The 56203-nt window shown below is 73.3% G+C and carries 51 protein-coding genes (1 of these 51 running past the window's edge); 20 read left to right on the top strand and 31 right to left on the bottom strand.

Going from position 1 to position 56203, the window contains the following annotated elements; translation table 11 throughout:
- The 5 genes from ACIBST_RS28180 to ACIBST_RS28160 all read left to right on the top strand — a co-directional run.
- Positions 1-1827: the 3' portion of a discoidin domain-containing protein gene (locus ACIBST_RS28180; protein WP_397175938.1), read on the top strand. It extends 1743 nt beyond the left edge of the window; the window shows 1827 of its 3570 coding nt (coding positions 1744-3570); its start codon lies off the left edge, out of view; the stop codon is at positions 1825-1827.
- Positions 1828-1992: 165 nt separating this feature from the next.
- Entirely contained in the window at positions 1993-3573 is a 1581-nt protein-coding gene (locus ACIBST_RS28175) for a carbohydrate binding domain-containing protein (RefSeq protein WP_397175937.1), read from the top strand.
- A 205-nt stretch (positions 3574-3778) separates the two neighbouring features.
- Positions 3779-5113 carry a xylan 1,4-beta-xylosidase gene (locus ACIBST_RS28170; RefSeq protein WP_397175936.1) on the top strand — a complete coding sequence of 445 codons (1335 nt, stop codon included), beginning with the start codon at positions 3779-3781 and terminating at the stop codon, positions 5111-5113.
- 128 nt (positions 5114-5241) lie between these two features.
- The gene (locus tag ACIBST_RS28165; protein ID WP_397175934.1) at positions 5242-6831 is read left to right on the top strand and encodes a carboxylesterase/lipase family protein; all 1590 of its coding nucleotides are present in this window, start codon (positions 5242-5244) and stop codon (positions 6829-6831) included.
- Positions 6828-8384: a PQQ-binding-like beta-propeller repeat protein gene (locus ACIBST_RS28160; protein ID WP_397175932.1), complete on the top strand. Its 1557-nt coding sequence runs from the start codon at positions 6828-6830 to the stop codon at positions 8382-8384. The genes ACIBST_RS28165 and ACIBST_RS28160 overlap by 4 nt, the downstream gene beginning before the upstream one ends.
- On the opposite strand, the gene ACIBST_RS28155 is transcribed toward ACIBST_RS28160, so the two are convergent.
- Both ACIBST_RS28155 and ACIBST_RS28150 read right to left on the bottom strand, forming a co-directional pair.
- Positions 8371-9396, bottom strand: a complete 1026-nt coding sequence (locus ACIBST_RS28155; RefSeq protein ID WP_358292575.1) for a substrate-binding domain-containing protein — start codon at positions 9394-9396, stop codon at positions 8371-8373. The genes ACIBST_RS28160 and ACIBST_RS28155 overlap by 14 nt on opposite strands.
- Positions 9383-11794 (bottom strand): glycoside hydrolase family 3 N-terminal domain-containing protein, encoded by a 2412-nt coding sequence (locus ACIBST_RS28150; protein WP_397175930.1) that lies wholly within the window; start codon positions 11792-11794, stop codon positions 9383-9385. The genes ACIBST_RS28155 and ACIBST_RS28150 overlap by 14 nt, the downstream gene beginning before the upstream one ends.
- 355 nt (positions 11795-12149) lie before the next feature.
- On the opposite strand from ACIBST_RS28150, the gene ACIBST_RS28145 reads away from it, so the two are divergent.
- From ACIBST_RS28145 to ACIBST_RS28135, 3 genes are read left to right on the top strand one after another with little or no spacing between them, the layout of a single operon-like run.
- A complete protein-coding gene (locus ACIBST_RS28145; protein ID WP_397175928.1) occupies positions 12150-13505 on the top strand; it encodes an extracellular solute-binding protein in 1356 nt (451 codons plus the stop codon).
- Entirely contained in the window at positions 13502-14425 is a 924-nt protein-coding gene (locus ACIBST_RS28140) for a carbohydrate ABC transporter permease (protein ID WP_397175926.1), read from the top strand. The genes ACIBST_RS28145 and ACIBST_RS28140 overlap by 4 nt, the downstream gene beginning before the upstream one ends.
- A gap of 1 nt (position 14426) precedes the next feature.
- On the top strand, positions 14427-15311 hold the full coding sequence (locus ACIBST_RS28135) for a carbohydrate ABC transporter permease (RefSeq protein ID WP_397175924.1): 885 nt from the start codon (positions 14427-14429) through the stop codon (positions 15309-15311).
- Here the strand turns inward: ACIBST_RS28135 and ACIBST_RS28130 are convergent.
- From ACIBST_RS28130 to ACIBST_RS28120, 3 genes are all read right to left on the bottom strand, one after another.
- A complete protein-coding gene (locus ACIBST_RS28130) occupies positions 15272-16273 on the bottom strand; it encodes a lysophospholipid acyltransferase family protein (protein WP_397175922.1) in 1002 nt (333 codons plus the stop codon). The genes ACIBST_RS28135 and ACIBST_RS28130 overlap by 40 nt on opposite strands.
- Positions 16270-16986, bottom strand: coding sequence for a GNAT family N-acetyltransferase (locus ACIBST_RS28125; RefSeq protein WP_397175920.1), 717 nt, complete (start codon positions 16984-16986; stop codon positions 16270-16272). The genes ACIBST_RS28130 and ACIBST_RS28125 overlap by 4 nt, the downstream gene beginning before the upstream one ends.
- Before the next feature lie 101 nt (positions 16987-17087).
- On the bottom strand, positions 17088-18092 hold the full coding sequence (locus ACIBST_RS28120; RefSeq protein ID WP_397175918.1) for a TerC/Alx family metal homeostasis membrane protein: 1005 nt from the start codon (positions 18090-18092) through the stop codon (positions 17088-17090).
- Positions 18093-18442: 350 nt separating this feature from the next.
- Between ACIBST_RS28120 and ACIBST_RS28115 the strand changes: the two genes are divergently transcribed.
- Together ACIBST_RS28115 and ACIBST_RS28110 are read left to right on the top strand one after the other, a co-directional pair.
- Positions 18443-19195 carry a lytic polysaccharide monooxygenase gene (locus ACIBST_RS28115; protein ID WP_397175916.1) on the top strand — a complete coding sequence of 251 codons (753 nt, stop codon included), beginning with the start codon at positions 18443-18445 and terminating at the stop codon, positions 19193-19195.
- A gap of 81 nt (positions 19196-19276) precedes the next feature.
- Entirely contained in the window at positions 19277-19825 is a 549-nt protein-coding gene (locus tag ACIBST_RS28110; RefSeq protein ID WP_397175914.1) for a hypothetical protein, read from the top strand.
- Between the two features lie 4 nt (positions 19826-19829).
- Here ACIBST_RS28110 and ACIBST_RS28105 read toward each other — a convergent pair whose 3' ends face one another.
- From ACIBST_RS28105 to ACIBST_RS28095, 3 genes are read right to left on the bottom strand one after another with little or no spacing between them, the layout of a single operon-like run.
- Entirely contained in the window at positions 19830-20300 is a 471-nt protein-coding gene (locus tag ACIBST_RS28105) for an SRPBCC family protein (RefSeq protein ID WP_397175913.1), read from the bottom strand.
- Between the two features lie 2 nt (positions 20301-20302).
- Positions 20303-20641: an ArsR/SmtB family transcription factor gene (locus tag ACIBST_RS28100; protein ID WP_397175911.1), complete on the bottom strand. Its 339-nt coding sequence runs from the start codon at positions 20639-20641 to the stop codon at positions 20303-20305.
- Positions 20642-20675: 34 nt separating this feature from the next.
- The gene (locus tag ACIBST_RS28095; RefSeq protein WP_397175909.1) at positions 20676-21422 is read right to left on the bottom strand and encodes an SDR family NAD(P)-dependent oxidoreductase; all 747 of its coding nucleotides are present in this window, start codon (positions 21420-21422) and stop codon (positions 20676-20678) included.
- A 171-nt stretch (positions 21423-21593) separates the two neighbouring features.
- On the opposite strand from ACIBST_RS28095, the gene ACIBST_RS28090 reads away from it, so the two are divergent.
- Positions 21594-24488 (top strand): M36 family metallopeptidase, encoded by a 2895-nt coding sequence (locus ACIBST_RS28090; RefSeq protein ID WP_397175907.1) that lies wholly within the window; start codon positions 21594-21596, stop codon positions 24486-24488.
- Between the two features lie 52 nt (positions 24489-24540).
- Here the strand turns inward: ACIBST_RS28090 and ACIBST_RS28085 are convergent, their stop codons facing one another.
- Genes ACIBST_RS28085 through ACIBST_RS28050 form a run of 8 tightly spaced genes read right to left on the bottom strand, consistent with a single transcriptional unit; the run spans position 24541 to position 32077 of the window.
- Complete coding sequence (locus ACIBST_RS28085) at positions 24541-26001, bottom strand: aldehyde dehydrogenase family protein (protein WP_397175905.1); 1461 nt, start codon at positions 25999-26001, stop codon at positions 24541-24543.
- On the bottom strand, positions 25998-27095 hold the full coding sequence (pcaC, locus tag ACIBST_RS28080) for a 4-carboxymuconolactone decarboxylase (protein ID WP_397176066.1): 1098 nt from the start codon (positions 27093-27095) through the stop codon (positions 25998-26000). The genes ACIBST_RS28085 and pcaC overlap by 4 nt, the downstream gene beginning before the upstream one ends.
- Positions 27096-27097: 2 nt before the next feature.
- Positions 27098-28285, bottom strand: coding sequence for a 3-carboxy-cis,cis-muconate cycloisomerase (pcaB, locus tag ACIBST_RS28075; protein ID WP_397175904.1), 1188 nt, complete (start codon positions 28283-28285; stop codon positions 27098-27100).
- Positions 28272-28796, bottom strand: a complete 525-nt coding sequence (pcaG, locus tag ACIBST_RS28070) for a protocatechuate 3,4-dioxygenase subunit alpha (protein ID WP_352328073.1) — start codon at positions 28794-28796, stop codon at positions 28272-28274. Before pcaG ends, pcaB begins: the two co-directional genes overlap by 14 nt.
- The gene (gene pcaH, locus ACIBST_RS28065; RefSeq protein WP_397175903.1) at positions 28793-29545 is read right to left on the bottom strand and encodes a protocatechuate 3,4-dioxygenase subunit beta; all 753 of its coding nucleotides are present in this window, start codon (positions 29543-29545) and stop codon (positions 28793-28795) included. The genes pcaG and pcaH overlap by 4 nt, the downstream gene beginning before the upstream one ends.
- 5 nt (positions 29546-29550) lie before the next feature.
- Complete coding sequence (locus ACIBST_RS28060) at positions 29551-30699, bottom strand: thiolase family protein (RefSeq protein WP_397175902.1); 1149 nt, start codon at positions 30697-30699, stop codon at positions 29551-29553.
- A complete protein-coding gene (locus tag ACIBST_RS28055; protein ID WP_397175901.1) occupies positions 30696-31325 on the bottom strand; it encodes a CoA transferase subunit B in 630 nt (209 codons plus the stop codon). Before ACIBST_RS28055 ends, ACIBST_RS28060 begins: the two co-directional genes overlap by 4 nt.
- Positions 31322-32077: a CoA transferase subunit A gene (locus ACIBST_RS28050; protein ID WP_397175900.1), complete on the bottom strand. Its 756-nt coding sequence runs from the start codon at positions 32075-32077 to the stop codon at positions 31322-31324. Before ACIBST_RS28050 ends, ACIBST_RS28055 begins: the two co-directional genes overlap by 4 nt.
- Before the next feature lie 142 nt (positions 32078-32219).
- On the opposite strand from ACIBST_RS28050, the gene ACIBST_RS28045 reads away from it, so the two are divergent.
- On the top strand, positions 32220-33689 hold the full coding sequence (locus ACIBST_RS28045) for an IclR family transcriptional regulator C-terminal domain-containing protein (RefSeq protein WP_397175899.1): 1470 nt from the start codon (positions 32220-32222) through the stop codon (positions 33687-33689).
- Between the two features lie 54 nt (positions 33690-33743).
- Here the strand turns inward: ACIBST_RS28045 and ACIBST_RS28040 are convergent, their stop codons facing one another.
- The 7 genes from ACIBST_RS28040 to ACIBST_RS28010 all read right to left on the bottom strand — a co-directional run bounded on the left by ACIBST_RS28040 (position 33744) and on the right by ACIBST_RS28010 (position 39173).
- On the bottom strand, positions 33744-34709 hold the full coding sequence (locus ACIBST_RS28040) for a helix-turn-helix domain-containing protein (RefSeq protein ID WP_397175897.1): 966 nt from the start codon (positions 34707-34709) through the stop codon (positions 33744-33746).
- A 54-nt stretch (positions 34710-34763) separates the two neighbouring features.
- Positions 34764-35498 carry an SDR family NAD(P)-dependent oxidoreductase gene (locus ACIBST_RS28035; protein ID WP_397175895.1) on the bottom strand — a complete coding sequence of 245 codons (735 nt, stop codon included), beginning with the start codon at positions 35496-35498 and terminating at the stop codon, positions 34764-34766.
- Complete coding sequence (locus tag ACIBST_RS28030) at positions 35495-36544, bottom strand: 2,3-butanediol dehydrogenase (RefSeq protein ID WP_397175893.1); 1050 nt, start codon at positions 36542-36544, stop codon at positions 35495-35497. Before ACIBST_RS28030 ends, ACIBST_RS28035 begins: the two co-directional genes overlap by 4 nt.
- Positions 36541-37782, bottom strand: a complete 1242-nt coding sequence (locus ACIBST_RS28025; protein ID WP_397175892.1) for an MFS transporter — start codon at positions 37780-37782, stop codon at positions 36541-36543. Before ACIBST_RS28025 ends, ACIBST_RS28030 begins: the two co-directional genes overlap by 4 nt.
- Before the next feature lie 48 nt (positions 37783-37830).
- Entirely contained in the window at positions 37831-38364 is a 534-nt protein-coding gene (locus tag ACIBST_RS28020) for a 2,4'-dihydroxyacetophenone dioxygenase family protein (RefSeq protein ID WP_352324601.1), read from the bottom strand.
- 119 nt (positions 38365-38483) lie between these two features.
- The gene (locus ACIBST_RS28015) at positions 38484-38735 is read right to left on the bottom strand and encodes a hypothetical protein (RefSeq protein ID WP_397175890.1); all 252 of its coding nucleotides are present in this window, start codon (positions 38733-38735) and stop codon (positions 38484-38486) included.
- 75 nt (positions 38736-38810) lie between these two features.
- Positions 38811-39173, bottom strand: a complete 363-nt coding sequence (locus tag ACIBST_RS28010; protein WP_397175888.1) for a hypothetical protein — start codon at positions 39171-39173, stop codon at positions 38811-38813.
- 115 nt (positions 39174-39288) lie between these two features.
- On the opposite strand from ACIBST_RS28010, the gene ACIBST_RS28005 reads away from it, so the two are divergent.
- Positions 39289-39762, top strand: coding sequence for a proteasome activator (locus ACIBST_RS28005; RefSeq protein ID WP_397175887.1), 474 nt, complete (start codon positions 39289-39291; stop codon positions 39760-39762).
- A 20-nt stretch (positions 39763-39782) separates the two neighbouring features.
- Here ACIBST_RS28005 and ACIBST_RS28000 read toward each other — a convergent pair whose 3' ends face one another.
- On the bottom strand, positions 39783-40835 hold the full coding sequence (locus ACIBST_RS28000; protein ID WP_397175885.1) for a DUF6221 family protein: 1053 nt from the start codon (positions 40833-40835) through the stop codon (positions 39783-39785).
- A 142-nt stretch (positions 40836-40977) separates the two neighbouring features.
- On the opposite strand from ACIBST_RS28000, the gene ACIBST_RS27995 reads away from it, so the two are divergent.
- The 4 genes from ACIBST_RS27995 to ACIBST_RS27980 all read left to right on the top strand — a co-directional run bounded on the left by ACIBST_RS27995 (position 40978) and on the right by ACIBST_RS27980 (position 45867).
- On the top strand, positions 40978-42219 hold the full coding sequence (locus ACIBST_RS27995; RefSeq protein WP_397175884.1) for an SRPBCC family protein: 1242 nt from the start codon (positions 40978-40980) through the stop codon (positions 42217-42219).
- Positions 42220-42414: 195 nt separating this feature from the next.
- Positions 42415-44613 (top strand): transglycosylase domain-containing protein, encoded by a 2199-nt coding sequence (locus ACIBST_RS27990; RefSeq protein ID WP_397175882.1) that lies wholly within the window; start codon positions 42415-42417, stop codon positions 44611-44613.
- Between the two features lie 137 nt (positions 44614-44750).
- Positions 44751-45356, top strand: a complete 606-nt coding sequence (locus ACIBST_RS27985; RefSeq protein ID WP_397175880.1) for a superoxide dismutase family protein — start codon at positions 44751-44753, stop codon at positions 45354-45356.
- Positions 45357-45534: 178 nt separating this feature from the next.
- Positions 45535-45867 (top strand): putative quinol monooxygenase, encoded by a 333-nt coding sequence (locus tag ACIBST_RS27980; RefSeq protein ID WP_397175879.1) that lies wholly within the window; start codon positions 45535-45537, stop codon positions 45865-45867.
- Between the two features lie 4 nt (positions 45868-45871).
- Here the strand turns inward: ACIBST_RS27980 and ACIBST_RS27975 are convergent, their stop codons facing one another.
- Together ACIBST_RS27975 and ACIBST_RS27970 are read right to left on the bottom strand one after the other, a co-directional pair.
- On the bottom strand, positions 45872-46126 hold the full coding sequence (locus tag ACIBST_RS27975; RefSeq protein ID WP_397175877.1) for a DoxX family protein: 255 nt from the start codon (positions 46124-46126) through the stop codon (positions 45872-45874).
- Positions 46087-47103 carry an NAD(P)H-binding protein gene (locus ACIBST_RS27970; protein WP_397175875.1) on the bottom strand — a complete coding sequence of 339 codons (1017 nt, stop codon included), beginning with the start codon at positions 47101-47103 and terminating at the stop codon, positions 46087-46089. Before ACIBST_RS27970 ends, ACIBST_RS27975 begins: the two co-directional genes overlap by 40 nt.
- Before the next feature lie 117 nt (positions 47104-47220).
- Here ACIBST_RS27970 and ACIBST_RS27965 point away from each other — a divergent pair, with 117 nt between their 5' ends.
- The 3 genes from ACIBST_RS27965 (at position 47221) to ACIBST_RS27955 (ending at position 50997) form a co-directional block, all read left to right on the top strand.
- A complete protein-coding gene (locus ACIBST_RS27965) occupies positions 47221-48000 on the top strand; it encodes a CPBP family intramembrane glutamic endopeptidase (RefSeq protein WP_397175874.1) in 780 nt (259 codons plus the stop codon).
- A 189-nt stretch (positions 48001-48189) separates the two neighbouring features.
- Positions 48190-50160 (top strand): glycosyl hydrolase family 28-related protein, encoded by a 1971-nt coding sequence (locus ACIBST_RS27960; protein ID WP_397175872.1) that lies wholly within the window; start codon positions 48190-48192, stop codon positions 50158-50160.
- A 42-nt stretch (positions 50161-50202) separates the two neighbouring features.
- Complete coding sequence (locus ACIBST_RS27955) at positions 50203-50997, top strand: SDR family oxidoreductase (RefSeq protein WP_397175870.1); 795 nt, start codon at positions 50203-50205, stop codon at positions 50995-50997.
- 150 nt (positions 50998-51147) lie between these two features.
- Here ACIBST_RS27955 and ACIBST_RS27950 read toward each other — a convergent pair whose 3' ends face one another.
- Genes ACIBST_RS27950 through ACIBST_RS27930 form a run of 5 tightly spaced genes read right to left on the bottom strand, consistent with a single transcriptional unit; the run spans position 51148 to position 55861 of the window.
- Positions 51148-51717, bottom strand: coding sequence for an NADPH-dependent FMN reductase (locus ACIBST_RS27950; protein WP_397175868.1), 570 nt, complete (start codon positions 51715-51717; stop codon positions 51148-51150).
- The gene (locus ACIBST_RS27945; RefSeq protein ID WP_397175866.1) at positions 51714-53045 is read right to left on the bottom strand and encodes an LLM class flavin-dependent oxidoreductase; all 1332 of its coding nucleotides are present in this window, start codon (positions 53043-53045) and stop codon (positions 51714-51716) included. Before ACIBST_RS27945 ends, ACIBST_RS27950 begins: the two co-directional genes overlap by 4 nt.
- A complete protein-coding gene (locus ACIBST_RS27940; protein ID WP_397175864.1) occupies positions 53042-54016 on the bottom strand; it encodes an ABC transporter permease in 975 nt (324 codons plus the stop codon). The genes ACIBST_RS27945 and ACIBST_RS27940 overlap by 4 nt, the downstream gene beginning before the upstream one ends.
- The gene (locus ACIBST_RS27935; RefSeq protein ID WP_397175862.1) at positions 54009-54845 is read right to left on the bottom strand and encodes an ABC transporter ATP-binding protein; all 837 of its coding nucleotides are present in this window, start codon (positions 54843-54845) and stop codon (positions 54009-54011) included. The genes ACIBST_RS27940 and ACIBST_RS27935 overlap by 8 nt, the downstream gene beginning before the upstream one ends.
- Complete coding sequence (locus tag ACIBST_RS27930) at positions 54842-55861, bottom strand: ABC transporter substrate-binding protein (RefSeq protein ID WP_397175860.1); 1020 nt, start codon at positions 55859-55861, stop codon at positions 54842-54844. The genes ACIBST_RS27935 and ACIBST_RS27930 overlap by 4 nt, the downstream gene beginning before the upstream one ends.
- Positions 55862-56203 lie beyond the last annotated feature (342 nt).

The following is a 56203-nucleotide window of genomic DNA, read 5'->3' as shown; positions in this document are numbered from 1 at the left end:
ATCGCCGCCGGCGCCACCACCGCCCCCGTGTCCCTGGGCACCTGGACGGCCGCGGGCGGCCGGTACACCGTGAAGACCGTCATCGCGAACGACGCCAACGAGCTGCCGGTCAAGCAGGCCAACAACACCAGCGTCCAGCAGCTCTTCGTCGGCCGCGGCGCGAACATGCCGTACGACACCTACGAGGCCGAGGACGGCGTGACCGGCGGCGGCGCGCAGGTCGTCGGCCCGAGCAGGGACGTCGGCACGGTGGCCGGCGAGGCGTCCGGCCGCCGCGCGGTGACGCTGAACCAGACCGGCTCCTACGTCGAGTGGACCACCAAGGCCGACACCAACACCCTGGTCACCCGCTTCTCCATCCCGGACGCCCCGGGCGGCGGCGGCACGAGCTCGACCCTGAACATCTACGTCGACGGCGCCTTCCACAAGGCCATCGACCTGACCTCGAAGTACGCCTGGCTGTACGGCGCGGAGGCGAGCCCCGGCAACTCCCCCGGCGCCGGGCCGGCCCGCCACATCTACGACGAGGCCAACGTCATGCTGAACGCCACGGTCCCCAAGGGCAGCAGGATCAGGCTGCAGAAGGACCCGGCCAACGGCACGACCTACGCCATCGACTTCGTCAGCCTGGAGCAGGTCTCGCCGGCCGCCAACCCCGACCCCGCGCACTACGCCGTGCCGGCCGGCTTCTCCCAGCAGGACGTGCAGAACGCCCTGGACAAGGCGCGCCAGGACAGCAACCTGACCGGCGTCTACCTGCCCGCGGGCACGTACCAGACGACGGGCAAGTTCCAGGTGTACGGCAAGGCCGTCAAGGTGGTCGGCGCGGGCCCCTGGTACACCAGGTTCGTCTCGCCCTCGGGCCAGGACGGCACCGACGTCGGCTGGCGCACCGAGGCGTCGTCGAACGGCTCGACGTTCGCCGGGTTCGCCCACTTCGGCAACTACACCTCGCGCATCGACGGCCCCGGCAAGATCTTCGACCTGTCGAAGGTCTCCAACATCACGATCGACGACATCTGGGTCGAGCACCAGATCTGCATGTTCTGGGGCACGAACGTCGACCACGTCACGATCAGGAACTCGCGCATCAGGAACACCTTCGCCGACGGCGCGAACTTCACCAACGGCAGCACGAACAACCTGATCACCAACGTCGAGACCCGGGCCACCGGCGACGACAGCTTCGCGCTGTTCGCGGCGATCGACAACGTCAACGCCGACCAGTCGGGCAACGTCTTCGAGAACATCACCTCGCTGCTGACCTGGCGGGCGGCGGGCGTCGCGGTGTACGGCGGCCAGAACAACGTCGTGCGCAACGCCTACATCGCCGACACCCTGGTCTACTCGGGCATCACGATCAGCTCGCTCGACTTCGGCATCCCGATGCGGGACTTCGGGCCGGGCCAGACCAAGTTCGAGAACATCTCGATCGTCCGCTCCGGCGGGCACTTCTGGGGCCAGCAGACGTTCCCGGCGATGTGGATCTTCTCCGCCTCCAAGAAGTTCACCGCGATCCGCGTCACCGACGTGGACATCGTGGACCCGACCTACAGCGGGATCATGTTCCAGACCGGCTACTCCAGCCCGAGCACGCCGCTGAACCCGGTCACCGACACCGTGTTCACGAACGTGTCGATCTCGGGGGCGCACCGCAGCGGCGACGCCTTCGACGCCAAGTCGGGCTTCGGCATCTGGGTCAACGAGCTGCCCGAGCCGGGGCAGGGCCCGGCGGTCGGCTCGGCGACGTTCGGCAATCTGCGGCTGAGCGACAACGCGACGAACATCCGCAACACGACGAGCACGTTCACGCTCAACGTGAACTGAGCCCGTCCCGAGGTGCCGTCCGGGTCCGCGGGGGCCCGGACGGCACGTCCGCGATATGACCCAAATGGTATGCAAGCTCCGTGGACAACTTTAAAGTTTCTTTACATAATCCGATGAACCCGCTGGTCGCGGGCCCGCGCTCGGGCGACGAAAGGGTTGTCCACCATGAAGCGAACGCGCCGTCTCCTCGTCGTGCTGCTGGCCTCCGTCCTGGCGGCACTGGGCGTCCTCGTCGTCCAGACCTCCGCCCAGGCGGCCAACCTCCTCACCAACCCGGACTTCGAGACCGGATCCCTGTCGCCGTGGTCGTGCACCGGCGGCCTGGGATCGGTGGTCTCCACCCCCGTCCACTCCGGCACCAAGGCGCTGGCCGCGGCGGCCGGCGGGTCCGACACCGCGCAGTGCACCCAGTCGGTGTCGGTGCGGCCGAGCACGACGTACACGCTGAGCGCGTGGGTGCGCGGCAGCTACGTCTACCTCGGCGTGACCGGCGGCTCCTCGTCCTGGACGTCGTCGGCGGGGGCGTACACGCAGCTCACCGTGTCGTTCACGACCACCGCGAGCCAGAGCACCGCGGTCATCTTCCTGCACGGCTGGTACGGGCAGGGCACCTACTACGCCGACGACGTCAGCTTCGACGGCCCCGGCGGCCCCGCCTCCCCCACGATCACGCCGACCGTGACCCCGACGGTGACCCCGACCGTGACGCCCACCGTCACCCCGACGGTGACGCCCACGGTGACGCCGACCGTGACGCCCACCGTGACGCCCACGGTGACGCCGACCGACACCACCTGCCCGACCAAGCCGCGTCCGGCGGGCAAGGTGATCCAGGGCTACTGGGAGAACTGGGACGGCGCGATCAACGGCGTGCACCCGCCGCTCGGCTGGATCCCGATCACCGACCCGCGCATCAAGGCGCACGGCTACAACGTGATCAACGCCGCGTTCCCCGTCATCCGCTCCGATGGCACCGTGCTGTGGGAGGACGGCATGGACGCCACCGTCAAGGTCGCCACCCCGGCCGAGATGTGCCAGGCCAAGGCCGCGGGCGCGACGATCCTCATGTCCATCGGCGGCGCGGCGGCCGGCATCGACCTCGGCTCCAGCGCCGTCGCCGACCGGTTCGTGGCGACCGTCGTGCCGATCCTGAAGAAGTACAACTTCGACGGCATCGACATCGACATCGAGACCGGCCTGACCGGCGGCGGCAGCATCACCCAGCTCTCCGCCTCGCAGTCGAACCTCATCCGGATCATCGACGGCGTGCTCGCCCAGATGCCGGCCGGGTTCGGCCTGACCATGGCGCCGGAGACGGCGTACGTGACGGGCGGCAGCGTGACGTACGGGTCGATCTGGGGCGCGTACCTGCCGATCATCAAGAAGTACGCCGACAACGGCCGCCTGTGGTGGCTGAACATGCAGTACTACAACGGCAGCATGTACGGCTGCTCCGGCGACTCCTACTCCGCCGGGACCGTGCAGGGCTTCACCGTCCAGACCACCTGCCTGAACAACGGCCTGACCATCCAGGGCACGACGATCACCGTGCCCTATGACAAGCAGGTGCCGGGCCTGCCCGCGCAGCCGGGCGCCGGCGGCGGCTACATGGCCCCCTCGCTGGTGTCGCAGGGCTGGAACGCCTTCAACGGCCAGCTCAAGGGCCTGATGACCTGGTCGATCAACTGGGACGGCTCCAAGGGCTGGACGTTCGGGGACAACGTCAAGGGCCTGCAGGGCCGCTAGGGACAGGACGCGGCGGCCTTCCGGCGCGCCAGGGGCGCCGGAAGCGCCGCCGTGTCCGCGAGATAACGCTTGGCTGTGAATCCGGCCCGCTGGTTTGCCGCGTTTGCGGGGGCATGGAACGCTCTAGGCAAAAAGCGCCGAGAACCAGGTGGGGATTCAGGTGTCAACAGTAAGCGGGCGGACGGCGGGGCGGCGTTCTGGCCGGTTGGCCACCTGTGTCGCGGGGTTCGCCGCCATGGCGCTGCTCGCGGCCGGCTGCTCCCTCGGCGCCACCGCCGACCAGGAGACCACCGGCGCCCAGCCGCCGCCGGCGTCCTCGCCCGCCGCCACCGCCGAGGCGCCGAAGCCGCCGCCCGTGGACGCCGGCTGGCCGCGCTGGGGCCTGACCCACACCGGCGTCAGCGCCAACAACATCACCCCGCGCCTGGAGCAGGAGGTCGCCCGCGCGCTGTCGGAGACCCCGATGCTGCAGAACCAGCACATCATGGGCTTCGGGGCGCTCAACCCCGAGCCGCGGCGGGGCGAGTACTTCTGGGAGGACCTCGACAGCCGGACGAACTTCATGCGGGAGTCCGGCGGCACCGGCGTCATCACGCTGTGCTGCGCCCCCGACTGGATGAAGGGCGGCCCCGAGGGCCCGACCGAGGAGTCGGCCTGGAAGGAGCACCTGGAGGACGCGCCGTACCCGGAGCACTTCGACGACTTCGCCAAGCTGGCGGCGACCGTGGCCGAGCGCTACCGGGACGTGAAGTACTTCATGGTCTGGAACGAGTTCAAGGGCTTCTGGCGCGACCACAGGAAGCCCGCGGACTACAAGGGTTACACCGAGCTGTACAACAAGGTGTACGACGCGGTGAAGGCGGTCCGGCCGGACGCCAAGATCGGCGGGCCGTACCTGGGCTTCGACAGCGACAGCAAGGGCGACACCGAGCTGCGCGGGCCGTGGGGAGCGGTCAACCAGCACGCCCTCGACGCCTTCGAGTACTGGTTCAAGCACAAGAAGGGCGCCGACTTCGTCGTCGTGGACGGCGCCTCCCCCACCGAGACCCACGAGCTGCTGCCCGACGCGTTCGGCGCCCTGGGCAAGTTCGGCGCGATCACCAGGTGGCTGCGCGAGAAGACCGGCGACCTGCCGGTGTGGTGGTCGGAGTGGTACTTCGTGCCCGAGGACGGCACCGTCTGGGACGAGCCCATGCGGCTGGCCGTGCAGGCCGTCTCGATGATGGAGTTCGCCCAGAGCGGCGCGAGCACCGCCCTGTACTGGAACCCGCAGGCCAAGGACGGCGAGTGCCGGGCCTGCATGTGGGAGCCGCGCACGGGCGCGCTGATGCCCACCGGCAAGCTGGTCGCCGACTTCACCCGCTGGTTCCCCGCGGGGGCCGAGCTGGAGCCGGTCACCTCCTCCGACCGGCGGGTCCGGGTGCTGGCCCAGCCCGAGCAGCTCCTCGCGGTCAACACCACGGGCAAGCAGGTCACCACGACGGTCGACGGCAAGGAACTGACGCTCAAGCCGTACGAGATCAAGTGGAGCGGCCGCTAGCCGCGGGCGGCGCGGCGGCGATCACACGGGCGAGATGGCGGTCCGGTATGACGGCCGCCATTGCTCCGGCTGACTCGCCTTGACAAGATGCGCAAGATCCCGAGTAAATCCACCGAGGGAACTTGCGCATGTTGAAGCTCCGACCGGGGCTGAGCGCGCTCGTCGTGATCGCGTCGCTCAGCCTGACGACGCCGCCCTCGCAGGCGGCCCCGCGCAGCGCGCCCGCCTGCGCGCCCGGCACGACCGTCACCACCGACACGGGCCAGGTGTGCGGGATCGCGGGCGAGGGCCTGCGCTCCTGGCTCGGCATCCCCTACGCCGCCCCGCCCGTCGGCGACCTGCGCTGGACGCCCGCGCGCCGGGCCACGCCCTGGCCCGGCGTGCTGTCCGGCACCGGGCGGGGCAGCCCGTGCCCGCAGGCCGAGCTGCTCGGCTCCCCCTCCGAGGACGAGGACTGCCTCAAGCTCAACGTCGCCGCCCCCGAAGGGGCCAGGAACCTGCCCGTCATGGTGGAGTTCCACGGCGGCGGCTTCCGGTACGGCGCCCCCTCCGACGGCTCCCACCTGGCCAGGGCGGGCGGCGTCGTGCACGTCGGCGTCGGCTACCGGCTGGGCGTCCTGGGCTTCCTGTCCCACCGGGCCCTCGGCCGGAACGCCGGCAACTACGCCCTGTCCGACCAGCAGGAGGCGCTGCGCTGGGTGCGGCGCAACATCGCCCGCTTCGGCGGCGACCCCGGCAACGTGACGATCTTCGGGGCCAGCGCCGGCGGGTCGAGCGTCTGCGCGCACACGGCGTCGCCGACCGCGAAGGGCCTGTTCGAGAAGGGGATCGTGCAGAGCGGCGAGTACAACTCGCTGCGCGGCGTGAACACCTTCTGGCAGCCGCAGGACTGCAAGGCCGAGCTGCCCACGCAGGCCGAGGCGCAGGCCCAGGGCGGCCGGTTCGCCGCCGCGCTCGGCTGCGAGCAGGCCGCCGACCCGGCCGCGTGCCTGCGGGCCAAGCCGGTCAAGGCGCTGCTCGACCAGTCCGGCGACGGGCTCGGCCCGGACCGCGGGACGATCGCCCCCATCGTGGACGGCCGCATCCTGACCATGTCGCCGTCCCGGGCGTTCGCCAGGGGCAGGGTCAACAAGGTCGCCCTCATGCACGGCGTGGGCCGCGACGAGGTCCAGCTCCCCGCCGCGAACACCCCGGCCGAGTACGAGACCCTGGTCCGGCAGCAGTACGGCCCCCTGGCCCCCGAGGTGCTCGCCCGCTACCCGCTGGCCAGGTTCCCCGCCCCGGCGGCGTTCATCGCGTACCGGACGATCGTGGCCGACAGCAACTCGGTCTGCCCGGCGCTGCTCAACGACGAACGGCTGGCCGCGCACCTGCCGGTGTACGCCTTCCAGGTGGACAACACCGACGCGCCGCCGCTGTTCTTCCTCGACCAGACCAAGCCCAACGGCGCCTTCCACATCAGCGAGGCGCCCTTCCTGTACTCCGACGTCAAGGACCTGAACGCCAACCAGCGCTCCTTCGGCGCCCAGCTCGTCGCCCAGTGGACGGGCTTCGCCCGCACCGGCGACCCGACCGCGGAGGGGACCCCGCTGTGGCCCCGGTACACCCGCACCGACCCCGCCGTCATGTCGCTGGCCCCGGCCGGTGACAGCCAGGTGACGCGGGAGATCGCCAGGCAGCACCAGTGCGCGTTCTGGAACAAGGAGGCGACCTCATGATCCGGCTGCTGACCGCGCTCTGCCTCGCGCTGCTGCAGGGCCCGGCGCCCGCGCAGGCGGCGACCGGCGGCGACTGGCCCATGTGGCAGCAGGGCCCGCTGGGCTGGCGGCACAACGCGGCCGAACGCGCGATCAACCCGCGCACGGTCGGCGGACTCGCGCTGAAGTGGGCCTTCGCCTACCCCAAGGAGGCCGGCACGCCGCGCAGCCAGCCCGCCGTCGTGGGCGACACCGTGTACTTCGGCTCCCCCGAGGGCAAGCTGTACGCCAGGGACGCCGCCACCGGCGCGGCCCGCTGGGAGTTCGACCTGACCACCGTCGGCACCGGCCGCACGCAGGTGCAGGACGGCCCGGCCGTGGCCAGGGGCAAGGTCTACTTCGGCGACGTGCGCGGCTGGTTCTACGCCGTCGACCAGCGCACCGGCCGGCTGGCCTGGGCCCGCCGGCTCGACGAGACCGTCACGGCGATCGTGACGAGCTCCCCCCTGGTCTTCGGCGACCGCGTCTACGTCGGCGTCTCCAGCGGCGAGAACATCATGGGCAAGGAGCACGCCTGCTGCACCTTCCGCGGCCACCTCGACGCCATGGACGCCGACACCGGCCGCCCGGTCTGGCGCTTCAACACCGTCCCGAAGGCCCGCCAGGACGGCACCTGGCCCAACGGCGTCCCCCGGTACGCCCCCTCCGGCGGCGGCGTGTGGAGCTCCCCCGCCCTCGACCCCGTCACCCGCACCCTGTACGTCGGCACCGGCCAGAACTACACCGGCAGCGCCGGCCACTACGACTCGGTGCTGGCGCTGGACATCGACACCGGCCGGCCGCGCTGGACCCGGCGGATGACCGACGTGGACACCTGGCGGCTGGAGTGCTCGCTGCCCACCCCCGAGGACCGCGAGTACTGCCCCAACTTCCCCGACGGAACCGCGCTCGACTTCGACCTCGGGGCCGCGCCCAACCTGTTCAGGGCGGGCGGGCGCGCCCTGGTCGGCATCGGGCAGAAGGCGGGCGTGTACCACGTGCTCGACGCCCGTACCGGGAAGATCGTCTGGCAGCGGCAGCTGTCGAAGCCGATGCCCGGCGGCGGCCTGTCCGGCGTCCAGTGGGGCACCTCCTTCGACGGGCAGCGCCTGTACGTGGCCACGTACATGGCCCAGCCCGGCACCCTGTTCGCGCTCGACCCGGCCACCGGCCACCTGCTGTGGGAGACGCCCAACCCGGCCGACGGCTGCGCCACCGGCGGCGCGGCCCAGTACCCGGACGTCTGCCGCCTCGGCCACACCCCGGCCGTCTCCAGCACCCCCGGCCTGGTCTGGGAGGGCAGCATGGACGGCAAGATGCGGGCCTACTCGGCGCGCACCGGCGAGGTCGTGTGGGCCTACGACACCATGCAGGAGGTGCAGGGCGTCAACGGGCTGACCGGGCGCGGCGGGGCCGTCTCGGGCGGCGGCGGGGCCGTGGTGTCGCACGGCATGCTGTTCGTCCAGTCCGGGTACTCCTTCACGCCGTACCCGAACCCGTACGGGTCGGTGTTCCTGGCCTTCAGCCTTCCGTAGGCGCCGCCGGGGCGGTCGAGCCGCGCACCACCAGCTCGGTCGCCAGCTCGACGTGGTGGGAGTCGATCCGCTCGCCGGCCGCCAGCCGCAGCGCGGTGCGCAGGGCCGCCCGGCCCATCTCGCGCAGCGGCTGGCGCACGGTGGTGAGCTGCGGCGAGGCCATCCGGGCGATCTGGGTGTCGTCGAAGCCGACGATGCTCAGGTCCTCCGGGATGCGCAGGCCGCGCGACCTGGCGGCCTCCATGACCCCGAGCGCGATCTCGTCACAGCCGGCGAAGATCGCGGTCGGGGGTTCCGGCAGGTCGAGCACGCTCGCGCCGTTGTCCAGGCCGTCCTGGTAGTGGAAGTGGGCGGTGCGGACGTAGCCGGGCGGCTCGGGCGCGCCGGCCGCCTCCAGCGCGGCGCGGTAGCCGTGCAGGCGGGCCTGGTTGCAGGCCGAGGTCGGCGGGCCGCCGATGTAGGCGATGCGCCGGTGGCCCAGGGACAGCAGGTGCTGGGTGGCGGTCAGGCCGCCGGCGAAGTTCGTCGAGCCGACGCTGGTCACGCTGGTGGTCGGCAGGTTGAGCGGGTCGATCACGACCAGCGGCAGCCGGGCCCGCGTCAGCGCGCCGAGCTGCGCGCCGGTCAGCTCGCTGGTCACCACGATCAGCGCCCGCCGCCCGGCGGCGACCAGGTCGCGCGCCCAGCCGCCGGTGCGCTGGTGGCTCTTCCTGATGCTGACGACGACCGACGTCTCCAGCTCGTCGCCGGCCTCGATCGCGCCGTGGATGATCTCGGTGGAGTAGGCGTTGAGGTCGTCGTCGAACTGCACCTCGACCGTGGCGGGGCCGCCCGCCTCGCCGCGGCGCGGCGTGGCGGGCACGTAGTCGTGCTGCTGGAGCAGCGACTGCACCAGCGAACGGGTCGCCGGGGCCACGTCGCTGCGGCCGTTGAGCACCTTGGAGACGGTGGCGACGGACACGCCGGCCGAGGCCGCGACGGTGGCCAGCGTGGCGCGCCTAGGAGCCGGCATCTGTTCCTCCTCGGATCTCCACGGGTGTGACCAGCCGCCTGCCCGCGCCGGCGGGCCGCACCGGCCCGGTCAGCCGGACCACCCCGCGGCACGGCAGGTCGGCGGCGGACGTGCCGACGAGCACCTCGACGTCTCCCGGCTCCACGACGCGCCGCAGGTCGCGCCCGGTGAAGGCGGTCCTGTCGGTGTGGACGAGGAAGGAGACCCGCCTGCTCGCGCCCGGTTCGAGGTGCACCCTGGCGAACCCGGTGAGCTGCTTCACCGGCCTGGTGACCTGGGCGAGGACGTCGTGCAGGTAGAGCTGCACGACCTCGTCGCCCGCCCGGTCGCCGGTGTTGGCGACGCGGACCGAGACGGTGAACTCGCCGTCGGTCGGGACCTCGGCCGCGCTGATCCACAGGTCGCCGACCTCGAAGGAGGTGTAGGAGCGGCCGTGCCCGAAGGGGAACAGCGGGGTCGGATCGAGGTTGCTGATGCCCTTGCTGTCGGCTCCGAGCGGGGGCTGCAGGTAGGTGCCCGGCTGCCCGCCAGGATGGCGGGGTATCTGCACGGGAAGCTTGCCTCCAGGCTGGACACGACCGCTCAGTATACCGGCGATCGCCCCGCCGCCCTCCTCTCCCGGCATGAACGCCTGGACCAGCCCGGCGGCTCCGGCGTGCACCTCGCCCAGCGCGTACGGGCGGCCGGAGACGACCACCACGACGACCGGCGTGCCCGTCGCGAAGAGCTCGGCCAGCAGGTCGGCCTGGAGGCCGGGCAGCCGCAGGTCCTCGGCGTCGCAGCCCTCGCCCGACGTGCCCTGGCCGAACAGCCCGGCCAGGTCGCCCACGACCGCGACGCACAGGTCGGCCGCGCGGGCGGCGTCGGCCGCCGCGGCGAACCCGGACCGGTCGCCGCCCTGGACCGCGCACCCCGGCTGGTGCACGATCTCGGCGCCGGGCAGCTCGGCGCGCAGCGCGTCCAGCACGGTCGGGGCCTCGACGCCCAGGCCGAGCCCGGGGTAGCGGGGCAGCACGTGGTTGGGGAAGGCGTAGCAGCCCATGAACGTGCGCGGGTCGTCGGCGCACGGGCCCACGACGGCGATCCGGCCGAGGCCCGCGCGCAGCGGCAGCTCGGTCCCGGGGTCGAGCAGCACGATCGAGCGTTCGGCCAGCTCGCGGGCGAGGGCGCGGTTGGCGGCCGAGTCCAGCTCGACGTCCTGCGCGCCGGCGACCGAGCCCTCCGGCGTCCAGCCGGGGTCGAGCAGGCCGAGCTGCACCTTCTGGGTGAGCAGCCGGCGCGCGGCGCGGTCGATCAGCGCCTCGGGCAGCTCGCCCCGGCGCACCCGCTCGACCAGGTTCGCGCCGAAGCCGAGGGTGTCGGGCAGCTCGACGTCCAGGCCGGCGGCCAGCGCCTGCGCCCCCGCGTCCGCCGGGTCGGCGGCCACCTGGTGCATGGTCGCCAGGAACGGGACCGCCCAGTAGTCGGACACGACGGTGCCGGTGAACCCCCACTCCTCGCGCAGCAGGTCGGTCAGCAGCCAGGAGTCGACGGCGGCGGGCACGCCGTCCACGTCGGAGTAGGAGTTCATCACCGAACGGGCGCCGCCCAGGGTGAGGGCCGCCTCGAACGGCGGCAGGATCATGTCCATCAGCTCGCGGCGGCCCATCGGGACCGGGCCGTGGTTGCGGGCGGCCCGCGAGGCCGAGTACCCGGCGAAGTGCTTGAGCGTGGCGATCACGCCGGCGCTCTCCAGGCCGCGCACGTACGCCGTGCCGAGCATCGAGACGAGGTACGGGTCCTCGCCCATCGTCTCCTCGACCCGGCCCCACCGGTAGTCGCGGACCACGTCGAGCACGGGGGACAGGCCCTGGTGGGCGCCCACGGCCCGCATGTCCCGGCCGATGGCCGCGGCCATGCGCTCGACCAGGCCGGGGTCGAAGGTGGCGGCCCAGGCGATGGCCGCCGGGTAGACGGTGGCGCCGTAGGTGGTGAAGCCGGTCAGGCACTCCTCGTGCACCAGGGCCGGGATGCCGAGCCTGGACAGGCCGACGACCTCCCGTTGCAGCCGCACCACCTCGGCGGCGCCCTCGGCCACCGTCACCGGGACGCTGCCGAACACCCGGGTCAGGTGGCCGAGCCCGTGCCGGGCGGCCTCGCCCAGGGGCACGGTGCCGGAGGCGGCGAAAACGTCCTGCATGGGGGCCACGTTGTGGGTGCCGGCGCCGTCCGGGTCGGGAGCGGGGGCCGCCTCCTCGTGCGCCATGTCGTTGCCCACCCACCGGCTGCCGAGCTGGGCGACCTTCTCCTCCAGCGTCAACTCCTGAAGGAGGGCCTCGACGCGCTCGGCCACGGGAAGCGCCGGGTCCAGCCACGGACCGAGGACCCGATCCGCCGGGGTCCGATCTAGAGCCGTCATGAACTGCACTCCTTCAAGAGTTCCTGCCGCAAAGTTTCGAAACATTTCGGAGCTGGGCCTGCCACCTGCACAATGCCGCAACTGGGGCAGAATATCCAGCTAGATGCCCGCGCGACATTACTACACAGGCCCGGACGCCACCCAGCGCCGGTTTCCGCGGCAGAGGTCTTGACAGGGTAATGGTCGAAATCTAGATTGACGTGCCGCGCGGTCATGTCGCAAATGTTTCGACTAGTTCACTCAACGGCGAGCGGACGAGCGGCATTGGGGGGTTTGCCGATCCGACCGCCGGCCAACGCGTCCCAAGGACAACCGAGCCGCGGCCAGGCCACGGCATTCGAGTACGGAGATCAGCGTGGAGACCAGGACAACCTCTCGCCGCACCTTCCTCAGCCTCTCGATGGGGCTGCCCCTGGGAGCCGCGCTCGCCGCCTGCGGCACGTCGGGCCCCACCCACGCGAACGGCGGCGGCCCGACCGGCGGCGGTGGCGGCGGCGGCGCTAAGGCCACCTACTGGTACCTGTCGGTCGAGCCGCAGGAAGGCGTGCGCCGCCGGGCGGTCGAGCGCTTCAACAAGGCCAACCCCACCACCCAGATCGAGGGCACGGCGTTCCAGAACGACGCCTACAAGACCAAGATCAAGACGGCCATCGGCGCCGGCCAGGCCCCCACGCTGATCTGGGGCTGGGGCGGCGGCACGCTGCGCAGCTACGTGCAGGCGGGCCAGGTCGAGGACCTCACGTCCTGGTTCTCCGAGAACGCCGCCGTCAAGGACCGGCTGTTCCCCTCCTCCTTCGGCGCGGCCACCGTGGACGGCAAGATCTACGCGATGCCGTGCGAGACCGTCCAGCCGATCGTCCTGTACTACAACAAGGAGGTCCTGGAGAAGGTCGGCGTGCAGCCGCCGACGACCTGGGGCGAGATCATGGACATCGTGCCCAAGATCAACGCCAAGGGCATCGCGCCGTTCTCGCTCGGCGGCCAGTCGCGCTGGACCAACATGATGTGGCTGGAGTTCCTGTTCGACCGGATCGGCGGCCCCGAGGTGTTCCAGGCGGTGTTCGAGGGCCAGAAGGACGCCTGGTCCCACCCCGCCGCCCTCGACGCCCTGACCAAGATGCAGGACCTGATCAAGGCGAACGGCTTCATAAAGGGCTTCTCCTCCATCACCGCCGACTCCAACGCCGACCAGGCGCTGCTCTACACCGGCAAGGCCGCGATGATGCTGCACGGCGGCTGGACGTACGGCGGCATGAAGAACGACGGCGGCGACTTCGTCCCCGGCGGCCACCTCGGCTACATGAACTTCCCGCCCGTGGACGGCGGCAAGGGCGACCCGAGCAACACCGTCGGCAACCCCGGCCAGTACCTGTCGATCTCCGCCAAGGCCACCCCCGAGCAGAAGGAGATCGCCAAGAAGTTCTTCACCAGCGGCGTGCTCGACCAGACCGAGGTCAAGGAGTGGGCCGACACGGGCGCCGTGCCGATCGTCAAGGGCGCCGACGCGGCCTTCGCCTCCTCCCCCGACGCCGAGTTCCTGAAGTTCGTCTACGGCATCGCCAGCAACGCCAAGACCTTCGCCCAGTCGTGGGACCAGGCGCTCAGCCCGACCGCCGCCGAGGTGCTGCTGGACAACATCGCCAAGCTGTTCCAGCTGTCCATCTCGCCGCAGCAGTTCCAGACGAACATGAACGCGGTCATCGGCAAGTGAGCGCGATCCCGATCCCCGCCGGGCGGCGGGCGCCGGCGGCGGCCGCGCGAGGGGGCCGTGGCTCCCTCGCCTGGCTGGCCGTCCCGGCGTTGCTGCTCTTCGTCGCCTTCGGCGTGATCCCGCTGATCGGCGTCCTCGTCCTCAGCTTCACCTCCTGGGACGGGCTCGGCGACATCGGCTTCGCCGGCCTGTCGAGCTGGCAGGCCGTGCTGGCCGATCCCGGGCTGCCGCACGCGCTGTGGGTGACGTTCCTGGTGATGGCCGCGTCCTGGGCGGTGCAGACGCCGGCCAGCATCCTGCTCGGGGTGTTCCTGGCCGGCCGGCAGCGCTACCGGGCCGTGCTGTCGGTGTTCTACTTCATCCCGCTGCTGCTCAGCTCGGCCGCCATCGCCATCACCTACAAGGCGCTGCTCGACCCGAACTTCGGGCTCGGCGCCGGGCTCGGCCTCGACCTGCTGGCCCAGGACTGGCTGGGCGAGCCCGTCCTCGCCTTCAGCGTGGTGATCTTCGTGGTGTCGTGGCAGTTCATCCCGTTCCACTCGCTGATCTACCAGGGCGGCGTGCGGCAGATCCCGCGCTCGATGTACGAGGCCGCCGAGCTCGACGGCGCGGGCCGGGTGCGCACGTTCTTCAGCATCACGCTGCCGCAGCTCAAGTACACGATCATCACGTCCTCGACGCTGATGGTGGTCGGGTCGCTGACGTTCTTCGACCTGATCTTCGTGCTGACCGCGGGCGGACCCGGCGACGCCACCCGGGTGCTCGCCCTGGACATGTACAAGCGGGGGTTCCAGGCCAACCTGATGGGCCCGGCCAGCGCGATCGCGGTCATCCTCGTCCTCGTGGGCCTGGCGCTGGCGCTGCTGCTGCGCCGTCTGGGCGGCCGCGACGCCTCGGCGAGCCAGCTGGAAGGGGCCTGACATGGCGACGACGCTGACGAAGCCGGCCCGGCACGCCGCCGGGGCGTCCCGGCGGGCCGGCGGTCCGTCCACCCGCCGGCCCAACTGGGTGGCCGGGGCGGCCGGGTGGATCTGGCTGGCGATCGTGGTGGTCCCGATCTACTGGATCGTCGTCACCAGCTTCAAGGAGCAGAGCTCCTACTACGCCTCCAACCCGCTCGCGCCGCCGGCGGAGCCCACGCTGGGGGCCTACAAGCTGGTGCTGGAGTCGGACTTCGCGCTGTACTTCCTCAACAGCCTGCTGCTCACCCTCGGCGCGGTCGTCCCCGCCGTCGGGGTGTCGTTCATGGCGGCGTACGCGATCGTGCGCGGCGGCGGGCGGTTCCTGCGCGGGGTGAACTCGCTGTTCCTCATGGGGCTGGCGATCCCGCTCCAGGCCACGATCATCCCGATCTACCTGATCATCATCCGGCTGCACCTGTACGACTCGCTGCTGGGCATGATCCTGCCCTCCATCGCGTTCGCGATCCCCCTGTCGGTGCTGGTGCTGTCCAACTTCATCAGGGACGTGCCCAAGGAGCTGTTCGAGTCGATGCGGCTGGACGGCGCCACCGACTGGGGCATGCTCTGGCGGCTGACCTTCCCGCTGACCCGTCCGGCCGTGGTGACGGTGACCATCTACAACGCGCTGACCATCTGGAACGGCTTCCTGCTGCCGCTGATCCTGACCCAGAGCCCGGACAAGCGCACGCTGCCGCTGGCGTTGTGGACGTTCCAGGGCCAGTACAGCGTGAACGTGCCCGCCGTGCTGGCCTCGGTCGTCCTGACCACGCTGCCCATCCTGATCCTGTACGTGGTGGGCCGCCGTCAGCTGCTCAGCGGGCTGACCGCGGGCTTCGGCAAGTGAGCGACGGCCCTCCCGCGCTCCCGCCCGGGAGGGCCGTCCATCGCGGCGCGCACCAGGGCCTCGGCGGTCCCGGCCAGGGCGGCGCGCGCCCGCGGCCGGCCGGCCGGCGGCGCGGCGCGCAGCGGGGCCAGCAGGCGCACCTCGACGGCCAGCCGCCGGGTCGCGGCCACCCGCAGCACCGAGGCGAGCAGCGAGTCCTCGCCCACGTAGCAGGCCCGGGTCGAGGGCCGGCCGTCCTCGCGGTAGCGCAGCGTGGCGGGCCGTACGGCGGCGCCCGCGTCGATCGCCGCCTGGAACACCGCCGGCCGGAAGTCGCCCATGCCGAGCCCGCACCACGTCGTGCCCTCGGGGAAGGCCACGACGGTGTCGCCCGCCCGCAGCGCCGCGGCCACGGCGGCGACCGCCGACGGCAGCGCGGACAGGCGTTCCCTGTCGATGAACAGCGCCCCCGAGCCCGCGGCCAGCGTGCGGACGACCGGCCAGGCGGCGATCTCCCGCTTGGCCAGCGGGCGCGAGGGCACCGCGGCCGCGATGACCAGCGGGTCCAGCCACGACACGTGATTGGCCACGACCAGCTCCCCGGCCTCCCCGCCCACGCCGGAAGCCCCGGCCTCCCCCCTCGCACCGGCAGCCCCGGCCTCCCTCCTCACACCGGAAGCCCCCGCCTCCCCCGCAGCCCCGGACCCCGGCCCTGCCGCGGCGTCCTCCGATGGTTCCTCGGTGGTGAGCTCCAGGCGGATGCCGAGGGCCCGCAGCAGGAGGCGGGCCCACGTCCCGGTGAGGCGCGCCCGTACGTCGGCGCGCACGTGGCGGGCCGTCAGCGCGACCGGCACCCCGGCCAGCACCACCACGACCGCCGCGAGCAGCCGCAGCGCCCGGCGCGCCGCCCCCGCTGCGACGACCGCCGCCCCCACGCACATGTCCGGCGTGCACGGCCCCGTGCGCAGCCACGGGCCGGTCACGGCGTCCCGCCCAGGAAGTGGCGCAGGTAGCGGGTGTTCACCTGGGCCATCGAGAGCAGCACGAAGAAGTCGGCGGTGCCGAAGTCCCGGTCGTGCGCGGGCGGCCCGCACACCCACGCGCCCAGCCGCAGGTAGCCGCGGAGCAGCGCGGGCGGCACGAACCGGTCCGAGCGCGGCGCGCCGGCGGCCGTCCAGGGCACGTGCGGCGTGACCCGGTGCTCCTCGGGGCCGAGCGGCACCCGCCCGGCCACCCCGGCCGCCAGCGCGCCGCCGTCGTCGAGCGGCACCGAGCAGCAGCCCGCCAGCCACTGGTGGCCGCCGCTCACCATGTACCGGGCGATCCCGGCCCACATCAGCGCGACCACCGCGCCGTCCCGGTGATCCGGGTGCACGGTGGTACGCCCTGCTTCGACCAGGTTGTTGCGGATCGGGGCGAGGGCGCGCAGGTCGAACTCGCCGTCGGAGTAGAGCCGGTCCGACCGCCCCGGCGGCAGCAGCCGGTACGTCCCCACCACCCGCCGCCCCTCCCGCACCAGGAGGTGGTCGCAGTAGGCGTCGAACCGGTCGACGTCGAGGCCGGAGACCGGGCTGTCGAGCCGCGCCCCCATCTCCTCGGCGAAGACCTCGTACCGCAGCCGCTGGGCCGCCTGGAGGTCGGCGGGGCTCGTGGCCATGCCGACCGTGTACCGGCTCGTGTCAAGAGAGATCGTCATGGGCGCGGGGTCCTTCCCTGAAAGCGTCTCGCGACCATGTCGTCATGCCGACATGACGGCCGGCTCTCGGGTCGGGGGCACCCAGGCGTCGGAGCGGTGAACTAGCTCGCGGCCTCCTTCTCGCGGTCGCGGCGGTTGGCGTACAGGCTGGTCAGGGTGACCGTGGTCAGGACGGCGACGATCACGCCGAGCGAGGCGAGCGTCGGGATCTGCGGCATCCAGTCCCAGACGCCGTGCGCCCAGTGCAGGACGAGCTTGACCCCGATGAAGGCCAGGATGACGCTCAGCCCGTGGTTGAGGTGGCGCAGCTTGGTCAGGACGCCCTGCAGCACGAAGTACAGCGCCCGCAGGCCCATCAGCGCGAAGGCGTTGGTGGCGAAGACCAGGAACGGGTCCTCGGTCACGCCGTACACGGCCGGCACGGAGTCCACGGCGAAGACGATGTCCGTGCCGAGGACGGCGACGGCGGCCAGGGCCAGCGGCGTCAGGGCCAGCCGTCCGCCCTCGCGCACGGCCAGCCGGGAGCCGCGGTAGTCGTCGGTGACCGGCACGAACCGGCGCACCAGCCGGACGCTGCGCATGGACGAGATGTCCACCTGCTGCTCGTGGCCGCCGAGCACGTCCTTGAGGATCTTCCCGGCGGTGACGATGAGGATCGCGCCGAACAGCAGGAACGCCCACGTGCCGCTCTGCAGGGCGGCGGCGCCGAGCCAGATGAAGACGCCGCGCAGGACGAGCGCGCCGACGATCCCGTACAGCAGGACCTGCCGGGCGAGGGCGGGCGGGACCGCGAAGGCGGCCAGCAGCAGCATGAACACGAACAGGTTGTCCACCGACAACGACTTCTCCACCACGAACCCGGTGAAGAACTCCACGGCGACGCCGCCGCCGTGGTCCGCCCACAGGTAGAAGCCGAAGATCACCGGCAGGATCAGGTAGAACACCGACCAGCCGGCCGCCTCGCGCATGCGGACCTCGTGCGGGCGCCTGGTCAACAGCAGATCCAGCGCCAGCAGCAGCACGAGCCCGGCGATCGCGACCAGCCAGAGGGTGGGCGTGGCGATGGTGGTCAGGGCGGGGGCAGCCTGCAATGTGCCCGGGGGCATGGGTCCTCCTCGAACGCGCGTCATCGTTCGAGGTCTCCTTCGCCCGTGCGCCGATCGCGCGGGCGGCCGCCCGGGGACGTCTGGGACGTCCGTACTGACCGGGCCGGCGCTTGCGAAGTACTCCCCTCGGCACCCTCAGCCTAGGCGAAGTCACGACATGTCACCACCTGTTGGCCAGCCCCATCTGCGCGGCGCCCGCACTCTCCCCGCCACCAGGGACAGGGCCCCCGCTACCGACGGATGGTGAGGAGAGCCTGACTGCGGGGCGGAAAAGCGCTGACTATGCCATTTACCGTTAGGAAACTTTCCTTTATATTTAGGAGAATCCCCCAGCATGAAGGAACGGTGACATGCGCAGAGTATGGACCTTCTTAGCCATGGCGGCGGTCTCCGTCGCCACCGTCGTCGCGCTCTCCCCGCCGGCCTCGGCGCACGGTTACATCTCCGACCCGCCCAGCCGCCAGGCCAACTGCGCGGCCGGCAAGGTCAAGAACTGCGGCCAGATCATCTGGGAGCCGCAGAGCGTCGAGGGGCCCAAGGGCCTGCGCAACTGCAGCGGCGGCGACCCCCGGTGGGCCCCGCTGGACGACGACAGCAAGGCCTGGCCCGCCGCGTCCGTCGGCGACACGGTCAACTTCAAGTGGCTCATCGAGGCCCGGCACGCCACCAGCACGTGGGACTACTACGTCGGCGGCACCCGGATCGCCTCGTTCAACGACCACGGCAGGGAACCGGGCGCGACAGTGACGCACACGGTGAGCCTGGGCGGCCGGACCGGGCGCATCAAGCTGCTGGCCATCTGGAACATCGCCGACACGGAGAACGCCTTCTACAACTGCGTCGACCTCCAGGTGGGCCCCGGCGGCCCGACGCCGACCCCCACCGCCACCCCGACGCCCACCCCCACGCCCACCCCGACCCCCACGGTGACCCCCACGGTGACCCCGACCCAGGGCCCGGCCGGCAACTGGACGGCGGGCACCGCGTACAAGTCGGGTGACCAGGTGGTCTACAACAACGTCACCTACCGCTGCCTCCAGCCGCACACGGCGCTGCCCGGCTGGGAGCCGCCGAACGTGCCCGCCCTGTGGCAACGGGTGTGATCGTCTAGCTCCGGTGCACGGGGGCGGTGCGGTCGGCCATGATGGACGGGCCGGCCGCACCCCCCTTCCGGAAGGACGCCGATGAAACGACTTCTCGTCGCCGACGGCGGCGACCGGGTCGTCGAGAAGCTCGCCCTCGACTGCGCGGCCAGCCGCCACCCCGCCTTCTGCCGCCGGGTGCACGACGAGCTGACCGCGATCGATCCGCGGCTGCTCACCCGCGGCGGCCTGGTCGTGGCCACCGCGCTCGATCCGCGGGCGCAGCAGGCGGCACAACGGGCCGTCGAGGCGCGGGTCCGCCCGGGTGACGCGCCCGTCGCCGTCGAGGCCATGGCGGCGCCCGGCAGCGGCGAGATCAGGGCGCTGAGCCTCGGATTCCCCGATGAGTCCGAGCCCCGCACGTTCCCCGACGGGTCCCAGCGGCGCCCGTCCACCGCCGGGCCCGACCGGCCCACACTCACCGGCCTGACAGTCGGCGGCCGCCGCTACGACACCGTGGACGGCGCCACCATCCCCGGCCCCGTCTGGCGGGCCTCGATGGCCGGGGCGCTGCGCGGGACGCCGGAGTCCCGCTTCCCCGAGCCGGACGAGGCCCGCTTCGGCGGCTGCCGTCTGGCCTGCCCGCAATAAGGCGTCAGCGCGCTCCCAGCAGCTCGGCCAGGCGGTCCATGGACTGGGCGCCGCCCTTGGCGCCGTCGGCGCGGACGATGGCGTCGCGCGCCTCGACGGACGGGTGCACCGACTGGGCCACGTACCGGGTGCGGCCGCCGCTCTCCTCCAGCCGGACGGTCTCCAGAGCCACCTCGCCCGGCGTGCCCTCGAACTCCCACGTGCGCACGTACCGCTCCGGCGGCACGACCGCGTGGTAGACGCCGCCGAAGGCGTACTCCCGGCCGCGGGCGTCGGTGTTGACGAAGCGCCACCGGCCGCCCGGCGCGACCTCCATGACGTCCACCCGGGTGTCCAGCCAGTGGGGGCCCCACCAGCGCGGGATCAGCGCCGGGTCGGTCACTGCCCGGAACACGACGTCCCTCGGGGCGTCGAAGGTCCGGATCATGATGATGTCCTGGCGGCCGGGTTCGATGACGAATTCGGTCTCAGCCATGGTCACGTCCTTTCCTCGCTGTGCCGGAGCTTGCTGATCTCCTGGTCGAGCCGGTCGAAGCTGCCGGTCCAGCGTTCGCGGTAGCGGTCGATCCACGCGGAGGCGCCCTCCAGCGGCGCCGTCTCCAGGCGGCACGGCCGCCACTGGGCGTCGCGTCCGCGGCTGATCAGCCCGGCCCGCTCCAGCACCTTCAGGTGCTTGGACACGGCCTGCAGGCTCATCTCGAAGGGCTCGGCCAGCTCGTTGACCGTCGCCTCGCCGTCGGCCAGCCGGGCGAGGATGGCCCGCCGGGTGGGGTCGGCCAGGGCGGCGAAGGTGAGGCTGAGCTGGTCGTCGGGCATCGGTGTGTACGTTCCTTCCTGGGCGGTCCCGACCCTAATGGTCCACGATCGCGCCGCAGGAGACGTTCACGGTCGCCGACGTCATGGTCCGGGCCCGGTCGGAGGCGACGAACGCGGCCACGTCGCCCACGTCGGCCAGGGTGGCGAGCCGTCCGAGCAGGGTGGGCTCGCGCAGCTCCGCCTCCAGCGCGGCCTTGCCGGGGAAGGAGTCGGGGATGCTCTCCGGCACGCCGCCGGTGATGAGGGTGACCACGCGCACGCCCTGCGCCCCGGCCTCGCAGGCCCACTGGCGGCGGATGCCCTCCATGGTGTCCAGCGACACCTTGAACCCGCCCAGCCCCGGCTGCGTCTGCGGCCCGCCGCCGCCGAACAGCAGGACGACCCCCGAACCGGCCATGTGCCGCACGGCGGCCCTGATGGTGAGGAACTGGGTGCGCGCGGCGACCTGGATCGGCCGCAGGAAGTCCTCGACGGAGATCTCGGCCAGCGGGCGCTGCACGTCCTGGACGGAGACGGCGTTGAACGAGACGTCGATGCGGCCCTCGCGGTCGGCCACCGAGCCGGTGAACGCGTCGACGGCCTGCTCGTCCAGCGCGTCGACGAGGGCGGTCCGCGCCGTGCCGCCGGCCGCGCGGATGTCGTCGGCGACCTTGTCGAGCGATGCCTGGGTGCGGCCGGCCAGGTGGACGCGGGCGCCCTCGCGGGCGAAGGCGCGGGCCACCGCGCCGCCGATCGAGCCGCCGCCGCCGTAGACCACCGCGACCTTTTCCGGGAGAAGCATGTCTACCTCCTTGTTCAACCCATTGGTTTATCAACTTACAGGTTGAATACGCGACGGTGTCAAGAACTGGACAGTCCTGGAGGCTTTACCCGATCTTGCCAGGACTCCGGGGCGGTGTTACCTCTGGCGGGACGGGCGTCAACCGCGCGTCTTCTGTGCCCAGGAGGAACTGTGTCCCCTAGACCCTGGTTACGCGGCGCCGTGATCGCCCTCGCGGTCACCGCCTCCGCCCTCCCCCTGACCGGCGCCGCGCGGGGCGAACCCGGCGGCCGGGCCCCGATCGTGCACGACTTCCAGGCCGAGCAGCACGGCGAACCGGACCTGGACAACCGGCAGGGCCGCGTCCCGCCGCCCGCCGGGCTCGCCGCTCGGGCCGCCGGCGCGCGGATCCGCTGGAACGCCCTCGGCACCCCCGCCGTCGTCACCGGCGCCGCGCCGCTGGCCGAGGGACTGGGTGAGGACCCCGAACGGGCCGCCCGCGCCTACCTGGCCGCCAACGAGCCGCTGTTCGGCCTGTCGGCGGAGGAGGTCGCCGGGCTGGAGAAGGTCGCGGTCAACCCCCTCGGCGCCGGTCACGTGGTGCTCCTGCGCCAGCGGTTCGGCGGGCTGCCGGCCGGGGTGGACGGGCTCGTCGCGGTCGGCGTCGTGCACGGGAAGGTGCGCCACGTGACCTCCTCGCTCGCCCGTGAGCAGGCCGCTCCCCCGGCCGCCGCGATCAGCGAGGCGCGGGCCCTGGAGATCGCGGCCCGCGACGGCGGCGTGGACCTGGCCACGGCGACGACGAAGCAGGTCACGAAGGTGGCCGTGCCCGCGCCGGACGGCGTGCACAGCGCGTACCAGGTGGTCCTGATCGGCGGCGGGAAGGGCGCGGCGGCGGCGTACACCACCCACGTGGACGCGGTCAGCGGCGGCGTCCTCACCCGCGAGAACCTGGTCGACCACTTCGACCCGGAGAACCCGCGCTGGGCGGCCTTCCCGGTCAACCCGCCCGGCGACTACTCCGCCGACGACACCCGGCGGACCTGGTGCCAGGCGGCCGGGCCCGGCTGCGACCTCGCCACCGGCGGCGACCCGGCGACCGGCCGCGCCTGGGACGTGGACCACGCCACCGGCACGCCGACCCGCACCAGCGCCGGCAACGCCGCCCGGACGTACGAGAACCGCGCGAACGGCGACCCGTTCACCGTCGGCACCCGCGCGAACGCGCCCTCCCCGGACCGCGACTACGTCTACCCGTGGCGCAACACCTGGCACCGGGCCAAGTGCGACCCGGCGACGTTCGACCAGCCGGGCGAGGCGGACCTGGAGGCCGCCATCGCCAACCTCAACGCCATGCACAACCGCATGCACGACTGGTCCTACCGGCTCGGCTTCACCGAGTCCGCCTGGAACATGCAGGTGGACAACGGCGACCGCGGCGGGCTCGGCAACGACCCCGAGCTGGGCAACGCCCAGGCCGGGGCGCGCGTTGCGTCGGTACGCGACAACGCCAACCAGATCACCGGCCCCGACGGCGTCGCCCCGATCACCAACATGTACCTGTGGCAGCCGATCGCCGGCTCGTTCTACGCCCCCTGCGTGGACGGCGACTACGACATGTCGGTCATCGGCCACGAGTACAGCCACGCCATCTCCGGCCGCATGATCGCCGGCCCGAACGCCGGCTGGAGCGGCGCGCAGGCGGGCGCCATGAACGAGAGCACCTCTGACCTGTTCGCCATCGAGTACCTCGACGAGTACGGCTTCCGCTCCTCCGGCGCGACCCCGTACGTGATCGGCCCGTACGTCACCGGCGACCGGGCGCGGGGCATCCGCAACTACGACATGTCCAGGTCGCCGCTGAACTACAGCGACCTGTCCTACGACCTGGTCGGCACGCAGGTGCACGCGGACGGCGAGATCTGGACCGCCACCCAGTTCGGCGTCCGCGAGGCGTTCGTCAAGCGGTACGGCAAGGGCACGCCGGCCCGGCAGCGCGACTGCGCCGACGGCAAGGTGGCGGTGGACCGGTGCCCCGGCAACCGGCGGTGGGCGCAGCTCTCCTACGACGCCCTGCTGCTGATGGCCTCAGGCGCGGTCAGCTACGTCGACCACCGGGACGCGATCCTGGCCGCCGACGCCATCCGCTTCGACGGCGCTAACCAGGACATCCTGTGGCGGGCGTTCGCCGAGCACGGCCTGGGCGAGGGCGCGGCCAGCAACGGCCCGAACGACCCCGACCCGACGCCGAGCTTCGTCGACCCGGCGGGCCGCAACGGCTCCCTCCAGCTCAAGCCGCTCGGCGAGGCCAGGGACGCTGCCCTGCGGCTCTACGTGGGCGACTACGAGGGCCGCGCGGTGCCGGTCGCCGACACCGACCCGGCCACGCCGCTGGGCGACACCGTCGAGATGACGCCGGGGACGTACCGGTTCGTGGTGGCGGGCGCCGGGTTCGGGCACGCGCGGCTGACGTTCCCGGTGGTGGCGGGGGCGAAGCTGCCGCTCCCGCTGCCGCTGCCGCGCAACCTCGCCTCGGCCGCGGCGGGCGCGACGGCCGCCGGCGACGGCGTCAACCAGGCCCGGCTGATCGACGACACCGAGGCCACGAACTGGGCCTCGCGCACCGGCGCGCCGGCCGGCAAGTCGGTCGTCGTGGACCTGGCGGGCGAGCGTCCCGTCACGGTGCGCAGGGTCCAGGTGAGCGCGATGCTCCGGCCCGACGTCGGCGACGCCGCCGACCCGGGCGGGCAGAACAGGTTCTCGGCGCTGCGCGCGTTCGAGGTGCTGGCCTGCGCCGCGAACTGCGCCGACCCGGCGAGCTTCAGGAAGGTCTACACCAGCCCGGCGGACGCGTTCGACGCCACGCTGCCCCGGCCGCGCGGCGCGGACCTGCTGGTGCGCTCCTTCCGGGTGCCGCCGACCAGCGCCACCCACCTGATGCTGCGGGTGGTCGCCAGCCAGTGCACCGGCAACCCGCGCTACGCGGGCGAGCAGGACGCCGACCCCGGCTCGGCGACCGACTGCGCCACGGCGAGCCCGGCGCGCGAGCAGGTGCGGGCGGCGGAGTTCCAGGCGTACGCCCACTGACCCGGCGGCGGGCCGGCCGACCGGCCCGCCGCTCATGGGAACGGGTCTGGCGTCAGAACGGGTAGTGGGCCTGTTCGGTCGCCAGGGTGATCCAGCGGGTGTTGCTGAACGCCTCCAGGCCCCACCGGCCGCCGAACCGGCCGTAGCCGGAGGAGCCGGCCCCGCCGAACGGCGCCTGCGGCTCGTCGCCCACGGACTGGTCGTTGACGTGCACGATGCCGGTCCGCAGGCGGCGGGCCACGCGCAGGCCGTGGGTGCCGTTCTCGGTGATGATCCCGGCGGTCAGGCCGTGCTCGGTGTCGTTGGCCAGGGCCACGGCCTCGTCGTCGGTGGCGAAGGTGCCGACCACGCACACCGGGCCGAACGCCTCGCCGTAGTACAGACCGGCGTGCTTCGGCACATCGGTCAGCACCGTGGCCGGGTGCACCGCGCCCTCGGGCTCGCCGCCGCCGGCCAGCACCCTCGCGCCCTTGGCGACCGCGTCGGCGACCAGCCCGGCCACCCGGCGTGCGGCCTCCGCGCTGACCAGCGGCCCGATCACGGTCTCCGGCCGGGACGGGTCGCCGGCGGGCAGCGCGCGCACCTTGTCGGCGAACCGGCGGCCGAACTCCTCGGCCAGCGACTCGTGCACCAGCACGCGGTCGCCCGACATGCAGATCTGGCCCGCGTTCATGTAGACGCCGAACGCGGCGGCGTCGACGGCGTGGCCGAGGTCGGCGTCGTCCAGGACGATGATGGCGTTCTTGCCGCCCAGCTCCAGCAGGGCGGGCTTGAGGTGGCGGGCGGCGTGGGTGCCGACGATCCGGCCGACCTCGGTGGAGCCGGTGAAGTTGACCGCGCGGACGCGGGGGTCGGCGATGAGCGCCTCGGCGACCACGGCGGCGTCGGCCGGGTCGTTGGTGACCACGTTGAGCACGCCCGCGGGCAGCCCGGCCTCGTGCAGCAGGTCGGCGACGAACAGGCCGCACGCGATGGGGGCGTCCTCGCTGGGCTTCATGACGACGGTGTTGCCCGCGGCCAGGGCGGCGGCCACCGAGCGCACGCCGAGGATGATCGGCGCGTTCCACGGCGAGAAGGCGGCCACCACGCCGAGCGGCTCGCGCACGGCCAGGCCGAGCACGCCCTCCTCCTGCGCGGTGAGCACCTCGCCGCGCGGCGCGGTGATCGCGGCGGCTGCCTCGCGCAGCATGTTCGCGGCCAGCCCGACGTTGAACAGCGCCCACGGGCGGGTGCCGCCGACCTCGGCGGCCATCAGCGCCACGGCCTGCTCGCCGCGCTCCTGGAGCAGGTCGGCGGCCTTGAGGAAGATCGCCCGGCGGGCGAACGGGCTGGTGGCGGCCCAGCCGTCGAAGGCGGCCTGGGCCGCGTCCACGGCCGAGGTGACGTCCTCGACGCCCGCGGCGGCCACGGTCGCGTACACCTCGCCGGTGTAGGGGGCCAGGTCGGGCGTCGTACGGCCGCTCTGGGCGGGCACGTTCTTGCCGCCGATCAGCAGGTCACGGGCGATGGTCATGCGGACTCCCCTGATATCTCGGTAAGGACGCGCTGGGCGACGGCGAACGCCGCGTTGGCGGCCGGCACGCCGCAGTAGATCGCGCTCTGCAGCAGCACCTCGCCGATCTCGTCGGCCGTCAGCCCGTTGCGCACGGCGGCGCGGACGTGCATGGCCAGCTCGTCGAGGTGCCCGTGCGCGACCAGCGCGGTGAGGGTGACGCAGCTCCTGGTGCGCCGGTCGAGGCCGGGCCTGGTCCAGATCTCCCCCCAGGCGTAGCGCGTGATGAGGTCCTGGAAGTCCCTGGTGAAGGCGGTGGTGCGGGCTACGGCCCGGTCGACGTGGGCGTCCCCGAGCACTTCCCTGCGCACCCGCATGCCGGGGGCGGCGGGCAGGTGGGCGAGCAGCGCGGCGGTGACCCGGTCCGGCTGGTCGACGCCGGCCAGGTGGGCCGCTCCCGGCACCTCCACGAGCGTCGCGCCGGGGATGCCGTCGGCCAGCTCCCTGGCGTGCGCGGGCGGCGTGGCGGGGTCGTCGCGGCCGGCCAGGACCAGCGTGGGGACGGCGATGCCGGGCAGCTCGGCGCGCAGGTCGTAGCCGGCCAGGGCGTCGCAGCAGGCGGCGTAGCCGGCGGGGTCGGCGGCGGCGAGGTCGTCCAGCAGCGCCGGGTCGCCCGGCCCGGCGAACCAGCGCTTGGCCGTGGGCTCCAGCAGCGGCGCGGTGCCCCGCTCGCGGACCAGCGCGGCGCGCTCGCGCCAGCCGTCCGGCTCGCCGAAGCGGGCCGAGGAGCAGATCATCGCCAGGGACCGCAGGCGTGCGGGGTGGCGCAGGGCCAGGGTGGCGCCGATCGCGCCGCCGATGGAGATGCCGGCGTAGTGGAAGGCGTCCAGGCCCAGGTCGTCGGCCAGGTCCAGGACGAGCCCGGCCAGGCCGTCGATCGTGGACACGCCGAGCGGCGGGGAGCCGCCGTGTCCCGGCAGGTCGAAGCGGACCACGCGGAACCTGCGGGCCAGCGCGGCGGCCTGCGGCTCCCACACCCGGGTCGAGGTGCCGACCGACGGGCCGAGGACGATCGGCTCGGCGTGTTCCGGGCCGTCCACCCGGTGCTGCAACAACGTCACTTCTCCTCCAGCGCCCGCTTGACCAGGGCGGCGGCGGCGCCGGGCGGTCCGGCGACGGTCAGGGCGGCGCGCATGCGCCCGGGGTGCACCCGCAGGCCGGCGACGAGTTCCGCGGCGTCGCGGGCGGCGCCGGCGACCAGGCGCAGCGCCTCGCGCAGCGGCTGCCACTCGGCGTGCCAGGCGCCGGGCGGGCGCTCGTCCTCGGCGGCGAGCGAGGCGTACAGGACGGCGGCCTGGGCGGGCACCTGGCGGGCCGCCGCGGCGATCATCGTGGCCCGCACGGGGTTGTGCTTGTGCGGCATCGACGACGAGCCGCCGCCGACGCCCTCGGACACCTCGCCGATCTCGGTACGCGACATCACCAGCACGTCGGCCGCCGGCTTGCCCAGCGCGCCCGCGGTGAACGCCAGCGCCCCGGCCAGGTCGGCGACGGGGGTGCGCAGCACGTGCCAGGGCAGCGCGGGCGCGGCCAGCCCCAGTTCGGCGGCGAACCGGGCGGCCACCTCCAGCGCCGCCGCGCCTGCGTCGTCCTGGTCGGGGGCGGTGAAGCGGTCGAGGGTGCCGGCGGGGCCGCCGAGCTGGGCGGGCAGGGCCTCGCGGGCGGCGCGGAGGCGGTCGCGGGCGTCGAGGGCCAGCTTCCGCCAGCCCGCCGCCTTGAGCCCGAACGTGGTGGGCACGGCCTGCTGGGTGAGCGTGCGGGCGGCCATGACGGTGTCGCGGTGGGCCCACGCCAGCGTGGCGAGCCCGGCGGCCACCCGGTCGAGGTCGTCCAGGACCGGCCCGAGCGCCCGGTGGGCGACCAGCATGAGCGCGGTGTCCAGGATGTCCTGACTGGTCGCGCCCGCGTGCACGTGCTGCCCGTACGGCCCGGCGGCGGCGCGCAGGTCCTCCACCAGCGGGATGACCGGGTTGCCGCCCGAACGGGCCCGCGCGGCCAGGCCGGCCGGGTCGAACAGCTCGGCGCGGGCCGCGGCGGTCACGGCGTCGGCCGCCTCCCGCGGCGCGCGCCCGAGCGCGGCCAGCACCCGGGTGAGCGCGGCCTCCGCGTCGAGCATGGCCTGCAGGACCGCCACGTCGCCGGTCGCCCCGGCCCCGCCGCGCATGGGCGCGAGCAGCCCGAAGTCGCCCAGGGCGCCCACGGAGGACGCGCCCGGGTTCCCGCCGCCGGGGTCAGCCGAAGTCAAGGAAGACCGTCTCCTTCTCGCCCTGAAGATGGATGTCGAAGCGGTGGACGCCCTCCCGCTCCTCGACCGCGACCAGCGTGCGCGCCCGCTCGGGCGGCAGCGAGTCGAGGAAGGCGTCGGGCCGCAGGTAGATGCGGGTGAACAGGTGGTGGAGCAGGCCGCGGGCGAACACGCACACGCTGATGTACCCGTTGCCCGGCTCGACCGTGCGCAAGGTCCAGTGGCCGTCGGCGTCGGTGGGGACGCGGCCGAACCCGGTGAAGTCGACGCCGTGCCGGCCGATGACCGCGCCGTTGACCGGGTCGCGGCGCAGCGAGCCCGGCGCGCCCGACAGGTCGCCCGTGGGGTCGGCCTGCCAGAACTCCAGCAGCGCGTCGGGGATCGGGTCGCCCGCGCCGTCGTAGACGCGGCCGTGCACGGTGATGCCGCCGGCGGCCAGGTCGCCGCCGCCGGGGAAGGGCAGCGCGTAGCCGTAGAACGGGCCGACCGTCTGCGAGGGGGTGGGGTTCATCGGCCTTCCTCCATCCAGGTCGCGGCGGGCCCGTCGAGCACGATGTCCCACCGGTAGCCGAGCGACCACTCGGGCTTGGACAGGTCGTGCGCGTAGGCGGAGACCAGCCGCTGCCGGGCGGCGTCGTCGGTGACCGACTGCAGGATCGGGTCGTAGGGGAACAGCGGGTCGCCGGGGAAGTACATCTGGGTCACCAGCCGCTGGGCGAAGGCCGTGCCGAACAGCGAGAAGTGGATGTGCGCGGGCCGCCAGGCGTTGAGGTGGTTGCGCCAGGGATAGGGGCCGGGCTTGATCGTGGTGAAGTGGTAGCGGCCGTCGTCGTCGGTCAGGCAGCGGCCGACGCCGGAGAAGTTGGGGTCGAGCGGCGCGGGGTGGTCGTCGCGCTGGTGCAGGTAGCGCCCGGCGGAGTTGGCCTGCCAGATCTCCACGAGCTGGCCGCGCACGGGCCGGCCCTGGCGGTCGAGCACCCGTCCGGTCACGGTGATCCGCTCGCCCAGCGGCTCGCCGAGGTGCTGGCGGGTCAGGTCGGAGTCGAGGGCGGTCACGTCCGTGACGCCGAACACCGGGCCGGCCAGCTCGCTCGCCTCCGGGTCCTTCAGCGCGACCAGCGGCTGCTTGGGGTGGCGCAGCAGGGTGCTGCGGTAGGGGGCGTAGTCGCGCGAGGGGTGGTCGGCGGGCCGCTCGCCGCGGGACTCGCTCAGCGCGGCGATCTCGCGGTCGATGTCGGCCTGCGTGAGTGGTTCGGACATGGACGCTACCTTTCGAGTACGACGGCCAGCCCCTGGCCGACGCCGATGCAGAGGGAGGCGAGCCCGACGCCCGAGCCGGCCGCGGCCAGCCGGTGGGCCACGGCGCCGGTGACGCGGGCCCCGGAGGCGCCGAGCGGGTGGCCGATCGCGATCGCGCCGCCGTCGGGGTTGACCAGGGCGGGGTCGAGCTCGGGCAGCTCGGCCAGGCAGCCGAGCACCTGCGCGGCGAACGCCTCGTTCAGCTCGACGGTCGACAGGTCGCCGAAGCCCTTGCCCGCCTTGGCCAGCGCCTTGCGCACGGCCTCGACCGGGCCGAGCCCGAAGTAGCGCGGCTCCAGCGCGCTCGCGGCGCTCGCGGTGAGGCGGGCCAGCGGCTCGCGGCCGCGCAGCCCCTCCTCGTCGGTCAGCAGCAGCGCCGCCGCGCCGTCGTTCAGCGGGGAGGAGTTGCCGGCCGTGACCGTGCCGCCGTCCCTTCTGAACACCGGCTTGAGCCGGGCCAGCGCCTCGGCCGAGGTGTCGTCGCGGATGCCCTCGTCCCTGGTCAGGCCGGCGATCGGGACGATCTCGCGGTCGAGGGCCGCCTTGGCCGCCTTCCGGTGGCTGCCCAGCGCGTACGCGTCCTGCTCCTCGCGGGTGATGCCGTGCTTGTCGGCGATCAGCTCGGCGCCCTCACCGAGCGCGACCGTGTGCTCGGCGGGCATCCTCGGGTTGACCAGCCGCCAGCCGAGCGTCGTGGAGACCAGCTCCCCGCCGCCCGCCGGGAAGGCGCGGTCGGGCTTGGGCAGCACCCAGGGCGCGCGGGTCATCGACTCGACGCCGCCCGCGATCACCGCCGAGGCGTCGCCGACCGCGATCGCCCGGTACGCCTGGATGACCGCCTCCATGCCCGACCCGCACAGCCGGTTGACGGTGGCGCCGGGCGTGGTGACCGGCAGTCCGGCCAGCAGCGCGGCCATCCGGGCGACGTTGCGGTTCTCCTCGCCCGCGCCGTTGGCGTTGCCCATGACCACCTCGTCGGCGCTCTCCTGGCCGGTCCGCTCGACCAGCGCCGCGACGACGTGCGCGGCCAGGTCGTCGGGGCGCACCTTGGCCAGCGCGCCGCCGTGGCGGCCGAACGGCGTGCGGACGGCGTCGACGATGTAGACGTCCTTCATGCGATGACCTCCGCGTCGGTACGGTTGCGCAGCTCGTCCAGGCCCACGCCCGGCGCGCTCTCGGCCAGGGCCAGCCCCTTCTCGGTGACGTCGAGGACGCCGAGGTCGGTGATGATCCGGTGCACGCATCGCCGGCCCGTCAGGGGCAGCGAGCACTCCGCGACGATCTTGGGTGAGCCGTCCTTGGCGTTGTGCTCCATGATCACGATGACCTTGCGCGCGCCGTGCACCAGGTCCATGGCCCCGCCCATGCCCTTGACCAGCTTGCCGGGGACCATCCAGTTGGCCAGGTCGCCGCGGGCCGAGACCTGCATCGCGCCGAGCACGGCCACGTCGATGTGACCCCCTCGGATCATGCCGAACGACAGCGAGGAGTCGAAGAACGACGCGCCGGGGAGCACGGTGACCGTCTCCTTGCCCGCGTTGATCAGGTCGGGGTCGACGTCGGCGGGCGCGGGGTAGGGGCCGACGCCGAGGATGCCGTTCTCGGAGTGGAGGACCACGTCGACGCCCGGCGGCAGGAACGACGGGATGCGGGTGGGCAGGCCGATGCCGAGGTTGACGTAGTCGCCGTCGCGCAGCTCGGCCGCCGCCCGCGCGACCATCTGGTCACGGGTCCAGCTCATTCGGTGACCGTCCTCTTCTCGATGCCCTTGTCCGCCGCCTGTGCCGGGGTGAGGGGGAGCACGCGCTGCACGAACACGCCGGGCAGGTGGACCTCGTCGGGGTCGATGTGCTCGGCCAGCTCCTCGACCTCGGCGACGGTGACCCGCCCGGCCATGGCGGCCAGCGGGTTGAAGTTCCGGGCGGCGCGGTGGAAGACCAGGTTGCCGGACCGGTCGCCCCTGGCCGCCCGGACCAGCGCGAAGTCGGTGCGGATGCCGTGCTCCAGGACGTATTCCCGGCCGTCGAACTCGCGCACCTCCTTCGGCGGCGAGGCGACGGCGACGGTGCCGTCGGGGCGGTGGCGCAGCGGCAGGCCGCCGTCGGCGACGGGGGTGCCGACCCCGGCCGGGGTGTAGAAGGCGGGGATGCCGCTGCCGCCGGCCCGCAGCCGCTCGGCCAGGCTGCCCTGCGGGGTCAGCTCGACCTCCAGGTCGCCGCCCAGGTACTGCCGGGCGAACTCCTTGTTGTCGCCGATGTAGGAGGCGGTCACGCGGGCGATGCGCCCGGCGGCCAGCAGGATGCCGAGGCCGCCGCCGTCGACGCCGCAGTTGTTGGACACGACGCCGATGCCGGTCACGCCGGTGTCGTAGAGGGCCTGGATCAGCACGTTGGGGATGCCGCTGAGCCCGAAGCCGCCGACCGCGAACGACGCGCCGTCCCGCACGCCGGCCAGCGCCTCCGCGGCCGTCGCGACCACCTTGTCTCTCCGCACGACGCTCCGTTCAGCCGAGGGTGTCCGCCGAGTGCCCGCCCGAGGGGTGTTCGCTCTGCGAACTTTAGTTCACTATTATGAGTTCGAGTATCTGTAACCGGGGCGTTCCTGTCAAAGCCCCCACCTGGACGAGGAGTCGCCGATGGAACCGGCCGGGACCCTGGAGCGCGGCCTGGCCGTGCTGCGCGTGCTGGCCGCCGATCCCGGGCGGCCCATGCGCGCGACCGACCTCGTCCGCGCCACCGGGCTGGCCAGGTCCACGGTCGACCGCGTGCTGGCCACGCTCGTGCACCTCGGCCACCTGCGCGCGCAGGGCCGCGACGTGCTGCTCGCGCCGCCGCTGATGGAGCTGGGCGCGGCCTACCTGGCCTGCGACGGCCTCCAGGAGAGCCTGTCGCCCCTGGCCGAGCGGCTGGCCGCCGAGCTGGAGGAGTCGGTCTCGCTGGCCGTGCGCGACGGCGACGGCGTGCGCTTCGTCGGCCAGTTCACCCGGCGGCGCACGATGTCGGTGGCCTTCCGGGTGGGCGACCTGCTGCCCGCCGGGCGGTGCGCGGCCGGGCTGGCCCTGCTCGACCCCGCCGCGCCGTGGGCCGAGGACGACCAGCTCATCGAGCCGGGCCTGATCGCGGTCGCGCTGCCCGTACGCGACCCCGGCGGCACGGCGGTCTGCGCGGTCAGCGTGGTCAGCCACACCAGCAGGCACACGGTGGCGGGGCTGCGCGAGCACGCCCTGCCCCGCCTGCGCGCGACGGTGGCGGACATGGAGGCCGTCCTCGCCGCCCAGGCCGCCGGGCCACGGGAGCCGCGCCGCGCGCCCGCCGGCCTCGACGGTTCGCGGGCCGTCAAGGAGGAGCTGGGCATGGGCTACCTGCAGTCGCTCGCCCGCGGCCTGGCCGTGCTTGTCTCGCTCGGGTCGGCGCGCGGCGGCTGCACGCTGGCCGAGTCCGCCAGGGTGACCGGGCTGCCCCGGGCCACCGTCCGGCGGGCGGTGCTGAGCCTGGAGGGCCTGGGCTACGCCGCCGCCGTGGGCGACCGCCACGTGCTGCTGCCCAAGGTGCTCGAACTCGGCTACGCCCACCTGTCGGGGCGTACGTTCGGCGAGGTGGTCCAGCCGCACCTGGCCGACCTGGTGGCGCGCGTCCGCGAGTCGGCGTCGGTCGCGGTGCTGTCCGGCGACGACGTGCTCTACGTGGCCCGGGTGCCCACGGTCAGCATCATGAGCGTGGACATCACGGTCGGCACCCGCTTCCCGGCGTACGCCACGTCCATGGGCCGGGTGCTGCTGGCCGGGCAGCCCGCCGCGCGGGTGGCCGCCATCGAGCCGAAGCCGCTGTCCCGGCACACGATCACCTCGCCGGACGGGCTGGCCGCGGCCGTGCGGCAGGCCGCCGCCGACGGCTACGCGCTGGTGGACCAGGAGCTGGAGGAGGGCGTGCGGTCGATCGCCGTCCCCGTGCGCGGGCCGGACGGGCGCGTGGTGGCCGCGGTCAACGTGGCCACGCACGCCGGCCGGGCCAGCCGCGAGCACCTGCTGCGCGACGTGCTGCCCGAGCTCAGGCGGACGGCCGCGCGCATGGAGGCCGACCTCGCGCACACCGGCCGCCTCCCCTAGCCGGCCCGTCCACCGGGTGACCGCCTACCGGGTGACCGCCTACCGGGTGACCGTCTACCGGGTGGCCTCGGCGCGGGCCTCGCTCGGGGTCAGGCCGTACCGGGCGCGGAAGAGGCGGGCGAAGTGGGCCTGGCTGGAGAAGCCCCACCGGTGGGCCACGTCGGCGATCGTGGTCTCCGGCGCGCGCGGCCCGGTCAGCTCGGCGTGCGCCCGGACCAGCCGCCGCTCCACGATGTGCCGGGCGGGCGAGCGTCCGGTGGACTCGAAGATGCGCGCCAGGTGCCGCACGGAGATGCCCATGACCCCGGCCACCTGCGCCGCCCCCAGGCAGGGGTCGTGCAGGTGCCGGTCGATGTAGTCCTCGGCGACGATGAGCTGCGACCGGTAGGCGTCCGGCCCGGGACGCCCGCCCGTGCGCTCCTCGGCGAGCTGCCTGAGCAGGTCGAGCACGGCCCGCTCGGCCTCGGCCGGGTCGGGCGCGGACCGCAGGGCGGCCAGGCCGCCGATCATCGAGCGCAGCGCGGCCACGAGCGCGCCCTCCCGAGCCGTCGCCCTGCCGAACACCATCGGCCCCGGCAGCCCGCCCGCCACGCACGCCTGCGCGAACAGCTCGCGCGGGACGTCCACCAGTATCTGCCGCATCGAGGAGGAGAACCCGAACAGGTACGGCCGGCGCGTGTCGTAGACGACCAGCTCGCCCGCCGTGGCCGCCAGGCAGCCGTTCTCGTGCAGGAACACCGCCTCGCCCTTGAGCAGCAGGGTCGCGAACACCGAGTCCTTCGGCGTGGACCTGACGGTCTGCGGGCTGCGCTCGATCGCGTGGGCGTTCCCGGCGATCTCGGCCAGCCGCAGCCCGGCCAGCTCGATGTTGGTCTGCCTGGCCAGCAGGCCCTGCTCGGAGTACGACGTGCACGACAGGCCCACCAGCGCCCTGCGGTTGTAGTCCTCCCAGAAGTGGATGCGCTCGGCGGGTTCGACGTGCTCGGTCGTGGCCTGGGAGATCACGGAGACGGCGGGCAAGGCGACCCTCCTCGCGTTCGTGCCGGTCAGGGGACACACAGCTTAAGTGAGATGTCACACAGCCAGATAGCCTCCGTCCACGGGGACGACCGCCCCGGTGACGTACGACGCGGCCGGCGAGCACAGGAACGCCACCACCGAGGCGACCTCGCGCGGCCTGCCGAGCCGCCCGCCGGGGATGCGGGCCAGCACCTGCGCCAGGGCCGGCGGGTCGTCGAGCACGCCGCGGGCCAGCGGGGTGACCACGAAGCCGGGGGCGACGGCGTTGACCCTGATGCCGTCGGCGGCGTACTCGGCCGCCAGCGACTTCGTGAGCTGGGAGACGCCGCCCTTGCTTGCGCTGTAGGCGGGCCGGTCCCTGCTGCCGGAGAAGGCGAACATGGAGGAGACGTTCACGATCGCGCCGCCGTGCTCGGCCAGCGCCGGGCGGGCGGCCTGGCAGGCGACCATGGTGGCGGTCAGGTTGACCTCGATGACGCGCTGCCAGCGGGCCAGGTCGTACTCCTCGCGGTCGTGGCTGACGCCCGCGCAGTTGACCAGCGCGTCGAGCGGGTCGCCGGCCGACAGCAGGCGGGCCAGGCCGCTCCGGTCGAGCACGTCGTGCTCCACCACCCGGACCAGCGGGTGCGCGGGCAGCTCGGCCGGGTCGGCGGGCGGCAGGCCGAGCGCGGTCACGGCGGCGCCCAGCTCGGCGAGGAGCACGGCGGTCGCCGCGCCGATGCCGGAGGTGCCGCCGGTCACGAACGCGTGCCGCCCGGCGAACAGCCCGGGTGCCAGTCCGTCGGTCACCGGAGCCGCCCCCCGTCCCGAGAGGGTCGCACCAGCACCTTGACCTGGTCCTCGCCGCGCAGCAGCGCCTCGAACCCGTCGCGCACCACGTGCTCCAGCGGGATGGTCGCGGTGACGATCGCGGCCAGGTCCGCGCCCTCCTCGGCGACCATGCGGATCAGCTCGGGATAGGCGTCGCGGTAGCCGACGCTGGTCACGATCGTCTGCTCGTTGTTGACCAGGGCGAAGGCGTCGAGGGAGACCGTGCCGGTCAGCCCGAGGAACACCACCCGGCCGCCGCGTCTGGTGGCGGCCAGGCAGGCGCGCAGCGTGTCCTCCGAGCCGACGGCCTCGAAGACGACGTCCGCGCCCTCCCCGCCGACCGCCGCGGCCAGCCCGTCGCCCGCCGCCGTCTCCGCGCCGAGGCGGCGGGCCAGCGCCAGACGGGCGGGCGAGCGGTCGGCGGCCACCACGCGGCCCGCGCCGGCCCGCGCCGCGAAGCGGGCCACGAGCAGGCCGATCGGGCCGAGCCCGAGGACCGCGACGGTGTCGCCGGGGCGGATCCCGGCCCGCCGCACCGCGTGCAGGGCCACGGCCGCGGGCTCGAACACCGCCGCCTGCTCCAGCGGCACCGACTCGGGCAGCCGGTGCAGCATGTACGCGGGCACCGTCGCCCGTTCGGCGAGCCCGCCGTGCCCCATCAGCCCGGCGAACCCGAAATGGCGGCAGATGTTGTACTCCCCCGCCAGGCAGCGCGGACAGTTCCCGCACCGGTAGTGCGGCTCCACCGCGACCCGGTCGCCCACGGCCAGGCCGGTCACGCCCGCGCCGAGGCCGGTGACCGTGCCGCAGAACTCGTGGCCGAGGACGAGCGGCGCGCGCACGCCGGACTCCGGATGCGGCTCGCCCACCGGGATGGCGTGCGGGCCGTCGGCGTACTCGTGCAGGTCGCTGCCGCAGATCCCGCAGTACGCCACCGCGATGGCGGCCTCACCGGGGCCGGGCTCGCGCACGGGGACGTCCTCGACCCGCACGTCCTTGGCCCCGTGCCAGACCGCGGCCCTCACGCGGCCGCCCTGCGCAGCACGGCGGGGGCCGTCTCCTTCAGGGCGAAGGCGAGCCCCACCACGACCAGCGCGCCGCCGGCGGCGATGAACATCGCGGCCTGCAACCCCCACTGGTCGGAGGCCCAACCGGCGACCATCGGGCCCAGGAAGCCGCCCGCCAGCTCGCCCACGCCCATGATCACGCCGAGCGCGGTGGCCAGCGCGCCGCGCGGCACGGTCTCGGCCGGGATGGTGGCCATGAACAGCGTGAAGCAGCCGAGCCCGGTGTAGGTGACGATCATGATCGCGCCGAGCAGCACCGGGCTCTCGACGTAGACCACGGCCAGCGGGCAGAACACCGCGAGCGCGGTGAAGCCGATCAGCGCGGGCTTGCGTCCCAGCCGGTCGGAGATGGCCGGGGTGGCGAAGCCCCAGAGCACCCAGGCCACGCCCAGGCACGTCATGACGCCGCTCATCGTGCCCGGCCCGAAGCCCTTCACCTGGGTCAGGTACGTCGGCGTGAAGGTGATGATGGTGACGAACCACGTCAGGTAGCAGCAGGCGATGAGCATGCAGACGACGATGTTGCGCAGCTTCAGCACCTCGCCCAGCGGCACCCTCGGCTCCTTGGCGGGCGCCTCGGCCGCCGTCCGCGGCGACCGCTCGCGGACGAACTTGGCGATCAGCAGGGCCATCACCAGGCCCGGCACGATCGTGACGTAGAAGGCGACCCGCCAGTCGTAGGTCTCGGCGATCCACACCACGACCAGCGGCGCGAGGATGCCGCCGAGCAGCCCAGCCGACGAGCCCTGCAGCAGGCCCATGTTGAAGCCCCTGCGGCGTTCCCGGCTGGCCTCGACCATGAGCGACTGCGCCATCGGCAGCACGGCGCCCTCGGCCGTGCCCATCAGCGCGCGGGCGGCCAGCAGCCCGGCGAACCCGCCCATCAGCCCCGACGAGGCCGAGAACAGCGAGAACAGCACCACGGCCACGACCAGGATGGGCTTGCGCCTGCCGAGCATGTCGGACAGGCGGCCGGCGAACATCCCGGCCAGCGCCCAGGTGAGGGCGAGCACGCCGGACAGCGTGCCGAGCTCGGCGTTGGACAGGCCGAAGTCCCGGTCCATGTACGGCGCCAGGAACGACAGCGCCTGCCGGTCGAAGAAGACGAAGCCGAAGGACAGGAAGAGGATGACGAGAAGGCGGTTCTCGTACCGGTCGGCGGCCCTGGTGTCCGGCGCGGCCGCGATGTCGGTCATGACGCTCTCATTTCGGGGGATGCGGCGGGGGATGCGGCGGGGCGGCGGTCAGCGGAACAGGGAGTTGACGTAGTCGGCGCCGATGCCGACCTTCTCGTAGTGCTCGCGGCACATCTTGATGTAGTCGTGCACGTCGAAGAAGCCGTCGGGGTCGCCGTTCTCGTCCAGCCAGACCAGCGGGCCCTTGACGATGAAGAACGTCTTCATCGGCTCGCCGCTGTCGTAGGCGACCAGCGTGTGGCCCTCGCCAGGGGCCTCGTAGACGAAGTCGCCGGCGGTGGCCGTCCAGGGGCGTTCCAGGTAGCCCCACTTGCCGGAGATCGTGTACGCGAACACCTCGTGCGGGTGGTAGTGCCGGTTGACCAGCCCGGCCTCCTTGGCCCGCAGGATGTCGGCCCAGCTGTTGTCCTTGACGTTGATCCACAGCGGACGGGAGCCGACGGTCTCGGTGAACGGCACGTAGTACCGGTCGTCGTCGGTGGCCACCTTGGACAGGTACACCTCAGGCAGCGCGTCCGGCCGGAAGGAGTTCTCGATCGGCCGCAGGTCCTTCCAGAACTCGCCGGTGGGGTTGTCGGGCATCTGAACGGCCCCTTTCGTGTCGTGTTCCCGGCAGTGAATCCCGGCGGGACCGACACCGTCTTTCCCCAGGTGGACGTGGCGGCTTGCAGATTCAGGACATGCGGACGGGCTCGCCCGGCTCAGGCGCCCAGGTCGCGCACCACGTTGTCCAGCCGCACGGCGAGGTCGTCGAGGGCCTGGCCGTCCGTCGTGGCGCCGTCGGGGAGCTGGGCCATGACGTCCTCACGGCTGGCGATCACCAGCCCCCGGTGGGCGTCGTCGATCTCGGCGGCCCGCAGCACGACGCAGTCGCCCCGGACGAACACCAGCGTCGCGTCGGCGTGCTCCGACTCCAGCAGCCTGCGGACACAGTCACGGTCGATGAGAGACATCTCGGCTCCTCTTCCCCTCAGCGGGCGTGTACCCCCACAGACAGGGCGAAACCCCAGGTGACCGCCCTGCCCGCGCTAGCCGAAGGTCGGCGGGCCGCCGTCGTCGCGGGCCCGCCGCCGCGCGAACACCACCAGGTACGCGGCGGCGGACACCGCCAGGATCGCCGGCGGCAGCGCCAGCGGCAGCCGTCCGGCCAGCACCGCGAGCACCGCCAGCACGACCCCGGCGAGCAGCAGCAGCGCGGCGGCCAGCAGGCGCAGGCCGAGCGCGTTCGACGGCGGCGGCTTGCGCGGCCAGTCCCCCTCGCCGCCGCCGTGCACGCCGGGCACGCCGGTGTCGCTCACCACGCCTGAGCGGCTGATCTCGTCCGGGGGCGGCGGCTCGCGCAGCACCGGAGCGAAGAACTCGTCCTCGGGATCGTCGTCTCGCCGGTTCATGAGGGTGACCCCTACCCAGGATTCCGGCCGCTCCCACGAGTGAACGGCGGGGCACCGGGAAGGGCTGTTGCTGGCGGTAGCGAGCCGCTCACCTGCGTGAACGAGGACTGAGGACATGACGACGACGCCGCATCCAGCATCGGGGGACGAGCAGCACACCCTGCGCGATGCCGTGAGGACGGACATCGAGAACGTCGAGGAGCCCGCCCGGCTGCTCCGCGTGAGCGCGATGGCCCGCAGCCTGCTGGAGGAGGCCAAGGGGGTGCACCTGGAGGAGCGCGCCAGGGAGCGCATGCACCGCATCTACGAGCAGGCCATCCAGGAGGTCGCCGGGGCGGTCGCGCCCGAGCTGCGCGACGAGCTGGAACGCCTGCGGCCCACCCCCAACGGCGGGACGCCGACGGAGATGGAGATCCGGGTCATGCAGGGGCAGCTCGTGGGCTGGCTGGAGGGCGTCTTCCAGGGCATCCAGGCCGGGCTCCAGCTCCAGCAGGCCGCCGCCCGCCAGCAGCAGCTCGGCCTGCACGCCGGCCGCGCCCTCCCCCGCGCCGACGGCGTCCGCGCCCCGGGCGAGGGCAACTACCTCTAGGACGCCGGCAGGCCGGGCGGTCAGCGGGAGGGGCTCCATTCGGGCCGCCAGCCGGGGCGCAGGCGGTAGCCGTAGGCCAGGTGACGCAGCGTCTGGCAGGGGGAGCCGGCCGCCTCGCCGCACAGCGGGCAGACGGCGACCCCGGTGTCACCGGTGTCCCGGGTGTCCCCGGCCGACAGCGGCGGGGTGTGCTCGTTCAGCAGTGCCAGCTCGGCGCCGCAGCGGGCGATCGCGTCGGCCGGGTCGTGCAGGGCGATGTGGATCGCCTCGACCGGGTGGAGCAGGTCGTCGTCGTGGAAGCCGACGCGGGTGACCGTCCGCCCGCCGCCGAACTCCAGCCGCCGCGCGCCGCCCGCGCCCTGGCGTACCGGGGCGGCGGCCGGGCCGGTGGCCGTGAGGTAGCGCCAGGGGCCGGCGCCCGCCGCCTCCGCGGTGGCCTTGTCGGCCTCGATCTGCGTGCGCAGCCACTGGACCAGCGTGGCGCCGTCGGTGTCGGAGACGCCCTCGGCGCCGTCCAGCTCGCGCAGGAACGGGGTGACCGCCGCGTTCAGCTCGGCGACGAACGCCTCCAGCGACGCCTGGGCGTCGTCCAGGTTGGGCAGGCCCTCGGCGCGCGGCCGGGTGGGCGTCGGCAGTCGGCTCCCGGACAGGGGTATGCGCAGCTCCAGCGTGCTCAGGACGGTCGGCGTGCCCTCCGCGCCGGCCGCGTACGGCTGCTCGCCCTGGCGCCGCCAGCTCGACCAGCCGTCCGGCAGCGGGACGGGCGGCGGCGCGGCGAGCTCGACCACGGCCAGCGGGTCGCGGCCGTCCTCGGCCCGGTGGCAGGCCGCGTCCAGGACCCGGGGGTGGGTGCGCACGTACGGCGAGTCGGCGACCGGCCGGGTGGCGACCTCCCAGGCGGCCAGCGCGAAGTGCAGCGGGTCCAGCGTGACGCCGCTCGCGCCCGGCTCCCCGCCCGTGGCCGCGAACGCGTGCCGCCACCTGCGCAGCTGTTCGCCGTAGTGCTCCTGCGTCCCGCCGTGCCCGGCGTCGATCCAGAACGCCTGCGTCGCGGTGCGAACCGTGCTCTTCATGCCAGAACTCCCCTTAATCCCCTATCGTGCTTTCTGCCCGGTATCGCGGGAGACCAACGCCTCCGGACGGCCCTCCGTTAGCGCTGTGACCTGCGGGGTAGGCCACGGCCAGCGGGAAGCGCGAGCGAGGGGGATTGTGGTCATGCGCACGACTGCTTTTCGGGGCATCAGCTCCTTCAACGGGGAATCGCGGCAACCGGCTCCGCGGCGCATCCAGATCGTGCACACGGAGTCGCGGAGGCGGTCGCACCCCTTCGTCGCGGCCGTGCTCGGCGCCTGCGCCGGGGCCGCGGTGACGTACCTGCTGGATCCGGACCGGGGCCGGACGCGCCGCGCCCGCGTGCGGGACAAGGGCTCGCACGCCACCCACGAGGTGCGCGACGGCCTGGGCGTGCTCGGCCGCGACCTGTCCAACCGGGGCCGCGGGTCGGCCGCGGCGGCCAGGTACCGCCTGACCGGCGGCTCGGCCGACGACCGCGTCCTGCACGAACGCGTACGCGCCGAACTGGGCCGCCACATCAGCCACCCGCACGCCGTCGAGGTGGACGTGCGCGAGCGCGTCGTGACGCTCTCCGGCGACGTGCTCGCGGGCGAGGACGAGCGCGCCCGCCAGAAGGTGCGCCGCATCCCGGGCGTCAAGCGGGTGGAGACCAACTGGCACGTGCACAGGGACGGCACCGACGCGCCGCGGCTGCAGGGCCAGGGCCGCCGCCGCAAGGCGGTGCCCGAGCTGCTGCAGCAGCGCTGGTCGCCGTCGGCCAGGCTGGTCGCGGGCGGGGCGGCGGCCTCGATCTGGGCGGTCACCGGCAAGCTGCCCAGGCCGCTGTCCTGGCTCACCCGCTGCGCCGCCTCCGCGCTGGCCGTGCGGGCGGCGACGAACCTGCCGCTGCGCCGCCTCACCGGCGTCAACGCCGGTCGCGAGGCGATCGACGTCAACGCGGCCGTCTCGATCGCGGCGCCGGTGGCGGCCGTGTGGCCGCTGGTGAGCGACTACTCGCTGTTCCCGCGCTTCATGCCGGACGTCGAGGAGGTCCGGCTGTCGGCCGACGAGCAGCGCTCCCACTGGGTGATCAGGGGCCCGGCCGGGACGCGCATCCGCTTCACGGCCACCGAGACCAAGCGCGAGGAGGGCGCGGAGATCGCCTGGAAGTCCGGCGACGGCGAGCTGATCGCCCACACCGGCGTGCTGCGCGTTGACGCCCAGGCCGACGGCCGGACGCGCGTCCAGGTGCACCTGTGCTACAACCCCATCGCGGGGGCGGCCGGGCACGCCATCGCCGGGCTGCTCGGCGCGCATCCCGCGCGCAAGCTGCGGCAGGATCTGGTGCGGCTGAAGGAGCACGTCGAGAGCCAGGTGCAGCCGGCCGCGCCGTCCCTGCTCTGACCGGCTCCGGCCGCACTCCGGCCGCACTCCGGCCGCCGGACGGCCACGCGCGAGGGGGGTTCGCGCGTGGCCCGTACGCTGGCGTGATATCGATCCCGATATCACCGGATGGCCGATATCGGTCTTGGACGCCGGCTTTCGTCCTGTGCTGTCATGTCCGGGCCTGCCCCTGTTCCCGCCCGGAGGTGCTCCCGCATGCCCAATCGCCTGTCGAACGTCGCCCGGCTCACGGTCGCGGCGATGTCGGCCGGGTTGCTGACCGCCGCGATCACGCTGCCCGCCGTCGGCGGCACCGGCACGCTGGTCGTCTCCGCCACCGAGCAGCTGAACCTCAAGCCGGTGGCGCTGGCCGAGCCGCCACTCGCGCAGACCTCCACCGTGTACGACGCCCGCGGCAACGTGATCGCCCGCTTCTACGACCAGAACCGCGAGATCGTCCGCCTGGACCAGATCTCCGAGGTGATGCGGACGGCGGTCGTCGCCATCGAGGACGACCGGTTCTACGAGCACGGCGCGATCGACATGGAGGGCACGCTGCGCGCCCTGGTCAAGAACCTCAGCTCCGACCGGCTCAGCCAGGGCGGTTCGAGCATCACCCAGCAGTACGTCAAGCAGGTGCTGCTCAACGCGGCCGACACCGAGCAGGACAAGAACAAGGCCCTGGAGGCCAGCTACGCCCGCAAGCTCAAGGAGCTGCGCTACGCGATGGGCGTCGAGCGGAAGTACGGCAAGGACGAGATCCTGCGCCGCTACCTCAACATCGCCTACTTCGGCGCGGGGGCCAACGGCGTGCAGGCCGCGGCCAGGCGGTTCTTCGGCGTCCCGGCCTCCCGGCTCGACCTGGCCCAGGCCGCCACGCTGGCGGGCGCCGTGCAGGACCCGAACACGACCGACCCGAGCCGCGGCAAGAAGGCCCGCGCGCTGCTGCTGGCCCGGCGGAACGTGGTGCTCGACCGGATGGCCGAGCTGGGCAGGATCACGCCGGAGCAGGCGGCCGCGGCCAAGGCGAGGAAGCTGGGGTTCAAGGACATCCGGCTGCCCAACGGCTGCGGCGACAGCGATTACCCGTACTTCTGCGAGTACGTCCGGCACGAGCTGCTGGCCAACCCGGCCTTCGGCGGCACCCGGCGGGCCAGGGAACGCGCCTTCGCGCAGGGCGGCCTGAAGATCTACACCACGCTCGACCCGAAGGCCCAGGCCGCCGCCGACCGGGCGATCAGGAAGCACGTCAGCGCCACCGACAACGCCCTGGCCGCCGAGGCGCTGGTCGAGCCGGGCACCGGCGCGATCAGGGCGATGGCCGCCAGCCGCGGCTACGGCTCCTCGGCCAGGAAGAAGCAGATCTCCTTCAACGCGGTGGCCGACGCGCGGCACGGCGGGCTGATCGGCTTCCAGGCCGGCTCGACGTTCAAGACGTTCACCCTGGTCGAGGCGCTCAAGCAGGGCATGAAGGTGGACGACGGCATCACCGTGGGCAACGGCTACAACGCCCCCTCCGCCGCCGCCTTCAAGAACTGCGCCGGCGCCGGCGTCGGCGACCCGTCCTGGACGGTCACCAACGACGAGGGCTCCCCCGGTTTCAAGACCCTGCGGACCGGCACGTGGGGCTCGGTGAACACGTTCTTCATGGCGCTGGAGCAGCGGGTGGGGCTGTGCCGGACGGTGGAGACGGCCAAGTCGCTCGGGATCGCCCGCGCCGACGGCCGCAAGCTCCAGGAGTACGAGACGTTCACGCTCGGCATCAACGAGACCGACCCGGTGACGGTCGCCACCGCGTACGCCGCCATCGCCGCCCGGGGCCGGTACTGCGCGCCGATGGCCATCACCAGGATCACCGACGCCGCCACCGGCCGGCCGTCCTCGTACCGGCCGTCGTGCCGGCAGGCGCTCGACCCCGGCGTCGCCGACGCGACCGCGCACATCCTGTCGGGCGTGTTCACCAAGGGCACGATGAGCCGCGTCGGCGGCATCGGCCGCCCGGCGGCGGGCAAGACCGGCACCACCGACGGGTACGCCACGGCGTGGTTCGCCGGGTTCACCCCGGACCTGGCGGGCGCGGTCAGCATCGGCGACCCGCGCGGCTCGCAGCGGTACAAGCTGGTGAACACCACGATCGGCGGCCGGTACTTCGCCATCGTGGCCGGGGCCTCGCTGCCGGGGCCGATCTGGAACGACACGATGAGGGCGGCGCTGAAGGGCGTGCCCGCCACGCGGTTCACGCCGATCGACACCGGGCGCTTCGGCGGCTGCGGCGACGCCTGCGCGCCCGCCCGTCCCGACCGGGAGGCCGACCGTCCCGACGCGGGCGAGCCCGGCCTCGGCCGGACGGACCCGGGCGAGACCGGCCTCGGGGAGCCGGCCCTCGACGACCAGGGCGCGGGCCGAACGCCCTGAACGGGCGCGCCGGCCGGTTCCACGGCGCCCGGTCCATAACCCCGACGGGTGACTCAAGAGCTATACGACAGGCGGCGCGGCGCGACCGTACCCTCGATGAGTCCGCACATCTCCGCCTCACGAGGGACGGTTTCGCCATGCCCAAGGCACGGACGTTCGGCCGGACACATCTGGCGCTCTGCCTCGCGCTCGCCGCCGGGGTCGCCGCCATCGGCGTGAGCGCGGTGGCCGACGCCACCGCCGCGCGCCAGGGCGACCCGCGGCCCGTGGTCATCCGCGACGCGCGCGGCGTCGCGGTCGGGCGGCTCAGCATCCTGCGCGAGGGGTTCGGGACGGCGCGCGTCTCGGTCTCGGTCAAGGGCCTGACGCCCGGGTTCCACGGCTTCCACATCCACACGACGGGCCTGTGCGACCCGAAGGCCGTCGATCCCGCGACCGGGCAGGTCTCCCCCTTCTTCACCGCCGGAGGCCACCTCGACCTGGCCGGCGCCGTCCACCCGGGGCACTCGGGCGACCTGCCGCCGCTGCTGGTCGGCAAGGACGGGTCGGGCGCCGCGTCGGTCGTCACCGACCGGTTCGGCCTGCGCGAGCTGACCGACGCCGACGGCAGCGCGGTCATCGTGCACGCCCTCCCCGACAACCTGGCCAACATCCCCGCCCGCTACGCCCCCGACGGCCCCGACGAGGCCACCCACCGCACGGGCGACGCGGGCGGCCGCACCGCCTGCGGCGTGATCAAGTGACGCGACGCGCGTGAGCCCGCGCCGCCTGCGGTGTGATCAGGTGACGTGACGCGTGTGAGCCCGCGCCGCCTGCGATGCGATCAGGCCGCGGGCGACGCGCCTGCGGCCCCGCCGTGGGTGGGCGGGGGTGGGCGGCTAGTCTCGTGCCGTAACGCCGCCGACCTGGGGAGTTCCCGTCATGATCTTCATCACCGCGAAGTTCCGCGTCCTGCCGGAGCACGCCGACCGCTGGCCGGAGATCTCGGCCGAGTTCACCGAGGCCACCCGCGCCGAGCCGGGCTGCCTGTGGTTCGACTGGTCGCGCAGCCTCGACGACCCGGCCGAGTACGTCCTCGTCGAGGCGTTCCGCGACGACGCGGCCGGGGCGGCGCACGTGACGTCGGCGCACTTCAAGCAGGCCCAGCAGGTGCTGCCCGGCTACCTGGCCGAGACGCCGCGCATCGTCAACGCGAACGTCCCGCAGGACGACTGGTCGCCGCTCGGCGAGATGGCCGTCCCCGAGCGCGGCTGACCGCTCAGGGCCGCAGCACCAGCGCCGGGTCCAGCGCCAGGGTGGCGACCGCCGGCGCGAGGAACACGATCGCCAGGTAGAACTGCGGCGAGCGGTCGGCCACGCGCAGGTGCGTGCAGAGGGCGCAGACGTAGGAGAGGACGAGCCCGGCCGCGGCCGCCGTCCCCGCCAGGGGCACGCCCAGCAGGCCGAGCCCCAGCCCCGCCGCGCCGGCCGCCTTCAGCGTGCCGATCGGCCAGTCCAGCCACGACCGGGGCACCCCGGTCCGGTCGGTGTCGGCCGGTCAGCCCCGCGCCCGCCCGCCGGACGCCCGGCCTCCGGCGGGGTGGTCCTGGGCTGACGGGCGGGCGAACGGCCTTCGCCCGGCTGGTCCTGGCGGGCGAAGGCCGGGGCGTGGGCGGCGGCCCAGTCGGCGAAGGTTCGGGGCGGGCGGCCGAGCAGCGCGGCCGCGTCCCCGGTGACCGGGTGCTGGGGGCGCGTGGCATACCTGGCGTAACGGGCCAGCAGGGCGCGGACGAAGGGCTCCGGCAGGCCGCCCGCGACCAGGCCCCGCCCGGCGTCCTCCGGCGGGATCTCCTCGAAGCGCAGCGGCCGGCCGATCGCCTCGCCGAGCACGGCCACCATCGCGGCGTGCGTCAGCGACTCGGGCCCGGTCAGTTCGAGCCGGCGTCCGGCGTGGCCGCCGAGCAGCGTCGTGGCGGCGATCTCGACCAGGTCCCGCTCGTCGATCGGCACCTCCTGGAAGCCCGCGTGCACGTACCGGACGACGTCCCCGGCCCGGATCTGGGGCGCCCACGCCTGGAGGGCGTTCCCGGCGAAGGAGGCGGCGCGCAGGCTGGTCCACTCCAGGCCGCTGTCCACGGCGGCGGCCTCGGCCTCCTTGTTCCGGTCGCCGCGGAAGCGGGAGGGCTGCTCGTCGAGGGGCTCGTCGACGTTCATCGCCGACAGGGCCACCACCCGCCGCGCCCCGCGCTCGGCGGCACGGGCGAGCAGGCCGGGCGCCCCGTCGCCGATGGCGCGCGGGTGCAGGAAGACGGCGGTGACGCCGTCCAGGTGGCCGGCGAGGGTCTCGGGGCGGGCCGGGTCGCCCTCGACGGCCTCGGCCCCGGCGGGCAGGCGCATCCCGGCCGCCGATCGGGTGACGGCGCGCACCTTGGCCCCCCGGGCGGTGAGCAGTTCGACCAGCGGGCGTCCGAACGTCCCGGTGGCGCCGGTGACGAGAATCATGTCGTTCATGCCCTCTGAGAGGAACCCGGGACGGGAAGTGTGACATGACCCTGACCGGGCCCCGGAGACCCGCCGACAAGGGGTGCTTTATCCGGATCGGAGCGCTGGGCGGCTACTCTGCGGCCCATGCACACCCAGTCACTCGCCCCCGGTCCGGCCCTCGGCCCCAGGCTCATCAGAGCCGAGATCCTCGTCGTGCTGTCGGTCTCGCTCGGCGCCAGCGCGGTGTTGTCGCTGGTCCGGCTGATCGGCTCGCTGACCGCGCCCAAGGAGCTGAAGGGGCAGCACGCCGTGCTGGTCGGCTCGCTGGCCCCCGGGCGGCCGTGGCTGGACCTGACGTTGCAGCTCGTGGACATCGCGATCTCGGTGGCCCCGGTGGCGCTGGTGGCGTACCTGCTGGTGCGGTCGGGCGAGTCGTTGCGGACGATCGGGGTGGACCTGCGCGAGCCGGGCCGCGACACGTTGCGCGGCGCGCTGCTCGCCGCCGCGATCGGCGGCACGGGGCTGGCCTTCTACCTGGCGGTCTACGCGCTGGGCGTCAACCTGACGGTGGTGCCGGGACAGTTGCCGGAGGTGTGGTGGCGGGTGCCGGTGCTGCTGCTGGCCGCCGCGCAGAACGGCGTGCTGGAGGAGGTGCTGGTCAGCGGCTACCTGCTGCACCGGCTGGACCAGGCGGGCTGGAGGCCGTGGCGGGCGGTGATCGTGTCGTCGGTGTTGCGGGGGTCGTACCACCTGTATCAGGGGTTCGGGGGGTTCGTCGGGAACGTGGTGATGGGGCTGGTGTTCGGGCGGCTGTACCAGCGGTGGGGGCGCGCGATGCCGCTGGTGATCGCGCACACGCTGATCGACGTGGTGGCCTTCGTCGGGTACGCCGCCCTGCACGGCCGGGTGAGCTGGCTCCCCTGACGACCGCTTGCAAGCCGTTTGCGTAATATCGCAAGAAATCGATAGTCGGTCGAAGCTCGACAACAACGTTACGAAACTCCTTCGCAGGAGCCTTGTGTCGCGGGGTCGTGGGGTCCTACTGTCACCTCACCCCCCGAGAGAATCGAGCTTCGGATGTCAGGCACGAGCACATCCCGGAGGGTCGTGGCGGTGCTCGCCGCGGCTCTCGGCCTCCCCCTCGCCTCGCTCGCCGTCCCCGCGCAGGCCCCCGCGCAGGCCGCCGCGGCGACGGGGCCCGTGGTCACCAGGGCCGCCCTCGACCCCGCGCTGGTCGCCGGCCGGGGCGCGCGCGTCGGCTTCGCCGAGCAGGAGGCCGAGAACGCCCCGACGGACGGCACGGTCATCGGGCCCGACCGCTCGGCGTACACGCTGCCCGCCGAGGCGTCCGGGCGGCGGGCGGTCCGGCTGACGCCCGGCCGGCACGTCGAGTTCACCCTGCCGGCCGCGGCCAACGCCGTCACGGTCCGCTACAGCATCCCCGACGCGCCCGCGGGCGGCGGCATCACCGCGCCGCTCGACGTCGCGGTCAACGGCCGCCACCGGGCCACCATGACGCTGACCTCGCAGTACTCCTGGCTGTACAACCAGTACCCGTTCGCCGACGACCCCGGTGCCGACCTGCTGCACCCCGACTGGTGGATCACCGAGTGCTCCTGCGTGCCCAGCGCCACCACCCCGGCCCCGGCGATCGCCAAGCCGTTCCGGCCCAGTCACTTCTACGACGAGCAGCGCCTGCTGCTCGGGCGCACCTACCGGGCGGGCGACCGGATCCGGCTGACGGCGGGCGCCGGAGCCGCCTGGACGGTCATCGACCTGCTCGACTCCGAGCTCGTCGCCCCGCCGCGGATCGAGCCGGTCGCGGCGAACGTGCTGGCCTTCGGCGCCGACCCGTCCGGGCGCCGCGAGTCGTCGGCCGCCTTCGACCGGGCCGTCGCCTTCGCCAGGCGCGCCCATCTCAAGGTGTACGTCCCGCCCGGCACGTACCAGGTCAACCGGCACATCGTCGTGGACGACGTGACGATCACCGGCGCCGGTAGCTGGTACACGATCATCAAGGGCCGCGAGGTCGCCCTGGACGCCCCGGCGCCCGACGGGTCCGTCCACACCGGCGTCGGCTTCTACGGCAAGGACGCCGCGGACGGCGGCAGCCGCAATGTGCACCTGTCCGGGTTCGCCATCGAGGGGGACGTCCGCGAGCGCGTCGACACCGACCAGGTCAACGGCATCGGCGGCGCGATGAGCGACTCCACGATCGAGGGCCTGTACCTCCACCACACCAAGGTCGGCATCTGGTTCGACGGCCCGATGAGCGGCACCCGCGTCACCGGCAACGTGATCGCCGACCAGATCGCCGACGGGCTCAACCTGCACACCGGCGTCACCGGCACGGTCGTGTCGGACAACTTCGTCCGCAACTCCGGCGACGACGGCCTGGCGATGTGGTCGGAGCGGGCGGCGGACGCGCGCAACACGTTCGACCACAACACGGTCCAGACGCCGGTGCTGGCCAACGGCATCGCGATCTACGGCGGCACGGACAACACGGTCTCGGCCAACCTGATCGCCGACCCCGTCCGCGAGGGCAGCGCCCTGCAGGTCGGCTCCCGCTTCGGCGCCGAGCCGTTCACCGGCCGCCTGGACATCACCGGCAACACCACCGTGCGGGCCGGCACGTACGAGCTGAACTGGAAGATCGGCCTCGGCGCCATCTGGTTCTACGCCCTGGAGCGGGACATCGACGCCGACATCCGGGTGACCGGCGACCACTACCTGGACAACACCTACAACGCCGTCATGCTGGTGGCCGACTGGCCCGTCAAGGACCTCTACTCCATCACCGGCCTGCGCTTCAAGGACGTCCGGGTGGACGGCACGGGCACCTCGGTGCTCAGCGCCCGCGCCGCCGGCTCGGCCGCCTTCGAGAACGTGGACGCCCGCAACGTGGGCGCGGTCCCGGTGAACAACTGCGGCACCTTCCACTTCACCCCGGACGGCTCGGAGTTCGCGCTGACGGACGGCGGCGGCAACGACGGCTGGCTCGCCCCCTGGCTCCTGCCCAACACCCTCACCTGCGACGACCGCCCTCCAGCCGTCCCCCCACCGGCCCCTGCCCCCTGGTGAGACGGCCGCGTTAGGCGCCGGGGTGCGGGGCAGGGGGACGGCATGAGCGACAGCTACGACCGGGTCGCCGTTGTGACGGGCGGCGACTCCGGCATCGGCAAGGCCACCGCCGTGCTGCTGGCCGAGCACGGGTTCGACGTGGGGATCACCTACCACGAGGACGAGGACGGCGCCCGGGAGACCGCCGCGCTGGTCCGGGACGCGGGCAAGGCGGCGGCCGTGCGCCGCCACGACCTGACCGACCCGGTACGCGCCGCGCACGTCGTCGACGAACTGGCCGGGGATCTGGGCGGGCTCGGCGTGCTGGTCAACAACGCCGGCACCGGGTCGTCGGAGCCGCTGCTCGACATGGACTACGAGCGCTGGCGCTCGGTCCTGGCGGTGGACCTGGACGGGCCGTTCCTGTGCGCGCAGCGGGCGGCCCGGCGGATGGTCGCCGAGGGGCGCGGCGGCCGGATCGTGAACGTCACCAGCGTGCACGAGGAGTACCCGAGGGTGGGGGCGGGGCCGTACTGCGCGGCCAAGGGCGGGTTGAAGCTGCTCAGCCGGGTGCTGGCGCTGGAGCTGGCCGCGCACGGCATCACGGTGAACACGGTCGCGCCCGGCGAGATCGCCACGCCGATGACCGGGCAGGAGGACCGGCCGCCGCGGGCCGGGAGCCGTCCGGGGTACCCGATCCCGCGGCCGGGCGACGCCCGGGAGGTGGCGGCGGTCATCGCCTTCCTGGCCTCGCCGGCCGCCTCGTACATGACGGGCTCGTCGGTGTTCGTGGACGGCGGCCTGGTCACGATGGGACCGCAGGCGGCGGGGGCGCTCCAGTCCGGCGACTGGCGTTGACCCCGCACCCCCGCCCGCCCGCTCCCACCCGGGCCCCCGCCCTCAGGCGAGTGGCACCACCGCCCTCAGACAGCGGCCCACGCCCTCAGGCGGGGCCCGCCGTCCTTCAGGCGGGGGCCCGGCGTGCCTCAGGCGGGGGCCCGGCGTGCCTCAGGCGGGGGCCGGGTGTCCGACCGCGAGGGCTGCGGCCACCTGCGGGGCGACGCGCTCCGCCCAGCGGCCCAGGAGCTCCTCCAGCGCGGGCGGCCGCGACTCCAGCCCGGGCAGCGGCGGCTCCCGTACGGCGAGCTGGGACTCCAGCACCGCGAGCCCCGGCGTCGGCACGGTCGCGCCCAGCTCCACCAGCAGCGGCCGCAGGTGCACCTCGACCGCCAGCGCGTGCTTCGGATCGCCCATGACCAGCAGCGGCAACGCCACCACCCCGGCCAGCGCCTCCGGCCGCAACCGGTCGAGGAACGCCTTCAGCAGCCCGGTGTACGTGCCCTTGTAGGTGGGGCTGGCCACCACCAGCACCCGCGCCTCGGCGACCAGCTCCAGCGCCACCTCGACGCCGGGCGCGGGCCCGGGGGCGAGCAGGTGCGGCCCGAGCGCCGACAGGTCGATCACGTCGTGCACGCCGGGAAGGCCGAGCCGCCGCGCGACGGCCTCGGCGGCCTCCACGGCCACGGTCCGCGTCCTGGAGCCCTCGCGGGGGTTGCCGACCAGCGCGACGACGCTCATCCGGCCACCGCCGCCGCCAGCCCGGCGGCGTACCGGGAGACGGGCCGGGTCAGGCCGTAGTTGTCGCGGAGGGTACGGCCCTCGTACTCGTACCGGAACAGGCCCCTGACCTGCAGCTCCGGCACGACGTGGTCCACGAAGTCGGACAGGCCCGACGGGAGCAGCGGCGGCATGATGTTGAAGCCGTCGGCGGCCCCGGTGAAGAACCACTCCTGGAGCTGGTCGGCGATCTGCTCGGGCGTCCCGGCGACCACGCGGTGGCCGCGGCCGCCGGCCAGCCGGTTGAGCAGTTGCCTGACCGTCAGGCGCTCCCGCCTGGCCAGGTCGATGACGAGCTTGCGCCGGCTCTGTGCGCCCTCGGTCTCGACGGCCACGTCCGGCAGCGGCCGGTCGAGGTCGTCCTCGGTCAGCTCGATGCCGGTCAGGTGGGAGAGCTGGGCCAGGCCGTAGGCGGGGATGATCAGGTCTTCGAGCTCCTTCTCCAGGTGCAGCGCCTCCCGTTCGGTCGAGCCGATGATCGGCGAGATGCCCGGCAGGACGAGCACGTCGCCGGGCTGCCTGCCGTGGGCGGCCACCCGCCGCTTGAGGTCGCTGTAGAACTCCTGGCCCTCCTCCAGGGTCTGCTGGGCGGTGAAGACGGCCTCGGCGTGCCGGGCGGCGAACTCCTTGCCGTCCTCCGACGACCCGGCCTGCACCAGCAGCGGACGGCCCTGCGGGGAACGGGAGGTGTTCAGCGGCCCCCGGACGGCGAAGTGGCGGCCGATGTGCTCGACAGGATGGATCTTGCCGGCGTCGGCGTAGTGGCCGCCGGCGCGGTCGCCCAGGATGGCGTCGTCCTCCCAGCTGTCCCAGAGCTTGCCGGCGACCTCCAGGAACTCGTCGGCCCTGGCGTAGCGGGCGGCGTGCGTGGGGCGTTCGACGCCGAAGTTGAGCGCCTCGGCCTCGCTGGCGGAGGTGACGATGTTCCAGCCGGCCCGTCCGCCGCTGATGTGGTCGAGGGAGGCGAACTTGCGCGCCACGTGGAAGGGCTCGTTGTACGTCGTGGAGACGGTCGCGATCAGGCCGATGTGGTCGGTCACCGAGGCGAGCGCGGCCAGCAGCGTGAGCGGCTCCAGCCCGCCGAGCGCGTTGTGCCGGACGTCGCCCTGCAGCGCCACGCCGTCGGCGAGGAAGAGCGAGTCGAGCCTGCCGCGCTCGGCGATCCTGGCCAGCTCCTGGTAGTGGCGGACGTCGGTCAGGCGGCTCGGCTCGGTGCGGGGGTGCCGCCAGGCGGCCTCGTGATGGCCGACGCCCATGAGGAAGGCGTTCAGGTGGAGCTTTCTCGTCACGTGGTCCTCCAGGTGGAGAAGCGGCGCTCGACGCCGATCAGGAGCAGGTTGAACAGCAGGCCGACCACGGAGATCGTGATGATGCCGGCGTACATGTCGGGGATGCGGAAGCTGGACTGGGCGTCGAGGATGAGGTAGCCGAGCCCGGCCTTGGCGCCGACCATCTCGGCGAACAGCAGGACGAGAATCGAGTACGCGCCCGCCAGGCGCACCCCCGTGAAGATGGCGGGCACGGCGGCCGGCAGGATCACCTTCTGGAACAGCCGCACCGGGCCGAGGCCCATCGACCGGGCCGACTTGATCAGCAGCGGTTCGACGGTCTTCACGCCGCTGACGGTGTTGAGCAGGATGGGCCAGGAGCAGGCGTACAGGACGAACGCCACCTTCGTCGTCTCGCCGATGCCGAGGATGAGCGTGAAGACCGGCAGCAGCGCGACCGCCGAGGTGTTGCGGAACACCTCCAGCAGCGGCGTGAGGAAGTCGGCGACGGGCTTGTACCAGCCGATCAGCAGCCCGAGCGGGATGGCCAGCACGATCGCCAGCCCGAACCCCGACAGCGAGCGCGCCAGCGACGCCCCCAGGTGCTCCGGGAGCCGGCCCGTGAGCAGCAGGTCCGCGCCGGCGGCCAGGCTCTCCGACAGCGGGGGCACGAACACGGGGTCCACCACGCCGAGGCGGGGCAGCGCCTCCCAGGCGGCCAGGAGCAGCAGGATCGCGGCCGAGTTCCGCCCCGCCCGCCGCACCGCCCCGCCCGCGCGTCGCACCGGCCCGCCCGTCCGTCTCCGCGCCGCGGGTGACGCCTTCTTCCGGTCCTCCCCCTCGGTGGGCCGGACGGCGGCGGGCTCGTCCCCGGTCGCGGGGCCGTGGTGGTGATGGGGGCCGGGCTCGTCGTGGGGGTCGGGGTCGTCGTCGGGGAGGTCGTACCAGTGGACGTCGCCCTCGGGCCGCGTGTCGGCGCGGGCGTCAGTCATGCCGGATCGCCGCCTTCCGCTCCTGCACCTGCGCCGCGGCGACCTCGTCGCGCAGCAGCCCCCACACGTGGTGCCGGTACTCGCCGAAGCGCGGATCGGCCCGCAGGTCGCCTTCGCGCGAGTCGAAGTCCACCTCGATGATCTCCTTGATCCGGCCCGGCCTGGAGGTCATCACGGCGACGCGTTGCCCCAGGTAGACGGCCTCGTCGATGCCGTGCGTGATGAACACGACGGTCTTGCGGGTGTGCTGCCAGATGCGCAGCAGCTCCTCCTGGAGCGACTCGCGGGTCTGCGCGTCGAGCGCGGCGAAGGGCTCGTCCATCAGCAGGACGTCGGGGTCGAAGGCCAGGCTGCGGGCGATGGCGACGCGCTGGCGCATGCCGCCCGACAGCTCGTGCGGGTAGCGGTCCTCGAAGCCGGACAGGCCGACCAGTTCCAGGTGCCGCCGCGCCCGTTCCGTACGCTCGGCCCTGGGCACGCCCTTGGCCTCCAGCCCGAAGGCCACGTTGGCCAGCGCGGTGCGCCAGGGGAACAGCGCGTACTGCTGGAAGACGATCCCCCGGTCGAGGCCGGGCCCGGTGACGGGCGCGCCGTTGACCACGATCTGGCCCGACGTCGGCTCGGCGAGGCCCGCGACCAGGTCGAGGAGGGTGGACTTGCCGCAACCGCTCGGCCCGACGAGCGTGAGGAACTCCCCTTCGCGGACGTCCAGGTCGATCCCGGACAGGGCGGTGAACGGCTCGCCCGCGTCCCTGACCGTGAACTCCTTGGAGACGTTCCGGATGCCGATCTTCGTCTGGACGCCGGTCTCGCTGATCGTGGCGGTCATGAGCCGCTCCCGTTCGCGTAGGGGTTGAACTCGTTGGTGTAGAGGTCGGTGGCCTTGACCTGGCCAGGACGGATCTCGCCCTCGCGCTGGAGCCAGTCGATCCACCGCTGGAACTCCCGGCTGTCGATGACGCCGCCCTTGCCCGCGATGCCGGTGCTCTTCCAGAGCTTCACGACGTCGGTGCTCTCGTTGCGTCCGCGCTTGGCGATGATCTGCTCGAACTTGGCGACGACCTCCTCGCGCGGGCGGGTCTGCGCCCAGGCGATGGCCTTGGCGAAGCCGGCGACGAAGGTCCTGACGGTGCCGAGGTTCCTGGCGATGAAGTCCTCGCGCAGCACGACGGCCCCGGCCGTGAACGGCCCGAACAGCTCGACGTCGGTGAACAGCGGACGCAGCCCGCCGCGTTCGAGCGCCTTGTCCTTGAGCACGCCGCCGAGCGTGCCGACGTCGAGCTGCCCCTGCCGCAGCGCCTGCTCGGTGTTGACCGGCGGGATGACCACGAGCTGGACCTGCTCGATCTCGGCCGGCGTCAGCCCCTGACGCTTGAGATACTCCTTGATCACCGCCTCGTGGTGGGCGCCGAGGGTGTTGACGCCGATCTTCTTGCCGATGAGGTCGCGGGCGGTCCTGATGGGGCTGTCGTCCTTGACGTAGTAGCCGTTGAACGACTTCTCGTCCGAGCCGTAGTAGCCGATCACCGCCTTGATCGGGGCCTTGGCCGCCTTGAGCTTGATGACGGCGCCGTCGAAGGCGCCGCCGAAGTCGGTCTGACCGGTGGCCGCGGACTGGATGTCCTGCGGCCCCGAGGTGGTGTTGCCCACCCACTTGAGCTTGACGTCGCCGAGGTAGCCGAGCTCCGCGGCCAGTTCGGGGAAGGTGACGGTGCCCGCGCTGCCCTGGTAGCGAAGCTCCTTCACCTCCGGTTCGCCGGGTCTCGCCGAGCCCTCGGCCGCGCCGCAGCCGGCGGTCACGGTCGCGAGCAGCACGGCGAGGAGTGCACGTCTGATGTTGATCACGATGAGTTCCTCTGGGGAGAACTGCGCAGGGGGTTGGGAGGTCTGCCGGAGGTGCGTGATCAGCGACACTGCGCGCTGGCGACGTGGCCGTGGTCCACGTGCGGGCGCCGGGTCAGGTAGAGGCCCTGGCTCATGCCTACGAAGCTACGGAACCCAGGACGCTAAGTCAACATTTCCTACTGGCTTTACATGAAAAGCGAGACCATGCCGGATGGGAATGCCTTTTCCGCGGACGGCACGACGGGCGTGACGGGCCTGGTCAGCGAGCCACCGCCCGGCCTTGCGGCACGCCGGATCACCGGTTCGGTACGACGGCGGGCCGGAAGGGCATTGGCGGGCAGG

Origin of the sequence: Nonomuraea sp. NPDC049684 (assembly GCF_044465345.1) — a bacterium.
In the GTDB taxonomy this organism is placed as follows: domain Bacteria; phylum Actinomycetota; class Actinomycetes; order Streptosporangiales; family Streptosporangiaceae; genus Nonomuraea.
Note: the sequence above shows the minus strand (reverse complement) of the source record. Positions and strands in the feature narration are given on the sequence as shown.

Excerpts from the sequence above, each read along its gene's own strand:
- ACIBST_RS28055 (WP_397175901.1), bottom strand. The coding sequence starts at position 31,325 with ATGAGCTGGACCCGTGACCAGATGGTCGCGCGGGCGGCGGCCGAGCTG.
- ACIBST_RS27965 (WP_397175874.1), top strand. The coding sequence starts at position 47,221 with ATGCACACCCAGTCACTCGCCCCCGGTCCGGCCCTCGGCCCCAGGCTC.
- ACIBST_RS28115 (WP_397175916.1), top strand. The coding sequence starts at position 18,443 with ATGCGCAGAGTATGGACCTTCTTAGCCATGGCGGCGGTCTCCGTCGCC.
- ACIBST_RS28085 (WP_397175905.1), bottom strand. The coding sequence starts at position 26,001 with ATGACCATCGCCCGTGACCTGCTGATCGGCGGCAAGAACGTGCCCGCC.
- ACIBST_RS28120 (WP_397175918.1), bottom strand. The coding sequence starts at position 18,092 with ATGCCCCCGGGCACATTGCAGGCTGCCCCCGCCCTGACCACCATCGCC.
- ACIBST_RS28060 (WP_397175902.1), bottom strand. The coding sequence starts at position 30,699 with ATGAAGGACGTCTACATCGTCGACGCCGTCCGCACGCCGTTCGGCCGC.
- ACIBST_RS28015 (WP_397175890.1), bottom strand. The coding sequence starts at position 38,735 with ATGTCTCTCATCGACCGTGACTGTGTCCGCAGGCTGCTGGAGTCGGAG.
- ACIBST_RS28025 (WP_397175892.1), bottom strand. The coding sequence starts at position 37,782 with ATGACCGACATCGCGGCCGCGCCGGACACCAGGGCCGCCGACCGGTAC.
- ACIBST_RS28005 (WP_397175887.1), top strand. The coding sequence starts at position 39,289 with ATGACGACGACGCCGCATCCAGCATCGGGGGACGAGCAGCACACCCTG.
- ACIBST_RS27935 (WP_397175862.1), bottom strand. The coding sequence starts at position 54,845 with ATGACCGCCACGATCAGCGAGACCGGCGTCCAGACGAAGATCGGCATC.
- ACIBST_RS27985 (WP_397175880.1), top strand. The coding sequence starts at position 44,751 with ATGCCCAAGGCACGGACGTTCGGCCGGACACATCTGGCGCTCTGCCTC.
- ACIBST_RS27950 (WP_397175868.1), bottom strand. The coding sequence starts at position 51,717 with ATGAGCGTCGTCGCGCTGGTCGGCAACCCCCGCGAGGGCTCCAGGACG.
- ACIBST_RS28010 (WP_397175888.1), bottom strand. The coding sequence starts at position 39,173 with ATGAACCGGCGAGACGACGATCCCGAGGACGAGTTCTTCGCTCCGGTG.
- ACIBST_RS28045 (WP_397175899.1), top strand. The coding sequence starts at position 32,220 with ATGGAACCGGCCGGGACCCTGGAGCGCGGCCTGGCCGTGCTGCGCGTG.
- ACIBST_RS28125 (WP_397175920.1), bottom strand. The coding sequence starts at position 16,986 with ATGACGATCTCTCTTGACACGAGCCGGTACACGGTCGGCATGGCCACG.
- ACIBST_RS28095 (WP_397175909.1), bottom strand. The coding sequence starts at position 21,422 with ATGCTTCTCCCGGAAAAGGTCGCGGTGGTCTACGGCGGCGGCGGCTCG.
- ACIBST_RS28155 (WP_358292575.1), bottom strand. The coding sequence starts at position 9,396 with ATGCCGGCTCCTAGGCGCGCCACGCTGGCCACCGTCGCGGCCTCGGCC.
- ACIBST_RS28000 (WP_397175885.1), bottom strand. The coding sequence starts at position 40,835 with ATGAAGAGCACGGTTCGCACCGCGACGCAGGCGTTCTGGATCGACGCC.
- ACIBST_RS28135 (WP_397175924.1), top strand. The coding sequence starts at position 14,427 with ATGGCGACGACGCTGACGAAGCCGGCCCGGCACGCCGCCGGGGCGTCC.
- ACIBST_RS27990 (WP_397175882.1), top strand. The coding sequence starts at position 42,415 with ATGCCCAATCGCCTGTCGAACGTCGCCCGGCTCACGGTCGCGGCGATG.
- pcaG (WP_352328073.1), bottom strand. The coding sequence starts at position 28,796 with ATGAACCCCACCCCCTCGCAGACGGTCGGCCCGTTCTACGGCTACGCG.
- ACIBST_RS27940 (WP_397175864.1), bottom strand. The coding sequence starts at position 54,016 with ATGACTGACGCCCGCGCCGACACGCGGCCCGAGGGCGACGTCCACTGG.
- ACIBST_RS28165 (WP_397175934.1), top strand. The coding sequence starts at position 5,242 with ATGTTGAAGCTCCGACCGGGGCTGAGCGCGCTCGTCGTGATCGCGTCG.
- ACIBST_RS28100 (WP_397175911.1), bottom strand. The coding sequence starts at position 20,641 with ATGCCCGACGACCAGCTCAGCCTCACCTTCGCCGCCCTGGCCGACCCC.
- ACIBST_RS28020 (WP_352324601.1), bottom strand. The coding sequence starts at position 38,364 with ATGCCCGACAACCCCACCGGCGAGTTCTGGAAGGACCTGCGGCCGATC.
- pcaH (WP_397175903.1), bottom strand. The coding sequence starts at position 29,545 with ATGTCCGAACCACTCACGCAGGCCGACATCGACCGCGAGATCGCCGCG.
- ACIBST_RS27970 (WP_397175875.1), bottom strand. The coding sequence starts at position 47,103 with ATGAACGACATGATTCTCGTCACCGGCGCCACCGGGACGTTCGGACGC.
- ACIBST_RS27955 (WP_397175870.1), top strand. The coding sequence starts at position 50,203 with ATGAGCGACAGCTACGACCGGGTCGCCGTTGTGACGGGCGGCGACTCC.
- ACIBST_RS28110 (WP_397175914.1), top strand. The coding sequence starts at position 19,277 with ATGAAACGACTTCTCGTCGCCGACGGCGGCGACCGGGTCGTCGAGAAG.
- ACIBST_RS28160 (WP_397175932.1), top strand. The coding sequence starts at position 6,828 with ATGATCCGGCTGCTGACCGCGCTCTGCCTCGCGCTGCTGCAGGGCCCG.
- ACIBST_RS28105 (WP_397175913.1), bottom strand. The coding sequence starts at position 20,300 with ATGGCTGAGACCGAATTCGTCATCGAACCCGGCCGCCAGGACATCATC.
- ACIBST_RS27995 (WP_397175884.1), top strand. The coding sequence starts at position 40,978 with ATGCGCACGACTGCTTTTCGGGGCATCAGCTCCTTCAACGGGGAATCG.
- ACIBST_RS28175 (WP_397175937.1), top strand. The coding sequence starts at position 1,993 with ATGAAGCGAACGCGCCGTCTCCTCGTCGTGCTGCTGGCCTCCGTCCTG.
- ACIBST_RS28150 (WP_397175930.1), bottom strand. The coding sequence starts at position 11,794 with ATGACGGCTCTAGATCGGACCCCGGCGGATCGGGTCCTCGGTCCGTGG.
- ACIBST_RS27980 (WP_397175879.1), top strand. The coding sequence starts at position 45,535 with ATGATCTTCATCACCGCGAAGTTCCGCGTCCTGCCGGAGCACGCCGAC.